Annotated in this window: 53 protein-coding genes and 1 tRNA gene (1 of these 54 running past the window's edge); 23 read left to right on the top strand and 31 right to left on the bottom strand. The window is 62.4% G+C overall.

What is annotated here, in order from left to right; genetic code table 11:
• The first annotated feature begins 205 nt into the window (after positions 1–205).
• Positions 206–2,575 carry a transglycosylase domain-containing protein gene (locus ABH939_RS26520; RefSeq protein WP_003943525.1) on the top strand — a complete coding sequence of 790 codons (2,370 nt, stop codon included), beginning with the start codon at positions 206–208 and terminating at the stop codon, positions 2,573–2,575.
• Positions 2,576–2,670: 95 nt separating this feature from the next.
• On the opposite strand, the gene ABH939_RS26515 is transcribed toward ABH939_RS26520, so the two are convergent.
• Entirely contained in the window at positions 2,671–3,147 is a 477-nt protein-coding gene (locus tag ABH939_RS26515) for a GatB/YqeY domain-containing protein (RefSeq protein ID WP_003943491.1), read from the bottom strand.
• A 132-nt stretch (positions 3,148–3,279) separates the two neighbouring features.
• Here ABH939_RS26515 and ABH939_RS26510 point away from each other — a divergent pair, with 132 nt between their 5' ends.
• From ABH939_RS26510 to ABH939_RS26495, 4 genes are all read left to right on the top strand, one after another.
• Positions 3,280–4,248: a metallophosphoesterase gene (locus tag ABH939_RS26510; protein ID WP_003943461.1), complete on the top strand. Its 969-nt coding sequence runs from the start codon at positions 3,280–3,282 to the stop codon at positions 4,246–4,248.
• Between the two features lie 54 nt (positions 4,249–4,302).
• Positions 4,303–4,376 (top strand) — tRNA-Pro (locus ABH939_RS26505).
• A 74-nt stretch (positions 4,377–4,450) separates the two neighbouring features.
• Entirely contained in the window at positions 4,451–4,774 is a 324-nt protein-coding gene (locus ABH939_RS26500) for a hypothetical protein (protein WP_003943496.1), read from the top strand.
• A gap of 100 nt (positions 4,775–4,874) precedes the next feature.
• Positions 4,875–5,228 carry a VOC family protein gene (locus ABH939_RS26495; RefSeq protein WP_058227115.1) on the top strand — a complete coding sequence of 118 codons (354 nt, stop codon included), beginning with the start codon at positions 4,875–4,877 and terminating at the stop codon, positions 5,226–5,228.
• Position 5,229: 1 nt separating this feature from the next.
• Here the strand turns inward: ABH939_RS26495 and ABH939_RS26490 are convergent, their stop codons facing one another.
• Positions 5,230–6,786 carry an acyl-CoA synthetase gene (locus ABH939_RS26490; RefSeq protein ID WP_007732369.1) on the bottom strand — a complete coding sequence of 519 codons (1,557 nt, stop codon included), beginning with the start codon at positions 6,784–6,786 and terminating at the stop codon, positions 5,230–5,232.
• 189 nt (positions 6,787–6,975) lie between these two features.
• Between ABH939_RS26490 and ABH939_RS26485 the strand changes: the two genes are divergently transcribed.
• Complete coding sequence (locus ABH939_RS26485) at positions 6,976–8,007, top strand: ABC transporter substrate-binding protein (RefSeq protein ID WP_003943522.1); 1,032 nt, start codon at positions 6,976–6,978, stop codon at positions 8,005–8,007.
• Positions 8,008–8,064: 57 nt separating this feature from the next.
• On the opposite strand, the gene ABH939_RS26480 is transcribed toward ABH939_RS26485, so the two are convergent.
• Entirely contained in the window at positions 8,065–8,541 is a 477-nt protein-coding gene (locus ABH939_RS26480) for a MarR family winged helix-turn-helix transcriptional regulator (RefSeq protein ID WP_003943458.1), read from the bottom strand.
• 120 nt (positions 8,542–8,661) lie between these two features.
• Here ABH939_RS26480 and ABH939_RS26475 point away from each other — a divergent pair, with 120 nt between their 5' ends.
• Together ABH939_RS26475 and ABH939_RS26470 are read left to right on the top strand one after the other, a co-directional pair.
• On the top strand, positions 8,662–10,278 hold the full coding sequence (locus ABH939_RS26475) for a DHA2 family efflux MFS transporter permease subunit (protein WP_058227113.1): 1,617 nt from the start codon (positions 8,662–8,664) through the stop codon (positions 10,276–10,278).
• A gap of 104 nt (positions 10,279–10,382) precedes the next feature.
• Positions 10,383–11,051, top strand: a complete 669-nt coding sequence (locus ABH939_RS26470) for a DUF6891 domain-containing protein (RefSeq protein WP_042446741.1) — start codon at positions 10,383–10,385, stop codon at positions 11,049–11,051.
• 5 nt (positions 11,052–11,056) lie between these two features.
• On the opposite strand, the gene ABH939_RS26465 is transcribed toward ABH939_RS26470, so the two are convergent.
• The 3 genes from ABH939_RS26465 to ABH939_RS26455 form a co-directional block, all read right to left on the bottom strand.
• A complete protein-coding gene (locus ABH939_RS26465) occupies positions 11,057–12,802 on the bottom strand; it encodes a cholesterol oxidase substrate-binding domain-containing protein (RefSeq protein ID WP_042446738.1) in 1,746 nt (581 codons plus the stop codon).
• Positions 12,803–12,920: 118 nt separating this feature from the next.
• Entirely contained in the window at positions 12,921–13,724 is an 804-nt protein-coding gene (locus ABH939_RS26460; RefSeq protein WP_404650387.1) for a metal-dependent hydrolase, read from the bottom strand.
• Between the two features lie 219 nt (positions 13,725–13,943).
• Positions 13,944–14,408: a light harvesting protein subunit alpha gene (locus tag ABH939_RS26455; RefSeq protein WP_404650386.1), complete on the bottom strand. Its 465-nt coding sequence runs from the start codon at positions 14,406–14,408 to the stop codon at positions 13,944–13,946.
• Positions 14,409–14,575: 167 nt separating this feature from the next.
• Between ABH939_RS26455 and ABH939_RS26450 the strand changes: the two genes are divergently transcribed.
• Positions 14,576–15,280, top strand: coding sequence for a response regulator transcription factor (locus ABH939_RS26450; RefSeq protein ID WP_003943475.1), 705 nt, complete (start codon positions 14,576–14,578; stop codon positions 15,278–15,280).
• Positions 15,277–16,656 (top strand): sensor histidine kinase, encoded by a 1,380-nt coding sequence (locus ABH939_RS26445; RefSeq protein ID WP_404650384.1) that lies wholly within the window; start codon positions 15,277–15,279, stop codon positions 16,654–16,656. The genes ABH939_RS26450 and ABH939_RS26445 overlap by 4 nt, the downstream gene beginning before the upstream one ends.
• On the opposite strand, the gene ABH939_RS26440 is transcribed toward ABH939_RS26445, so the two are convergent.
• The 8 genes from ABH939_RS26440 to ABH939_RS26405 form a co-directional block, all read right to left on the bottom strand.
• The gene (locus ABH939_RS26440; protein ID WP_007732341.1) at positions 16,553–17,542 is read right to left on the bottom strand and encodes an LLM class F420-dependent oxidoreductase; all 990 of its coding nucleotides are present in this window, start codon (positions 17,540–17,542) and stop codon (positions 16,553–16,555) included. The two genes, ABH939_RS26445 and ABH939_RS26440, sit on opposite strands and share 104 nt — an antisense overlap.
• 6 nt (positions 17,543–17,548) lie before the next feature.
• Entirely contained in the window at positions 17,549–18,235 is a 687-nt protein-coding gene (locus ABH939_RS26435) for an HAD family hydrolase (protein ID WP_065455116.1), read from the bottom strand.
• A 269-nt stretch (positions 18,236–18,504) separates the two neighbouring features.
• Complete coding sequence (locus ABH939_RS26430) at positions 18,505–19,956, bottom strand: catalase (protein ID WP_003943483.1); 1,452 nt, start codon at positions 19,954–19,956, stop codon at positions 18,505–18,507.
• A gap of 31 nt (positions 19,957–19,987) precedes the next feature.
• Positions 19,988–20,542 carry a Fur family transcriptional regulator gene (locus tag ABH939_RS26425; protein WP_003943517.1) on the bottom strand — a complete coding sequence of 185 codons (555 nt, stop codon included), beginning with the start codon at positions 20,540–20,542 and terminating at the stop codon, positions 19,988–19,990.
• Between the two features lie 291 nt (positions 20,543–20,833).
• The gene (locus ABH939_RS26420) at positions 20,834–21,481 is read right to left on the bottom strand and encodes a hypothetical protein (RefSeq protein WP_042922823.1); all 648 of its coding nucleotides are present in this window, start codon (positions 21,479–21,481) and stop codon (positions 20,834–20,836) included.
• Positions 21,465–23,180: a GMC oxidoreductase gene (locus ABH939_RS26415; protein ID WP_007732329.1), complete on the bottom strand. Its 1,716-nt coding sequence runs from the start codon at positions 23,178–23,180 to the stop codon at positions 21,465–21,467. The genes ABH939_RS26420 and ABH939_RS26415 overlap by 17 nt, the downstream gene beginning before the upstream one ends.
• Positions 23,177–24,661: an NAD(P)/FAD-dependent oxidoreductase gene (locus ABH939_RS26410; RefSeq protein ID WP_064689100.1), complete on the bottom strand. Its 1,485-nt coding sequence runs from the start codon at positions 24,659–24,661 to the stop codon at positions 23,177–23,179. The genes ABH939_RS26415 and ABH939_RS26410 overlap by 4 nt, the downstream gene beginning before the upstream one ends.
• Entirely contained in the window at positions 24,658–25,182 is a 525-nt protein-coding gene (locus tag ABH939_RS26405; protein WP_202427151.1) for a TetR/AcrR family transcriptional regulator, read from the bottom strand. The genes ABH939_RS26410 and ABH939_RS26405 overlap by 4 nt, the downstream gene beginning before the upstream one ends.
• A 183-nt stretch (positions 25,183–25,365) precedes the next feature.
• Here ABH939_RS26405 and ABH939_RS26400 point away from each other — a divergent pair, with 183 nt between their 5' ends.
• The 5 genes from ABH939_RS26400 to ABH939_RS26380 all read left to right on the top strand — a co-directional run bounded on the left by ABH939_RS26400 (position 25,366) and on the right by ABH939_RS26380 (position 29,132).
• A complete protein-coding gene (locus ABH939_RS26400; RefSeq protein ID WP_007732315.1) occupies positions 25,366–26,076 on the top strand; it encodes a LuxR C-terminal-related transcriptional regulator in 711 nt (236 codons plus the stop codon).
• 143 nt (positions 26,077–26,219) lie between these two features.
• A complete protein-coding gene (locus tag ABH939_RS26395) occupies positions 26,220–26,486 on the top strand; it encodes a response regulator transcription factor (protein WP_370333094.1) in 267 nt (88 codons plus the stop codon).
• Between the two features lie 131 nt (positions 26,487–26,617).
• Positions 26,618–27,685: a sensor histidine kinase gene (locus tag ABH939_RS26390; RefSeq protein WP_042446628.1), complete on the top strand. Its 1,068-nt coding sequence runs from the start codon at positions 26,618–26,620 to the stop codon at positions 27,683–27,685.
• Positions 27,682–28,779 (top strand): hypothetical protein, encoded by a 1,098-nt coding sequence (locus tag ABH939_RS26385; RefSeq protein ID WP_404650382.1) that lies wholly within the window; start codon positions 27,682–27,684, stop codon positions 28,777–28,779. The genes ABH939_RS26390 and ABH939_RS26385 overlap by 4 nt, the downstream gene beginning before the upstream one ends.
• Before the next feature lie 47 nt (positions 28,780–28,826).
• Positions 28,827–29,132, top strand: coding sequence for a hypothetical protein (locus tag ABH939_RS26380; protein WP_007732306.1), 306 nt, complete (start codon positions 28,827–28,829; stop codon positions 29,130–29,132).
• Positions 29,133–29,138: 6 nt separating this feature from the next.
• On the opposite strand, the gene ABH939_RS26375 is transcribed toward ABH939_RS26380, so the two are convergent.
• Genes ABH939_RS26375 through ABH939_RS26365 form a run of 3 tightly spaced genes read right to left on the bottom strand, consistent with a single transcriptional unit; the run spans position 29,139 to position 33,069 of the window.
• Positions 29,139–30,035: a hydroxymethylglutaryl-CoA lyase gene (locus tag ABH939_RS26375; RefSeq protein ID WP_370852725.1), complete on the bottom strand. Its 897-nt coding sequence runs from the start codon at positions 30,033–30,035 to the stop codon at positions 29,139–29,141.
• A 16-nt stretch (positions 30,036–30,051) separates the two neighbouring features.
• Complete coding sequence (locus ABH939_RS26370) at positions 30,052–31,266, bottom strand: CaiB/BaiF CoA transferase family protein (protein WP_404650381.1); 1,215 nt, start codon at positions 31,264–31,266, stop codon at positions 30,052–30,054.
• Positions 31,267–31,302: 36 nt separating this feature from the next.
• Positions 31,303–33,069 (bottom strand): multicopper oxidase family protein, encoded by a 1,767-nt coding sequence (locus ABH939_RS26365; protein WP_404650380.1) that lies wholly within the window; start codon positions 33,067–33,069, stop codon positions 31,303–31,305.
• Between the two features lie 272 nt (positions 33,070–33,341).
• Between ABH939_RS26365 and ABH939_RS26360 the strand changes: the two genes are divergently transcribed.
• Entirely contained in the window at positions 33,342–34,658 is a 1,317-nt protein-coding gene (locus ABH939_RS26360; RefSeq protein WP_404650379.1) for a DUF222 domain-containing protein, read from the top strand.
• An 88-nt stretch (positions 34,659–34,746) separates the two neighbouring features.
• Here ABH939_RS26360 and ABH939_RS26355 read toward each other — a convergent pair whose 3' ends face one another.
• Both ABH939_RS26355 and ABH939_RS26350 read right to left on the bottom strand, forming a co-directional pair.
• Positions 34,747–35,679, bottom strand: coding sequence for an oxygenase MpaB family protein (locus tag ABH939_RS26355; RefSeq protein WP_081557256.1), 933 nt, complete (start codon positions 35,677–35,679; stop codon positions 34,747–34,749).
• A 1-nt stretch (position 35,680) separates the two neighbouring features.
• Complete coding sequence (locus tag ABH939_RS26350; protein WP_404650378.1) at positions 35,681–37,462, bottom strand: acyl-CoA dehydrogenase; 1,782 nt, start codon at positions 37,460–37,462, stop codon at positions 35,681–35,683.
• Between the two features lie 149 nt (positions 37,463–37,611).
• On the opposite strand from ABH939_RS26350, the gene ABH939_RS26345 reads away from it, so the two are divergent.
• Positions 37,612–38,262: a TetR/AcrR family transcriptional regulator gene (locus ABH939_RS26345; protein ID WP_256520283.1), complete on the top strand. Its 651-nt coding sequence runs from the start codon at positions 37,612–37,614 to the stop codon at positions 38,260–38,262.
• A gap of 43 nt (positions 38,263–38,305) precedes the next feature.
• Positions 38,306–38,647, top strand: a complete 342-nt coding sequence (locus ABH939_RS26340) for an Imm51 family immunity protein (RefSeq protein ID WP_003943507.1) — start codon at positions 38,306–38,308, stop codon at positions 38,645–38,647.
• A gap of 62 nt (positions 38,648–38,709) precedes the next feature.
• Here ABH939_RS26340 and ABH939_RS26335 read toward each other — a convergent pair whose 3' ends face one another.
• The 4 genes from ABH939_RS26335 to ABH939_RS26320 are packed head-to-tail and all read right to left on the bottom strand — an operon-like array spanning position 38,710 to position 42,384.
• Positions 38,710–39,744, bottom strand: a complete 1,035-nt coding sequence (locus tag ABH939_RS26335) for an aspartate-semialdehyde dehydrogenase (RefSeq protein WP_042447794.1) — start codon at positions 39,742–39,744, stop codon at positions 38,710–38,712.
• Positions 39,745–39,750: 6 nt separating this feature from the next.
• Entirely contained in the window at positions 39,751–41,016 is a 1,266-nt protein-coding gene (locus tag ABH939_RS26330; protein WP_003943494.1) for an aspartate kinase, read from the bottom strand.
• A 49-nt stretch (positions 41,017–41,065) separates the two neighbouring features.
• Positions 41,066–42,019 carry a hypothetical protein gene (locus ABH939_RS26325; protein WP_007731502.1) on the bottom strand — a complete coding sequence of 318 codons (954 nt, stop codon included), beginning with the start codon at positions 42,017–42,019 and terminating at the stop codon, positions 41,066–41,068.
• On the bottom strand, positions 42,019–42,384 hold the full coding sequence (locus ABH939_RS26320) for a hypothetical protein (RefSeq protein WP_042922809.1): 366 nt from the start codon (positions 42,382–42,384) through the stop codon (positions 42,019–42,021). Before ABH939_RS26320 ends, ABH939_RS26325 begins: the two co-directional genes overlap by 1 nt.
• 270 nt (positions 42,385–42,654) lie before the next feature.
• Between ABH939_RS26320 and leuA the strand changes: the two genes are divergently transcribed.
• Entirely contained in the window at positions 42,655–44,463 is a 1,809-nt protein-coding gene (gene leuA, locus ABH939_RS26315) for a 2-isopropylmalate synthase (protein ID WP_003943488.1), read from the top strand.
• 240 nt (positions 44,464–44,703) lie between these two features.
• Positions 44,704–45,081 carry an SHOCT domain-containing protein gene (locus tag ABH939_RS26310; protein ID WP_003943489.1) on the top strand — a complete coding sequence of 126 codons (378 nt, stop codon included), beginning with the start codon at positions 44,704–44,706 and terminating at the stop codon, positions 45,079–45,081.
• Positions 45,082–45,243: 162 nt separating this feature from the next.
• Here the strand turns inward: ABH939_RS26310 and ABH939_RS26305 are convergent, their stop codons facing one another.
• Positions 45,244–46,137: a LysR family transcriptional regulator gene (locus tag ABH939_RS26305; RefSeq protein WP_003943476.1), complete on the bottom strand. Its 894-nt coding sequence runs from the start codon at positions 46,135–46,137 to the stop codon at positions 45,244–45,246.
• Positions 46,138–46,226: 89 nt separating this feature from the next.
• Between ABH939_RS26305 and ABH939_RS26300 the strand changes: the two genes are divergently transcribed.
• The 3 genes from ABH939_RS26300 to ABH939_RS26290 are packed head-to-tail and all read left to right on the top strand — an operon-like array spanning position 46,227 to position 49,153.
• Positions 46,227–47,168: an EamA family transporter gene (locus ABH939_RS26300; protein WP_003943484.1), complete on the top strand. Its 942-nt coding sequence runs from the start codon at positions 46,227–46,229 to the stop codon at positions 47,166–47,168.
• Positions 47,169–47,193: 25 nt separating this feature from the next.
• Positions 47,194–48,447 (top strand): MurT ligase domain-containing protein, encoded by a 1,254-nt coding sequence (locus tag ABH939_RS26295; RefSeq protein WP_003943457.1) that lies wholly within the window; start codon positions 47,194–47,196, stop codon positions 48,445–48,447.
• Positions 48,440–49,153, top strand: coding sequence for a type 1 glutamine amidotransferase (locus tag ABH939_RS26290; RefSeq protein WP_007731510.1), 714 nt, complete (start codon positions 48,440–48,442; stop codon positions 49,151–49,153). The genes ABH939_RS26295 and ABH939_RS26290 overlap by 8 nt, the downstream gene beginning before the upstream one ends.
• A 6-nt stretch (positions 49,154–49,159) precedes the next feature.
• On the opposite strand, the gene ABH939_RS26285 is transcribed toward ABH939_RS26290, so the two are convergent.
• The 7 genes from ABH939_RS26285 to ABH939_RS26255 all read right to left on the bottom strand — a co-directional run.
• Positions 49,160–50,323 carry a low temperature requirement protein A gene (locus ABH939_RS26285; RefSeq protein ID WP_047271595.1) on the bottom strand — a complete coding sequence of 388 codons (1,164 nt, stop codon included), beginning with the start codon at positions 50,321–50,323 and terminating at the stop codon, positions 49,160–49,162.
• Positions 50,324–50,389: 66 nt separating this feature from the next.
• The gene (locus ABH939_RS26280) at positions 50,390–51,517 is read right to left on the bottom strand and encodes an acyl-CoA dehydrogenase family protein (RefSeq protein ID WP_058227094.1); all 1,128 of its coding nucleotides are present in this window, start codon (positions 51,515–51,517) and stop codon (positions 50,390–50,392) included.
• A gap of 1 nt (position 51,518) precedes the next feature.
• Complete coding sequence (locus ABH939_RS26275; RefSeq protein WP_058038230.1) at positions 51,519–52,724, bottom strand: acyl-CoA dehydrogenase family protein; 1,206 nt, start codon at positions 52,722–52,724, stop codon at positions 51,519–51,521.
• 17 nt (positions 52,725–52,741) lie between these two features.
• Positions 52,742–54,952 carry an acyl-CoA dehydrogenase gene (locus ABH939_RS26270; RefSeq protein WP_404650376.1) on the bottom strand — a complete coding sequence of 737 codons (2,211 nt, stop codon included), beginning with the start codon at positions 54,950–54,952 and terminating at the stop codon, positions 52,742–52,744.
• Between the two features lie 27 nt (positions 54,953–54,979).
• The gene (locus tag ABH939_RS26265; RefSeq protein WP_050656971.1) at positions 54,980–56,110 is read right to left on the bottom strand and encodes a steroid 3-ketoacyl-CoA thiolase; all 1,131 of its coding nucleotides are present in this window, start codon (positions 56,108–56,110) and stop codon (positions 54,980–54,982) included.
• Positions 56,107–56,961: an SDR family NAD(P)-dependent oxidoreductase gene (locus tag ABH939_RS26260; RefSeq protein WP_311094256.1), complete on the bottom strand. Its 855-nt coding sequence runs from the start codon at positions 56,959–56,961 to the stop codon at positions 56,107–56,109. The genes ABH939_RS26265 and ABH939_RS26260 overlap by 4 nt, the downstream gene beginning before the upstream one ends.
• Before the next feature lies 1 nt (position 56,962).
• Positions 56,963–57,196: the 3' portion of a DegT/DnrJ/EryC1/StrS aminotransferase family protein gene (locus ABH939_RS26255; RefSeq protein ID WP_218695391.1), read on the bottom strand. The gene runs 975 nt beyond the window's last position; the window shows 234 of its 1,209 coding nt (coding positions 976–1,209); its start codon lies off the right edge, out of view; its stop codon occupies positions 56,963–56,965.

The raw sequence follows: 57,196 nt of genomic DNA, 5'->3' as shown, positions 1-57,196 counted from the left end.
AGACACATTCGTGATCGAGTGTTACGTCGATCACACTGATCACAATTTAGGTAAAGAACGCCCCTAACGCAAGACGGTCGGGAGCATTTTTTGGTACGGCAGTACAAAGCGCGTGTTCAGGAGGTTTTGAACACCCGCAAAACACTGAAACCGGTTCCAATGGGTGGGCACACGTACTCTGTAGATCGTGTCGATTGCAAAAACAGTGGCGAAGCTCGCCGGAAGCTCCGCATTGGCGGGTGTCCTGGTCGCAGGGGTGATGTTCCCGGTGGCCGGCGGATTCGGATTCGCGTCCAATCGCGCTGCCGATACCGTCGACAACGTCTCGGCCGAACTGGTCGAAGGCACGGTCCCCGCGGTGTCCACCATGGTCGATGCGGCAGGCAATCCCATTGCCTGGCTGTACGACCAACGACGCTTCGAAGTCCCGAGCGAGAAGATCTCCAACAACATGAAGTTGGCGATCGTCTCCATCGAGGACCGCCGGTTCCCCGACCACAAGGGCGTCGACTGGCAGGGAACGCTGCGCGCCTTCCTCACCAACACGACGACCGGTGAAGTGCAGCAGGGCGCGTCGACACTCGATCAGCAGTATGTGAAGAACTACCAACTGTTGGTCGTGGCCAAGACGGATGCCGAGCGCCGCGCTGCCATCGAGACCACCCCGGCCCGAAAGATCCGCGAGATCCGGATGGCGCTGACGCTGGACAAGGAACTCACGAAAGACGAGATCCTCACCCGGTACCTCAACCTCGTACCGTTCGGCAACGGATCCTTCGGCATTCAGGACGCGGCTCAGACCTACTTCGGCGTCGACGCCGCAGATCTGACCGTTCCGCAGTCCGCGATGCTGGCCGGCATGGTTCAGTCCAGCTCCGCGCTGAACCCGTACACGAACGTCGAGGGCGTGACCGAGCGTCGTAACACCGTGCTCGACACCATGATCACGAACATTCCGGATCGTGCCGACGAGTTCCGTGCAGCCAAGGAAGAGCCCCTCGGCGTCCTCGAAACCCCCAACAACTTGCCGCGCGGCTGCATCGCTGCAGGCGATCGCGGATTCTTCTGTGATTACGCACTGAAGTACCTCTCGGATGCCGGAATCACCCGCGACCAGATCAACGAGGGTGGTTACCTCATCAAGACCACTCTCGATCCGCAGGTCCAGGCGTCCACCAAGGCCGGACTGAACGCGAACGCGAGCGCCAACCTCGACGGCATCGCGAACGTGATGAACGTGATCAGGCCGGGCCAGGATTCACACAAGGTCATCGCGATGGCCAGCAGTCGCACGTACGGACTCAATGCCGACGCCGACGAAACCGTCCAGGCGCAGCCGTACTCCCTTGCCGGTGACGGTGCGGGTTCCGTCTTCAAGATCTTCACGACCGCTGCGGCGATGGAGAAGGGCCTCGGCATCAACGCGACCCTCGACGTGCCCAAGCGCTTCGAAGCCAAGGGCATGGGTAGCGGTGGTGCGGCAGGCTGCCCGGTCTCGACGTACTGCGTGGAGAACGCCGGCAACTATCCGCCGACGCTGTCCGTGACCGACGCCCTGGCACAGTCCCCAAACACCGCTTTCGTCAAGCTCATCGAGGCGACCGGCGTCACGCCGACCGTCGACATGGCTGTCCGTCTCGGCATGCGCTCGTACGCCGATCCCAACACCTCGGGCTTCGACGAGCGCAGCATGGCCGACTTCCAGAAGGAACAAAACCTCGGTTCGTTCACCCTCGGCCCCACCTGGATCAACCCGCTCGAACTCTCCAACGTCGCGGCCACTCTCGCCTCGCACGGCAAGTGGTGCCCGCCGAGTCCCATCGATTCGGTCTTCGACCGCTACGGCAAGCCGGTGGCCGTCACCGAGCAGGGCTGTGAGCAGGTCGTCGAGCCCGGCTTGGCAGACACACTCGCCAACGCCATGAGCCGTGACGACGTCGGCGCCGGTACGTCTGCCGGTGCCGCGAGCAGCGCCGGATGGAGCCTGCCGATGTCGGGCAAGACGGGTACCACCGAGACCCACAAGTCCTCGGCGTTCCTCGGCTTCACCAACAACCTCGCTGCGGCCGTCTACATCTTCGGCGACTCCCCGACACCCGGCGAGATCTGCTCGAGCCCGCTACGCCCCTGCTACAGCGGCAACCTGTACGGCGGTACCGAACCGGCGAGATCCTGGTTCGCGGCAATGAACCCGGTCGCCAACAACTTCGGGCCCACCTCGCTGCCTCCGATCGACGAGAAGTACGCACGGGGATCACAGAACGGCCAGGTTCCCGAGGTTGTCGGCCTGAGCCAGTCGGCGGCGACGTCGAGGTTGCAGGCGTCCGGCTTCACGGTCAATTCCGTGACCACGGCGTCCGGAGCACGCGCGGGAACGGTCACCGGAGTTTCGCCGTCCGGGTCCGCGATCCCGGGTTCGACCGTCACGATCTACATCAGTGACGGGTCCGTAAGGGCTCCGGCAGCACCCGCATCCCCGGCAGCTCCAGCAGCTCCGGCACCGGGCGCGACTCCCCCGGATGCGACTCCGCCGGGAGGCGAACCCGCACCGCCTGCGGGGACCCCACCGAACTGACGGCCCTGAAAACTGACGGCTCTGAAAACAAGAACGGCCGCGATCTCCGAGTGACTCGGAGTTCGCGGCCGTTTTCGGTTTCCGGTGGCGCGCTTCTACAAGCGGGACTTCACTGCTGCAGAGATACGTGCGCCATCGGCCTTGCCCTTGGCCAGCGCGCTGGCGGCCTTGATGACCTGGCCCATCTGACGCATACCCGGACGCTCACCGAGCTCCTCGGACACCTGAGCGAGGGCGGTGTCGACGACGTCGACGAGTTCGGCGTCGGTCAACGGCGTCGGCAGGTACTCGTCGATGATCTGAGCTTCGGCGCGCTCTTTCGCGGCAAGTTCACCGCGGCCGTTCTCGGTGTAGATCTCGGCCGATTCGCCGCGCTTCTTCGATTCCTTTGCAAGGACTTTGATGATTTCTTCGTCGGTGAGGACCCGTGCTTCCTTACCGGCAACCTCTTCGGTCTGGATGGCTGCCATGAGCATCCGAAGGGTGGCTGTACGTAGCGGATCCTTCGCCTTCATGGATGCAACCATGTCGGTTCGGAGGGTGGCTTTGAGCGATGGTGTCGTGTCGGACATGGTGGAAACGCTACGCGCTCGGCGTTTCGAGCGTGCCGATAGTTACCTCCGCCCGGACACAATTCTCTGTGGAATAGCTGTAAAAGGCGGCGAGAGCGACGCAGAAGAACGCCACACCCGTATCCTTGAGAGGTGTCTTCCCAGTTCCGCACCAATCTGACCCGCACCGCACTTGGTGCCGCGGGCGCCGCTGCACTAGGGATCGGGTACGCATCCGGCATCGAACGCAATGCATTTGCACTGCGTGAGGTGACGATGCCAGTCCTGGCGCCCGGTTCGTCGTCGCTGCGGGTCCTCCATCTCAGCGACCTGCACATGATGCCGAACCAACGGTTGAAACAGAATTGGTTGCGTGAGCTCGAAGGCCTCGACCCCGACCTCGTGGTCAACACCGGCGACAACTTGTCGCATCAGCGCAGCGTCCCGGCAGTGGTCCAGGCGCTCGGCGATCTGTTGGCTCGGCCGGGTCTGTTCGTCTTCGGCAGCAACGACTACTTCGCTCCGAAACCGAAGAATCCACTGAGCTACATCTTCAACAAGGACAAGCGCATCACCGGGGATCCCCTCCCCTGGGGCGATCTGCGGGCCGCGTTCACCGAACGTGGATGGCTGGACATGACCCACGTGCGCCGCGAACTCGAAGTGGCCGGTATTCGCATTGCTGCCGCCGGCGTCGATGATCCGCACCTGAAGCGCGATCGCTACGACACCGTCGCCGGAACACCCAATCCCGTCGCCCAGCTCAAGCTCGGCCTGACGCACTCACCCGAACCTCGAGTTCTCGACCGGTTCGCCGACGACGGCTACGACCTGGTGCTCGCCGGCCACACGCACGGTGGTCAGCTGTGCCTTCCGTTCTACGGCGCGCTGGTCACCAACTGCCAGATCGACCGATCCCGGGTCAAGGGACCGTCGAAGTGGGGCGCACACACCCAGCTGCACGTCTCAGCAGGCATCGGCACTTCGCCGTGGGCTCCGGCACGCTTCTGCTGCCGCCCCGAGGCAACTCTGCTGACTTTGGTTCCGGCGACCAGGCGCGAACCGGAACATGTCTCCGCACACAGTTCCGCAGAGTCTCCAGCGTCGGTTCTACGCAACTGACCTGCGGATTTAATGTCAGTCGACTCGGTAATGTAAGCTAACCGAGGTTCGACACGGGGTGTGGCGCAGCTTGGTAGCGCGCTTCGTTCGGGACGAAGAGGTCGTGGGTTCAAATCCCGCCACCCCGACAGTGAAGAACAGAAATCGAGGCCCTTCCGCTTACGCGGGAGGGCCTCGATTTCGTTGACGATAAGGTGAAGCCGTGGCATCCGAACCAGACTTCGCGCACAACGACATGGCGAGCCGTAGCCGACGTGAGAAAGCTGTCGGTCTTGCCAAGTTCGCCTGGGATCGCGATATCAGTAGTGCAGAGTTGCTCGACATGCCCGACGATCGGCTGCGCAAGCTTGCGCGGGCGGCGGGCGCCAATCCGCCGAGCACGCGGGAGACCTGGACGATCGCGGCCGGACTGCTCGACGAGAAAGCCGTGTGGGCAGCAGCCAACCCAGACCGTCCCGAAGCTCGGCGTGAGCATCCGGACGAGAAGATCATGTGGGTGAAGAAGCCGATCGAGCCCTGGCTGTGACAGCCGAATTCAGCGCAGGTGTGACAGCCGAATTGAGCGCAGCTGTGACAGCCGAATTGAGCGCAGCTGTGACAGCCGAATTCAGCGGAGCTGTGAACCGGTGATCGGGCAGGTCGATGAAGTAGTTGTGGATTGCTCCGCACCAGCCCAGTTGGCGATCTTCTGGGCCGGAATCCTCGGTGGGCAGCCGGTGGAGCGGAGCGCGGAGTGGGCGTTTGTCGACCCTCCAGGATGGACTCGCCTCGCCTTCCAACGTGTACCGGAATCCAAGCTGACGAAGAATCGTCTACACATCGACGTCAGTGTGGATGACGTCGTCGCTGCGACCGAAGCTGCCGAGCGCCTCGGCGCAACTCGGGTCGGCACTGTCCAGGAGGACCCGGCCGGCACCTTTCAGGTGCTGCTGGATCCCGAGGGAAACGAGTGGTGCGTCGTCCGAAGTGCCGGAAGGTGATTTACGCTCCCGCTACGGTTTCGCGAGCCCAACGGTAGTCGGCCTTACCGCTGGGCGAGCGGAGGATGGTTGGTACGAGCACGATCGAGCGGGGGATCTTATACCCGGCGACGTGGGTGCGGCAATGCTCCGACAATGATTCCGTCGCAACATCTTCGAATCCCGGTCGAACCTGCACCACCGCGGCGACCTTCTCACCGAATCGAGTGTCGGGCGCACCCGCCACCAAAGCGTCGAAAACTGCCGGGTGAGTTTTGAGTGCCTGCTCCACTTCTTCGGGGTAGACCTTCTCGCCGCCGGAGTTGATGCACATCGAACCGCGCCCGAGCAGCACGATGGTTCCGTCGGCTTCCATCGTGCCCATGTCCCCGAGTACCGCCAGACGAACCCCGTCGACGACGGGAAAAGTTGCAGCAGTCTTGGCCGGGTCGCCGAAGTAGGCAACAGGAACATGGCCGGCCCGGGCGATGAAACCGACTGTGTCCGAGCCTGGTTCGATGCGACGGAATTCGTCGTCCACAAGAATCATGTTGGGGTTGGATCGAATTCGCTTGGAACCGTCCTCACCGAATTCGACGACGCCGTCGTTGCCGGATTCCGAAGCACCGAATGCATCCTTGATCACCAACCCCGGTAGTCGGGTTGTCAGTTCTGCTTTCAGGTTCGGGGAGAACAACGCGCCACCCGACCCGATCAGTTGGAGAGTCGAAAGGTCGTAGCGCCCTTCGCTTGCGGTGATGGCGTCGGCGATCGGCCGAGCAATTGCGTCGCCGACGACGGTGATTCCGGTGATCTTCTCGGCCTCGACCAGTCGCAACACTTCCATCGGATCGAAGCTGCGGGTCAGCACTCGGGGCGCTCCCATGAGGAATGCCGTGAGCAGTGAATAGATTGCGGCTCCATGCATGAGCGGCGGGATGAGTAGCAGCACAGTTGGATTGGTGTTCGCTACAGCTGCATCCACAACCTCTTCGAGGCTACGACGCGGCGGCCCGCTGAGGTTCGCTCCGGACAGGGCGGCAAAGAAGAAGTCCTCGTGCCGCCACACCACACCCTTGGGCATTCCGGTTGTGCCGCCGGTGTAGATGATGAAATGGTCGTCGTTGCTGCGAGGGCCGAAGTCGCGGGTATCAGTCTGCGCGGCAAGGGCGTTCTCGTAGTCTTCGCCGACGATCAACACGTGGGTGATCTCCGGACACTGCGGAACCACGGCCAATGCCGTCGGCGCGAATTCCTCTTCGACCAGCAGTGCCACCATTTGAGAGTTGGTGTAGATGTACAGGAGTTCTGCATCGGTATAGCGGAAGTTGACGTTGATCGGTACCGCTCTGATCTTCAAGCAAGCCAGGAGCGCTTCGACGTACTCGACGCAGTTACGCATGTGAATACCGACGTGCTGCCCAGGCTCGACGCCCACCGACTGCAGGTGATGAGCGAGTCGGTTCGATCGCAGTTCGAGTTCGGCGTAGCTCAATCGCACGTCTTCCAGAATCAAGGGAACTCGATCGGGGATCGCATCGGCAACGGCCTCGAACAGATCGGCAATGTTCAGGGTCATCGAAATCCTCACTACACGCGTCTTCGCTTACCAGTACAGGTCTTTCGCGAAGCTAACACGTTGGTCGCACCCTGTAGTCCGAATTGCGTAGCGGTCCCGCTGAGCGAGACCTGACGCGCCGCTCACCTGGCGTCAACGGTGCGGATACCTCCCTGACCAAGCCCGATAGCCGAAAGGTAGGGTAGCCTAATGCACTCACGCACCACTCTCCGGAGCCGCACGTCGGTCCGGGTCGCCATGGTTGCCTTGGCGACTGTTTTTGCCGCTACGGCCTGCGGCTCTTCCGACGCCGGCGGCAACGCGAACGGCAACACCGATGTCGCGACCGGCGGCAAGCTGTTCAGCACCGCCGACACGGAAACCGCGAAGCTCGGCAGCGATGCCGCGCCAGGCGAGTTCCCTCGCACCATCACCCATGCCCTGGGCGAGACCACCCTCGAGGCCAAGCCGACCCGCGTCGTCGTCCTCGACAGCGGTGAACTCGACGAGGTTCTCTCGCTCGGGATCACCCCGGTCGGCATCGCCAGCCCGGAAAGCGCCGCCGGTCAGCCGTCGTACCTGGCGGACAAGTTGGTCGGTGTCCCCGATGTCGGCACGACCAACAACCTCAACCTCGAGGCGATCACCGCACTGCAGCCCGATCTGATCCTCGGCAGCAAGCTGCGCCAGGACAAGCTTTACCCGCAACTCGCGGCAATCGCTCCGACGGTCTTCAGCATCCGCCCCGGCTTTCCGTGGAAGGAGAACTTCCTCCTTGCCGGTGACGCACTCGGCGAGGAGACCAAGGCTGAGCAGGTTCTCAACGACTACCAAGAGCACGCCGATAAGGTACGTGAGTCGATCGACGGCTCCCCGACCGTTTCACTGGTTCGTTTCATGTCCGGGAAGCTGCGCCTGTACGGCAATCTGTCGTTCATCGGCGTCATCTTGAAGGACGTCGGCCTGCCCCGCCCGGCGATCCAGGACATCGACGAACTGGCCGTCGAGGTCAGCCCGGAAACGATCACCGAGGCGGAGGGTGACCGAATCTTCTACTCCAGCTACGGAAATCCCGCCGACACGGGCCAGACCACGGTTGTTGCCGGACCGCTGTGGGCCAGCATGGACGCAGTCAAGGAAGGACGCGCCACCGAGGTGAGCGACGAGACCTGGTTCCTGGGCCTCGGCCCGACAGGTGCCGGCCTGGTTCTCGACGACCTGCAAGCCAAGCTCGGCAAGTAGCCGTCACCGGCACAAAGAACGCCGCCCGACTCTCCGGAGTCGAGCGGCGTTTTTTGTTCAGCGGTTGTCCTGCTCGAGGTGTTCGTTCATCGTCGAGTGAAGGTCGACGAGAAATTCCTCGAATCGACTGAGCAGTTCGGGCGGGTACTTCGCCATCATGGCGTCGAGTCGCACGGCAAGGGGCCCGAAGAACTCGTCCGCCAGGTCCTGCACATGCGCACTGCTGTGCAGCGTGACCACTCGCCGGTCGGCATTCTCTCGGGTCCGGACGATATGTCCCGCCTTCTCCAGGCGGTTGAGCAACGCGGTGGTTGCACCCGACGTCAGCGAGATCCGCTCTCCGAGGCGGGCGGGTGAGAGCGGCGTCCCCTTCTCCTCGGCAGCGGTGATTTCCATCAAGGCAGTCGCGTCGGTGGAATGCAGGCCGAGCCACGACGCGAATCGATGGCTGAATTCGGTGAACGTGCCACCGTACGCGCGGAATTCGTCCATCAGCCGCTCCCGCTCCACGGAGATGTCGCGCGGTGCCTCCACCTCGGTGATCCCACCTTTCCTGTGCCAGACGGCGGCCGGTCGAGCCCAGCGCGCACGTTGACAACTTACCGCCTCAAATATACCTTCATTGTAAAGTTACTTCACAATGGAGGTTTATTCGTGAACATCTCACCCACCACCCGCAAGTGGTTGGGCCTGATCGCCATTGCACTCGGCGTGGCACTGATCGTCGTCGACACCACGATCGTCAACGTCATAGTTCCCTCGATCATCGAAGATCTCGGGATCAATTCCGTTCAGGCCCAATGGATCCAAGAGTCCTACGCAATCGTGTTCGCGGCACTTCTGCTATTGGTCGGCAGAGTTGCCGATCTGGTCGGCGCTCGTCGCATCTTCATTGCCGGTGTCATCGTGTTCGGCGCGACGAGCCTGCTGGCCGGACTGGCGCCGAACGGCGGTCTGCTCATCCTGGCGCGCTTCCTGCAGGGCGCCGGCGCGGCCATGATCCTGCCCACGTCACTGTCGCTTCTGAACGCGATGTTCACCGGAAAGGCGCGCGGCCAGGCCTTCGCGGTCTGGGGCTCCACCATCGGCGCTGCATCCGCCCTCGGCCCATTGCTCGGCGGCTGGCTTGCCGAACATGCCTCATGGCGTTGGGCATTCGGGATCAACATTCCGCTTGCTGCGCTCATTCTGATCGGCGCAGTGCTGTTCATCGCGCCCTCACCCCGCACCGCTGGGCGCATCGACGCCACCGGAGCAGCACTGTCCATCGCCGGGCTCGGCCTGCTGGCCTTCGGCCTCGTCGAGGGACGAACGTACGGGTGGCTGACGACGAAGGAACCCTTCGATCTGTTCGGTCTTTCATGGTCCAGCGGACCGTCGCCGGTTCTGGTGGCGCTGGTTCTCGCCGTTCTGTCGCTCGGTGCGTTCGCCTACCGTCAAACCATGCTCACCCGCAGCGCCGATCCGTCGCGGGCACTGATGGACGTACGGTTGTTCTCCATCTCGTCGTTCCGCAACGGCAACATCGCGACGCTGATCATCGGACTCGGCGAGTTCGGAATCGTTGCGGTGCTTCCTCTCTGGCTCCAGTTCACGCTCGGATACAGCGCCCTCCAGGCAGGGCTCGCGCTGGTTCCCATTGCCATCGGCAGCTTTGTCGCCAGTGGTGCGAGCTTCGGGCTGGCATCGAAGGTCTCGCCGTTGGGCTTGGTCCGTATCGGCCTGGCTCTCGAAGCGCTCGGTCTCGCCGGCCTCGGATTCATCGCTGCGACAGACAGCCCCTGGTGGACTATCGCCGCAGTGCTGTTCTTCTACGGAATCGGCGTCGGTTTTGCGACTGCCCAGGTGACCAACGTGGTGCTCGAGGAGATTCCCGAGCAGAGCGCCGGTCAAGGCTCCGGCATTCAGAGCGCGTTCCGCCAACTCGGATCCGCACTGGGCATCGCTGTCCTCACCACGGTCTTCTTCAGCACTCTCAATTCGACGCTGAACAACGACCTCACCGGATCCGGTGTCGACCAAGCTCAGGCTGATCAGTTGACGCGGGCAGTCACCGACAGCGCAGGCGCCGCCATCGACTCGCTGGCCGGTTCACCGAACACTGCCTTCGTCGCCGACGCTGCCCAATCTGCGATGACTCACGGCATCACACTCGGCGGATACCTTGCGGCCGGATTTGTCGTGGTGGGCCTGATCGCCACGGCGCTCATCCCGAACAAGCCGGCCCCGTCAAACGAGGAGGAAACGAAAGCAGCAGCCGACGTCGCCTGACGGTCGGATCGGTGCAGTACGGTGCCGGTATGCGATTGCCCTGGTCACGGTCATCACAGTCACGGTCAGCACAGTCACGGTCAGCACAGTCACGGTCAGCACCGGTGCTCAGTGAGGCCGACATCGTCGCCGTAGGTGAGCAAGCACGCGAACTGGTACTCCCAGGTTTCGCGACGTTCGACGAAATCTGCGAAGCCGCCCGAGACTGTGTCGAGGGCGGCTTCGAGAACGACGAACTCGGCAGACAGATCGACGCAGTAGTGCGTGAGGTCTGGGACCACAGACTCGGGGAGCAGACCCAGTGGACGGCTCCCGGCGACTTCGAGCGCCTCTCCGCAGCCTTCGCTGATCTCGAGCGCAACGGCATCGTAGCCCGGATGAACTTCACCTGCTGCATGCAGTGCGGCACTACTGAAATCGACGACGAACGCACGCCGTCCGAACCCGACGAGAACGGGTATCCCTTTGCTCAGTGGGCGTACACGTTCTTCCACATGCAAGATGCGGAGCGTCTCGGCGACGAGCCGTCCGATCTCTACTTGTCCTACAGTGCGTTTCGTCCGGCCCACGATCTCGATCCCGCACTGGTCGCCGCTGCCTTCGGCGGCGACGAAACCGCCAAGGCACACATGATCGCGCACACCGATCAGACCGTCGGGCGCCAGGTAGCCGACGCACTCCGAACTCAGGGGCTGAGCGTCGATTGGAACGGTGACAACAATCAGCGTATCCGTGTCACCGACGTATGTTGGCGCAAACCGCTTCCGCAGTAGGAGATTCAGCTGGGTGGCAATACGCGGTCGAGGAACGTATTGCTGAAGACGCGGTGTGGGTCGTGTTCGTCGAGAGTGGCGAGAGCGAAGTCCCAATTCCCGTCGCCACCGGCACGGAAGGTGGCAGGCACTGTGCTGGTGAGGAATTCGTCGTCCTGGTACGCCGCCTGATCGGTGAATGCCCACCCCTTGGACCACTCCGGACGGAAGGTCGCGTAATCGCCGGAGTAGTTCGCGACCATCCACCGTTCCATTTCGCGAAGGAAGGCAGGCAATCCCGCGGTGCCGGGAATCGAGACCACGTTCATCCAGATCGCTGTGTCCCAGTCCTGACGATCCGCCCGCGGCCGCACCGCTGACAGGTCCGGCACTCCGGCGCTGTCGACCAACACCTCGCCGTCATCGTCGACACCGCAGAGACGCACTTCGAACGGCATGTTGACGGGATACTGCCCCAGCGACGCGTAGTGCGTCATTCGTTCGTTCAGCCAACTCGTCATCTCGTGGACGACTCGGCCGATGTTGGACCGCTTGGTGATCACGGCTCCGCCCCCGGCTACGACGCGCAAGGTCGTGTGCCGGAGGTAGAACAGAACGTCTTTCGACCAGCCCCAGAGATCGTCGGTGTCGGTCAGCACCAATCCTGCTGCTACAGCGCCGAACTGAGAGGCGCCGAACAGCGGTGTCGCAGCTTGGAGACCCTGTGCCACCATCCCCAACGGGGTGGTGACCTCTTCGGGAATCGCGTCGGAGAAGAAGTAGTTGTACGGACCGCTCACCTCTCGGGACTCCGGCGGTTTGACCGGGGTCGGTGTCCAGACCTTGAGCCACGGTGTTTGCGTGAACGGGAACCAGATTGCTTCCACCCGTCCGGATTTCTCGACGAAACTCTCGTAGGTACGCCCTGGCGAACCGGGAGCAGCAAAGAGTTCTTGCCACGGAATGTCGGTGAAACTCTGGCACCGCAGCCGATAATTCTCCCCGGCTTGCAGCGTCACGGAGGTGACGAAGGTTCGACCCAGATGGGTCAGGAAGGCGGTGCTCTCGACGTCCGATCGGTGAAATGTCTTCAGTGCGTACCGATTGATGCCTTCGTCCCACGCCACCACCGTGATCTCGGTGATCAGGTTGCTCAGCGAACCATACGATTGACCAGGGGTGATCGTCTCCCCCACAGCCGGATAGGTTGCCCCGTGAGCACCGATCGCCAGCGCGCCGGCGATGGACAGCTCACCGATCGCCGGAGAGTTGGCCCAGCCGAGCCCTTCTCGCTCGAGCGCTGTCAGAATCGCTTCGATACTGGCGCCGGCGCCCGCCGTGACCGTTGCGGGCGTGCCGTGCTGCACCACAACCGAATTCAGTTTGGCCATCGTATCGACCAGCAGAACTCGATCCGAAGGCGCGCCGGGCACCACCGTCAACGGACTCCACCCGTGCATCGTTCCCTTCGCACGCACTGTGTACCCGTTGTCGAACGCCCAGTTGGCGAGGGTGACGACGTCATCGCTGTGACGTGCCGTGGCCGTCCACACGCTGTCGAGCATGATTTCTCGCGACCAGTTCGCGTACGCCTGCTGTGACAACGGAATGTCCGACGGAAATCCGGGCGGTGGCGCGATGGTCGATGCCGAACCCCAGGGAACTGCTCCCGCCGGCGCCCAGGAAATGCCCGCGAGAGCAGCTGCGCCGGCACTCGCTGCGAGAAATCCGCGCCGGCTCACTCCGTCTTCGCTCGAGCTGTGCTCTGCCATGCGCTCTGCTTGATGCACCACTGCTCACTCCGTCAGCCGACTCGGTTCATGTCAGGGACGAACGTAGAACAAATATGATTACGATGCCAGTGGTTCCGTAATAAAAGTTTTCCGAAGCTCACTGCACCATCGGAGCGAATACCGCGTAGATCGCTTCCGGGGCACCGTCGAACGCACTGATGATCAACCAGGCAGTCAGAACCGTCAGAGCCGGCCCGATCAGAACCTTCTCTAGGTTCCCACCTGCACGGATGGACAGGAATGACGGCAGCCGTTGTTCCCACCATCGTTTGCCGCCGAGTGGGATCAGGGGCGCGAGAAACGGCACCCCTTCCTTGGTGATCGCATCGCCGAGACAGTGCGTGGCGCAGCCCAAGGCCACCGCAACACCTAGCCCCGTGGATCCGGCCTCACTCGGATACCACTGCCAGGTGAGGGCAGAGAGCACCAACGCAACGGCGGAGACCGCGAGCCAACCCTTCTCCTTGGCCAATTCACCCGCCAATCCACGGATGGCCAACCCGAGGCAGAAGAACAGGGTGATGATGATGGCTGGCTTCCCGAACTGAACAACCAGCGCCGAGACCCCGGCACCCAACCCGGCGGCGAACAGCGCGGTGTGCGTGAGCGTCCGATGCCCACCACGACGCTTGCCGTCCTTCTTGCCTTTGGTGATGCGGTAGAAGGTCACCGAAAGTGCGTCGATGCCTTTGGCCAGAGCCTTGCTGAGCGGACCGAATGATCGCGAAACCGTCGACTGACCGGTATCGAGGTCGGGAAGCAAGGCGGCTCCGGCGCACACCCCGGCAAAGGTCAAAGTTTCCGCAGTGGATGTGGGCCCTCCCCAGTCGAGAGGCAACAACTCCGCAACCACCAACCCCACAGCAGCACCGGACATCGCGTGGGTGGGGCCAATGACCATGAAACACAACACCTTTCGAAACGCGCCCCGCATCAGGCCGTACCGCACCTCTGCAAGACACCACACACATGACGCCGTCGGCGACGGCCCCGGCATGCTCGCCGAGACCGCCCCGAACGTAGCAAGTGCTACCGACAGGCTTGACCAACCTCCAGACCCAGTTGAGTACGGCCGTACCGTTCCAGGTCAAAGCGGTTCATGCGGAGCTTTTTTCGCTCGTCAGCCCGCGGCAACCGTGCATGACAGGGCAACACCCTCCTCCAGCGGAGCGACACCGGCCATGTCGAGCACCTCTGCCGGAACACCTTCGGTCGTCGGAGCCCATTCGACGGTCGGCAACGCCGGCACCCCTTCACGCGCAACGAATGTCGCAGCTTCGCTCGGCACTTCGATTGTGACTGTGGCCGTACCGGCCTCCTCCGCGCGCACGACCTTCCCCTCGTCGATGAGCTTCTGCAGCTCCTCGTCGGAAATCGGCGCCGCGACACCACACGCTACTTCGGGAGCCACACCCAACTCGGCTGGAGCGGTCGCGATCGACCGCACCGCCACCGGTGACCCGTCGGAAATCGGGTTGGAAGCCCAGGCGATTCCCGGCGCCACTGCCATACCGAGGACCGCCACGGACGCCACCACCACACCGGTCCGGCGGGCCCGCTTGCCGTTCACTTTCAATCGCGTCATCGTAGTTCTCCTTGATCGAACGTTCTCGAGTTCTCGGCGCGGTCGCATCCGAGAAACCCGAGGTTATGAAGCCAACACTGCAGATCTGTTGTCGGTTTCTTAGGAGTTGATGAGAATGCGACGGCCCTCGCTCCGAGCGAGGCCCCAGGCCTTGATCCGATGGCACCATGGCTGGGGTGAGTACACGCGAGCGCATCCTGATCGTTGACGACGACGCGAAGGTTCTGAATTCGCTCGAACGTGGACTCCGATTGTCGGGCTTCGACACGGCAACTGCCGTCGACGGACGATCGGCCTTGTCATCGGTGAACAAGCAATGCCCGGCCGCGCTCGTTCTCGACGTCAACATGCCCGGTCTCGACGGCGTCGGGGTGGTGACCGCCCTGCGCGCGATCGGCAACGAGGTTCCGATCTGCGTGCTCAGCGCCCGAAGTTCCGTGGGTGATCGCATCGCGGGGCTGGAGGCGGGCGCCGACGACTACCTCACCAAGCCCTTCGAGTTGGCCGAGCTCGTCGCCAGACTCCGCGCATTGCTTCGACGCACGACGCGAGCCACCCCGTCGGTCGACCATCCGATCACGGTGGGACCGCTGACGGTCGATCTCCGCGGCCATCGAGCGCACATCGACGGTAGGCGAATCGAACTCACCAAAAGAGAATTCGACCTGTTGTCGGTACTCGCCGAGCACGCCGGTGTCGTACTCAGTCGCGCACAACTCCTGCGACTCGTCTGGGGTTACGACTTCGCCGCCGACACCAATGTCGTCGACGTCTTTGTCACCTACCTACGCAAGAAACTCGAAGTCGACGGAGCGCCCCGCGTGATCCACACAGTGCGTGGGGTGGGCTTCGTCCTGAGGGCCGAACGATGAAGCGGCCGCTGTCACTTCAGACTCGCGTAGCCATCGCCTCGGGCCTGGCCGCCGGAATCGTGATTGCCGCGATCGGAATTGCGTTCGCGGTCTTTCTGCGTGTCAACGGATCCGAACAACTCGAACGCACTCTCGATTCCGTCACCCTGGGCGTCGCGGCGAGCGCGCCGAGCCCGCTATTCATCGAAACACCAACTGCAACAACAGAACCATCCGTGGTCAGCCCCGGATTCAACGCCGCGACCGTCAGCGCCTTGGCTACCACCGATGTTCGCAGTCGTGATGTTCTGGTGCCCGGCGACAGCGGCGCCGCACTGGCCGTCAGCATCCCCGAAGACCCACTGACCCAGGCAATCCGTGAGCAGCAGTTCCAAGTGGCCGCTGCAGCAGTGGTCGCCATCCTTGCCGCGGCCGGGCTCGGTTGGTTCCTCACCGGCCGAGCCGTCCGGCCACTACAGCAATTGACCGAGACCACCAGTTCGATCGGCAACAACCTCGACGTCGACGGACTCTCGCGCCGGGCACCGTCGGTACGTGGAACGCGAGAAGCCGAAGAACTGTCGGAGGCAATCCACAGCATGCTCAGTCGCATCGAAAGCGATCGAAGCCGCACCGAGGAGGCGTTGGAGTCGGCACGCGATTTCGCTCGCGTCTCCGCCCACGAACTGCGCACACCTCTCACGTCGATGCGTACCGATCTCGAAGTTCTCGCAACACTCGATCTCACGGAAAGCCAACGGCGCGAACTGTCCGGCGAATTGTTGGAAGCGCAGCGCCAGATCGAGCGCACCCTGACCGACCTCGAGACTCTAGCCCTGGGTGACGTGGCCGATCCCGAGGATTGTGCCGACGTCGATCTCGTCGAGGTTGCCGATCGCGCCGTCGCTGACGCCGGCCGTCTGCACCCGCAGGTCGACGTTCGTTTGAAAGCACCGGAAGAACTTTCGATTCAGGCCTTTCCCGCGGGTATCCGTCTGGTGCTGACCAACGCCGTCACCAATTCCGTTCGGCACGGCAATGCCGACGAAGTCGAGATCACCGTCCGATCAGGGGCTGCGACGGGTTCGGCGACGGTTTTCGTCGACGACAACGGTACCGTGATCGCGCCTTCGGAACGCGAAGCGATGTTCGAGAGATTCGTTCGTGGTACCGGTGCGGGCGACGCCGGAAGCGGTTTGGGACTGGCCCTCGTCGCGCAGCAGGCGAGGCTGCACGGCGGTAGCGCGCGACTCGACAAGAGCCCACTCGGCGGAACTCGATTGATCTTCTCGATCAACCCAATTCGACGTGCAGAGCCTCGAGCAGCGGCTTGGCCGCCTCGTCGAAGAATCGGTCTTGGGTATCTCCCCCGATCTGTACCAGTGCCACATCGGTGAATCCGGCGTCCGTGTATGCCTTGACCGCTTCGACGATCACATCGAGATCGGGACCACACGGAATGCTTTCAGCTACATCCTCTTTGCGCACGAACTGAGTCGCACCCGAGAAGCTCGCCGGCGTCGGCAGTTCGGAGTTCACGGACCACCCTCCGCCGAACCACCGGAACTGCTGATGAGCTCGTGCAATTGCCGTGTCGCGATCAGGGTCCCACGAGATCGGAATCTGACCGATGGTCCGGCCTGCGGGAGCCAATCCGTATGCTCGGCCGTGCACGTGCTTCCACAAGTGCACTAGCTCCGAATCCGGTTGCACAGCAATCAGATCGTCGGCCATCGGACCGAAACGCTCGACGGACTTGTCTCCGGACATGGCCAGCGCCAGCGGAACCGGGTTCTCGGGGAGATCCCAGATCCTGGCGGACTGGACGTCGAAGTACTCCCCCTTCCAGCTCACCAGATCTCCGGCGAGCAGTGCGCGAATGATGCTCACCGCCTCCTGCAGCATGTCCTGGCGGGTGTCGATGGACGGCCAACCCTCGCCGACCACATGCTCGTTCAGGCTCTCGCCACTTCCCAATCCCAGGGTGAAGCGTCCGTCCGCGAGGATCTGGATCGTCGCAGCTTTCTGAGCGACGACGGCGGGGTGGTACCTCACGGTCGGACAAGTCACGTACGTCATCAAACCGACTCGCTCGGTGGCGTGGGCGACTGCCCCCAGCACCGACCAGGCGTAGGGCGCATGCCCCTGCTCGGTCAGCCACGGCGAGTAGTGATCACTCATCACTTCGAAGTCGAAGCCGACTTCTTCGGCCCGAACTGCATGGCGAACCAGTTCTTTCGGACCTGCCTGCTCCGTCATCAAGGTGTAGCCGAATCGTGCCATCACTGATCAACTCCCGGTATCTAGGCCTGAAACGAGTTCGGAAATCACACTGCCGTCGAGGTGGTCGAGGAGGTCGCGGGCGTCGTCGTACACGGCAGTCGCACCCGCACCTTCGAGTTCGTCGGTCGACATGCCACCACTGCGCACTCCCACAGCCACAACGCCCGCCCATGTCGCCGCCTTCATGTCCCAGACGGCATCCCCGACCATGACCGCATTGCCCGCGTCGACACCTGCCTTCGCGAGCGCGACCTCGATCAGGTCCGGATCAGGTTTGGCCTCGTCGACGGATTCCGAAGAGGTGGCGGCGTAGATCATTTCGTCGATGTCGAGCGTCCGGCGTAGCAACTTCAGTTCGTCGTCCGGCGCCGAGGTAGCGAGCACCACATGCAGTCCGAGCGAGTGAACTCGGCGGATCAACTCGCGCGCTCCCGGCAGTACTCGGAGACGGTCGGCCGACTGCCGGTAGTACGTGGTGTGAAGTTCTTTGGCTCGCGGTCCGCACCCGTCGATGTCTTCGCCGAGCAAGGACTCCAGTAGTTGGTCTCCGTCCATGCCGATGCTGCGGTGTACCCGCCACGCGTCGACCGGGCGACCTACCTCGAAGAAAGCTCGCGACCACGCTTCTACGTGCAGATAGTTGGAATCGACGAGCGTTCCGTCGATGTCGAAGAGAACCGCACCTATTGCCATGGGAATTGACTGCCCAACACCTCGGTTCGCGAAACTTGTGCCCCGAGCATTCTCAGCTCGAGAAGCGGATCATGGAGAGTGCGAACAGCAGAAGTGCACGTCGAACAGGGGTGTCGTCATGGAGTCAGTCGTTGTATTCCTTCTCGCATGCTTCGTCTATTGGTTTGCGCTTCTGTAGTTGGGTAGACGGAAACGGACCGCTGCCGGGAAGTGATTTCCCTTGCAGCGGTCCGCATTCGGTAGACCTAAGCGATGCTCATGTCAGCGGGTCACTGACCTGCGCGTACACCTTCTTCGACGCGCTTGCCCAAATCTGCGTCGACGTTCTTCCAGTACTCGAAGACACGCAACAGAACTTCCTCACTGACGCCGGCAAGGGCGTGGCCGACGATGTTGCTCACCAGGCGCTCACGAGCTGCGTCGTCGAGAACTTCACGGACCAGCGTTCCGGCCTGCGTGAAGTCGCCGTCCTCGGCGTGCTCGATGTATCCGGCGCGCACTGCCTTGCCGTCGAACGCCCACAGTCCTTCGTCACCGGCAACCGACGGATCGGCATGCGGTCCGCCGTACGAGTTCGGTGCGTACACCGGCGTCGACGGGGAATTGAAGCTGTAACGCATGGCGCCCTCCTTGGAGTAGGAGTTCACCTCGTTCTTCGGGGCATTGACCGGCAGGTCGGCGTAGTTGGTGCCGATGCGGTAACGATGTGCGTCGGCGTAGGAGAAGACGCGGCCGAGAAGCATCTTGTCCGGGCTGAATCCGATGCCGGGCACCACGTTCGACGGCTCGAACGAAGCCTGCTCGATCTGCGCGAAGAAGTTCTCCGGGTTGCGGTTGAGCGTCCACTTGCCGACCTCGATCAGTGGGTAGTCCTTCTGGGACCAGACCTTGGTGAGGTCGAACGGGTTGAAGCGGTAGCCTTCGGCCTCGTCGACCGGCATGATCTGAACCTTGAGTGTCCAGCTCGGGAAATTACCGGCCTCGATGGCGTTGTACAGATCCGCGCGGTGGTAGTCGGGATCGCTACCGGCGAGGCTGTCTGCTTCGGCCTGCGTCAGGAACTCGATGCCCTGATCGGTCTTGAAGTGGTACTTCACCCAGAAGCGTTCACCCGCAGCGTTGACCCACTGGTAGGTGTGCGATCCGAAGCCGTCCATGTTGCGCCAGGTCTTCGGGATACCGCGGTCACCCATCAGCCAGGTCACCTGGTGAGCGGTCTCGGGACGCAGAGTCCAGAAGTCCCACTGCATGTCGTGGTCACGAAGACCGGAGCCGGGCAGTCGCTTCTGCGAACGAATGAAGTCGGGGAACTTGATGGCGTCCTTGATGAAGAACACCGGGGTGTTGTTGCCGACGAGGTCGTAGTTTCCCTCTTCGGTGTAGAACTTCATCGCGAAACCGCGCGGATCGCGCCAGGTGTCCGGGCTGCCCTGCTCACCGGCGACGGTGGAGAAGCGGACGAGGGACTCGGTCTTCTTACCCGGCTGCAGGAACGCGGCCTTGGTGTACTTGCTGACGTCGTGTGTGATGACGAGTTCACCGAAAGCGCCGCCGCCCTTGGCGTGGACGATGCGCTCCGGGACACGCTCGCGGTTGAACTGCGCGAGCTTCTCGATCAGGTAGTGGTCGTGAAGGAGCACCGGCCCCTGAATACCCGCGGTCAGCGATTCGTCATCACTTGCGACCGCGATACCGAAATTGTTGGTGGTGGGCTTGGTCATGGCGAAGCCTCCTAGCGTTGTGGGCTGGGCGTCAGAGGAGCGGGGCTGCATCCGAGTCGAACGCATGGGCTGCATGCGAGGTGGCTGACTCGGAGGTTCTGGACGCATCAATTCGATTCTGCGAGACCGCGTCCGACTCGGTGTCGGATTCGGCAGAATTCTTCAGGCAATCTTCGCAACGGCCCCAGAACACGACCTCGGCTTCGTCGATTTCGAAGCCGTGATTATCGGAAGGTTCGAGGCAGGGAGCTTGGCCGACAACACAATCGACGTCGACGACCTTGCCGCAGCCGCGACAGACGAGGTGATGGTGGTTGTCACCAGTCCTCGTCTCGAACCGTGCGGGCGAACCCGCCGGCTCGATGCGTCGCAGCAATCCTGCGTTCACGCATGCCTTCAGCACGTCGTAAACGGCCTGTGTGGATACCGATCCGAGCTGCTGCCGCACGAGTGCTGCAACAGAATCGGCGTCTGAATGCGGTTGGGCTGTAACCGCATCCAGCACGGCGAGGCGCGGAGCAGTGACCCTCAACCCGACGGCGCGCAATTGCGCTCGGGGGTCGAAGTCATGCTCTCCGTCTCGCATGTTTCCCAGTATGCCGCTTTTCTGGAATTAGTCAAGAAAAGGATTGCCTAAGTTGAATCGAGACCGGTGTCACATATCAAGGACGGGAACAAATCCGGGGAGACCGCCGTTGAACACCCTGTCGGCGTCCGAACAAGCCCCGGGCCCCACCCCTTTTGTCGCTGCGAGCGACCACCCGCCGAGAGGCGCCTGTGGGACGTCGACACCTGACTTTCACACCACACCACACGACCAAGGCCGCCCGGTCACTGACGGGCGGCCTTGGTCGCTTTTTCTCAGGTCAAACCCCCGCTACCGATGCTTGGCCGCTCCCGTAGTCATTTTTCCGCCCAGAATCACGACGCCGTGATGGGTGCCCGCAGCAAGCCAGTCCGGCAGGGTCTGCCCCTCTGCCTCGACGCCCACGCGCGCGTATCGGAACGATCCCGTCAGCCTTGCCGACGCGATCGCCAGACCTCCACCGGACTCCGGCTGCGCAAATCCCAACGCCCCGGCAATCGGCAGACGCGGCCCGAGCATCCGCGTATCCGAACGCACCCGCCAACCGTCGCCGGTTGCAGTGAATTTCTGCTGCACGTCTCCGTCGAACTCGGCCAGAACCTTGGGTAGTTGCCAGTGGACTCGCCCACCGTGCACCGACGGTTCCGAATCCACCGCGATGAAAGGGACCGCCATCCGCGGCATAGGCCCGATCCGTTTCCCTGGCGCATGCAAGACCGGACTGGCGAGGATCTCGCGATACGGGCCGACCGGCGAATCGAGGTAGTCCACCATCATGGCCACCGTCATCGGAATCGTTCGACCATCCGGGCCGAGCTCCCGCGCCGCCGACGTACTGCGGTGCCACCACAGTGTCGCGCGAACGCGAGCCGGCCACGGCGGCGGATCACTCACCGGCCAGTCGACGCGGTCACTTGTCGATTCAGGCACGCTCCACATCGGACACCTTCTCAGCTCGAATGGTCAGGGGAAGCCGCAAAGCGCCTGGTGCATGCGTCGGCACCACCGGATCGGACGGCAAAGTCGGATCGATACGTACGTATGGCTCGCCGGTCTTCGGGCGGGCGTCCGCGCCACCCTTGTTCGGCCACATCGCGCACGCTCGTTCCGCCTGCGCAGTGATGGTCAGGGAAGGATTCACTCCGAGATTTGCGCTCACCACCGAACCGTCCATGACGTGCAGTCCCTCGTGACCGTATGCACGCAGATACGGATCGACGACGCCACTCGACGCGCTGTCACCGATCGCGCAGCCACCCAGAAAGTGTGCCGTCATCGGGATGTTCACGATCTCGGCGATGGAACCACCCGGGTCGCCGTCGATCTTCTCGGCGACCTTGCGAATGGCTGTATGACCCTGCGGAATCCACTGAGGAGGTGGATCGCCCGGTCCCGGTCTACTGGTGAGGGAGCGCCCGAATCGTTTGGTGTTCTTGGAAAGTTCGAGGGAGTTGTCGTCGGTCTGCATCACCAGCGCGATGACGGTTCGCTCGGACCAGTTCCGTACCGACAACGACCGCAAGAACGCTCCTGGGTGTCGGGCCGCGACTGCCAGAGTCTTCAGCACCCGGGGAGTTCGCCCACCGCCGTCACTCAGGACGGTCTGCAGAAGTCCTATTGCATTGCTGCCCTTGCCGTATCGCACCGGCTCGATGTGCGTGTGATCATCCGGGTGAAAGGACGACGTGATGGCTACGCCCTGCGTGAAGTTCCGTCGACGCGACTTCGACGTTGCGGCCAGTACGGCTTCGGAATTGGTACGTACGACGGTGCCGAGAGTATCCGACAGGCCCGGCAGGGCACCGGATTCCTTCATACCGAGCAGCAGTCTCGCCGTTCCGTACGTTCCGGCGGCAACCACCACCTGATCGGCGGTGAACCGAACTTCTCGCCGGCGGACGCCGTCCGTTCGCCTCGCGAGCAGGCGGTAACCACCGCTTGCCGCCGGCCGAAGGTCGGTGACGGTCGTGAGCGGATGAACCCTGGCGCCCGCTTGCTCGGCGAGATGGAGGTAGTTCTTGACCAGCGTGTTCTTCGCACCGACTCGGCAACCGGTCATACATCCCCCGCATTCCGTGCAACCTGTGCGTTCGGGTCCTTTTCCGCCGAAGAACGGGTCCGGCACGGAAACTCCTGCCTCCCCGAAGAAAACCCCGACGGGGGTGGACGTGAAGGTCTCCCCCACGCCCATCTCTTCGGCTACGTCCTTCATCACCGCATCGGCAGGAGTGAAGGACGGATTGGTGCGAACACCCAACATCCGTTTGGCCTGGTCGTAGTACGGCGCCAGTTCGTCGTGCCAGTCAGTGATGTGCGCCCACTGACGGTCTTCGAAGAACCGATTGGGTGGCTGATACAACGTGTTGGCGTAGTTCAACGACCCACCTCCGACGCCGGCCCCCGCCATCACGAGCACATCCGGAAGAAGATGGATGCGCTGAACCCCATAACATCCGATCCACGGCGCCCACAGGTACTTTCGAAGTCTCCAACTGGTTTCAGGCAACTCGTCGTCGGCAAACCGTCGACCGGCTTCGAGCACCCCGACGCGGTAGCCCTTCTCCGTCAGGCGAAGAGCGGCGACACTGCCACCGAATCCCGAACCGATAACCACCACGTCGTAGTGCGTCGCGGTCATGCCTCGACGCTTTCGATCTTGCGAGCGGAGTAGTTCTCCCGATCGAAATGCTCCAGCAGCGAACGGAATTTGAAAGTGAACGTCGGCCACTGCACCGAGTTGCGCCCCTCCGGATCGATGTACCAACTCGAGCATCCGCCCTTGTTCCACACCGTGTGCTGCAACTCGTGCTGAATTCCCTTGTTGTAGTGCACCTGCACCGTCTCGTTCACGTCGAGGGCATCGATCCGCTCTCGCTTCATGGTGTTCAAGGCGTCGTTGACGTACTCGGCCTGGGACTCGAGCATGTACACGATCGAACTGTGTCCGAGGTTGGTGTTCGGACCGTACATGAGGAACAGATTCGGGAACCCGCTGACCGCAGTACCCTTGTACGCGTTGGGGCTACCGTTCCAATGTGCGGCCAGCGTCTCGCCACGTTTTCCGGTGATCAGATGCGCAACAGGCGGTTCCGTCGGCGTGAACCCCGTGGCGAAGATGATGGTGTCGACCTTGTGCTCGACGCCGCTTCCGTCGACCACTCCGTTTTCGGTGACCGAGACGAGCCCACTGTCGACCAGGCTCACGTCCGCGCGGTCAAGGGTGCGCAACCAGTCGTTGGACAGAAGCATGCGCTTGCAACCGATCGTGAAATCGGGAGTCAGTTTCCGGCGCAACTCCGGATCTTTCACCTGTCTGCGCAGATGAAGGCGCGCGGCCGCCTCGAAGGCAGGCAGCACCCACGTCGCGTGCGACATCGCGGCACCGAGTAGCTCGCGGAAGCCGTAAACCCACCCTCGAATCACCTTCTGTGTAAAGGGAATCCGCGAGTACACGGCCTTCTGTGCAGCAGGCAGGGTGCGATCCATCCGCGGAATCACCCAGGCCGGAGTTCGCTGGAACACGGTGACATGGGCAGCAGGGTCGGCAATTTCGGGAACGAACTGAACCGCCGACGCTCCCGTTCCGATCACGGCTACGCGCTCACCACGCAGTTCATGTTCGTGGTTCCACGTCGCCGAATGGAAAGTGGTCCCCGAGAATTGGTCGAGGCCGGGGAAATCCGGGATCTTGGGCGTCGACAACGCTCCGGTCGCGGCGACCAGAGCTTTGGCCGTCAACGACCCTCGAGATGTCCGAATACGCCACAGCGCCGCATCCTCGTCCCACACAGCAGCTTCGAGTTCGCAGTTCAGGACTACGCGTTCCACGATGCCGGTGTCTGCGGCCACCTTCTTCAGATAGTTGTAGATCTCGGGTTGACGAGCAAAGGTATGACTCCAATCGGCGCTCGGCGCAAAAGAATACGAGTACAACGCCGTCGGCACGTCACAGGCACAGCCTGGATAGGTGTTGTCGCGCCAAGTGCCGCCGATGTCAGCTCCACGCTCGATCAACACGACGTCTGCAGCGCGGTTGTCGCGAAGCATTCTGGCGGCCAAGCCCATACCGGCAAATCCGGCACCGACGATCAGCGTTTCGACATGTTCGGGAAGCTTCACTTCTTCTCCACTCGGGATTGCCAGGCCGGCAACAGTCGCGCTCTGAGCGCGTCGTCGGCTTCGGATGTACGAAACAGGGCTGAGACGGCAAGCCCACGAACGAGTTCGATGGTGAGTTCGACCGACTCGGAATCGAACCGATCACCGAACAACTCGGCGCTGCCGAACTCGAGCGCCTCACTCACCTTGCGTTCGAGGGGCACCGTCGCCGCATGCAGAACGGGATCGGTCCGCGCCGCGACCCACAATTCGAGGGCGGCATAGAACAGCGGCCCGGAGAACGCGTCCGACAGGACCTCGAGGCCTCGACCACGATCCACTTCAGCGGTGAGGATTTCTTCCAGCCGCTTGTCGACCAGATACTCGACGGCCGCGACGACCAGCGATTCCTTGGTCGGAAAATGATGCAGTTGCGTACCCCGCGAGACGCCTGCGCGGCGGGCGATCTCTTGCGTGCTGGTCCGTGCGTAGCCCAGCTCGACCAACGATTCGACGGCGGCGTCGAGGAGGCGCCCACGCATCGCCGCTGTACGTTCGGCCTGGGTACGGCTTACTTTCGCATCGGAAGTGGTCTCGGTCACAAGACAACTGTAGAGCCGAAACGTAAAACAGTCCAGGCTGACTTCAAATCTTGACACGTAACATACCGGTCAGTCAGCTCTGCCTGATAACGTCCTCGCATCGAGCGGAGGGAAACAATCGCTATGCCAGAGCAAACAGCATTTCCACACCGCCGTGTCGGGTTGGTGGAAGACCACGAGTCGGTAGCAATCGGCGTGTCCGTGATGCTCGAGGACGAGCCGGACCTCGAATTGGTGTGCATCGCGACCACTGTGTCCGAGATGCTCGCTCAGAACGTCGCCTTGGATCTGGCAATCCTCGACCTCCGGCTGGCCGACGGTTCATCGCCCAAGAGCAATGTCGAGCAACTGCGGGCCGCCGGGCTCGAGACATTGATCTTCACCGGGGCGGAAAACCCGTACCTCGTTCGCTCGGCCGCCCGTGCCGGCGTACTGGGTGTTGTACGCAAGTCCGAACCGACTGCCGTCGTGGTTGATGCGATACGCGCCGCCGCGTCGGGAAGGCAGGTGGTGACGACAGAGTGGGCTGCCGCAATCGACGGGGATCCAGGTCTCGACGAAGTGGGTCTGAGCCCTCGACAACTCGAGGTCCTCGAACTTTACGCATCCGGAGAGAAGGCGGATCGAGTTGCGCGACTCACCGGTTTGGCGCCGCAGACGGTTAACGACTACCTCCAGCGCATCAGGCAGAAATATGCGGCTGTCGGACGACCCGCACCGACAAAAACGGATTTGTACAAACGCGCGGTCGAAGACGGGGTGTTACCAATTCCTGAACGGCCTACTTCCGGAAAAAAGCTGACTTTGACCAACAATGAGGTTCGGCAACAATAACTCTCACAGCGCTGCCCCTGAAAATATGGGCAGAGGAATTGATGTCTGGGAAAAATTTCCCTCTTCGAATTACATTCATCTGACAAGAAGACGGCACTGTCGGGGGTCTGTCATTCCGCTACAGAGAAGTAAGGACGAAACTCATGACAGTCACTGTGGAAAACTGCATGGCACAGGATCCCGTAGGACCGCACCTTTCGGAGCGCGAAATCGAGGTTCTCAGGGAATGGCTACTGAGTGATTCGAAGTCACGCGTTGCTCAAAACCTCTACATCAGCGTGGGAACGGTGGGGACCCACCTGTCGCGGATTCGCGAGAAGTATGCCGACGTTGGAAGGAACGCACCGACGAAATGCGAATTACTCGTGCGAGCGATACAAGATCAGATAGTGACGATCGACGAACTCTGATCGACAGAGTTGCTTTCGACAAAACAGCCAGTGCTTCTGACGAAATTCTGAGGCTCTTCGGCCGCTTCATCGGCGCCGGCTATGTCTGCTATTTGATATTGCTTGCCCCTGCGATTGCAGAAGCCACCACGATGTCTGCGTCGTGGTGGACTCCACTGGCGGTGGTCGCGACTTTCGGTAGTGGGCTGGCGCTGGGAGCATCGACGTTCCACGCCGACACCCGATGGGTGAAACGAACTGCGAGCGCAAATGCGGTTCTCTACGTCGTGGTCATCCTCCTGTGGTGGCCGGCGTGGAATGGTGACCACGTCACAGATTTCACCTTGTGGATTTCCAATTTCCCCGGCGTCGCCAGCCTTGCTGCCGCTGCAGCTTGGCGACCGGCCGCTGCCGTCGTGCACCTTTTCGTAGTGGCAACACTCGCACAGTTGACCAATCACATAATCCGGACGAGTCCCACGACGCACCTGTTGGTTCCCGACCTCGCCTTCGCCTGGACATTTTGCGCGGTTTTCGTAGCAGCGGCCGTCATGGCCTTGCGAACCGGACGAGTACTGGATGCGACCATCGCCACCACTCATGCCGCTGCCGCCGGCGCCGCCGCGGCCGAGGCCAAATCCGTCGAACGCGAAAGATTCGACGCACTCATCCACGACACCGTGATGTCGACTCTGCTCGCTGCTTCGAGAAACGACGCCGATCCCTCGGTCGTCGCTCAGGCGCGAAGGACGGTGGCAAGACTCGACGAACTGCGCTCCGGAACCGACCACGAGACGAGTTTCGACTTCGACGGAATCCTCGCTCAGTTGCGTTCAGCCGCTTCGGAAGTGGACGAAAACATCACGTTCGAGACCGCCCTCTCCGACGGGTCTGATCCGAGCGGATACGCACCCGACTCGATTCGTGCGATGGCCGGTGCGATGGCCGAGGCACTGCGCAACAGCGTCAAACACGCCGGAAGCAGTGCACGGCGTTCGGTCACGGTCACGGCAACCGCCACCCACCTCGAAGTAGTCGTCACCGACGACGGCGTCGGCTTCGATCCGAGCTCCGTCGAGACGCATCGCCTCGGAATCACTGTCAGCATCCGCGGCAGAATGCGTCAACTCGACGGCGGATCGGCAACCATTCGATCGTCACCCGGCCGCGGCACTTCGGTGACTCTGACGTTGAGCTTGCCCGTAGCGGTGATGACATGACCAGGCCGGACGGACGAGATGTCCGCGATCTTCTCGGCATGCACAGCCGTGCTGCTCGATTCATGGCTGCATGCTTCGCGCTCACCTGCGTGATCTCGGTCGCCTACACATCCTCCGACGTCCGCGCAGTCTGGCCGATGATCTTGGCAATTATCGTGTGCTCGACTGCGGCTTTCACACTCGTACTGAGCAGAGGCGACCCGATGCCGCTGGGGCAGAGCGTTCTGGTGTCTCTGACCGGCGCCGTCACGAGCGGCCTGGTGTTGTCAGTGGTTCCCGTCCCCGTCAACGACATGACTCAACTCTGGATGTTCGGGATGTCGACGGCAGTCTTCACCTTCATGTGCGTTCGTGGGCGTACAGCACTCGCGTGGCTCGGGCTTGGACTCATGGTGTTGGCGACCGCCATCTGGTCCTCCACCACCGGCCAGGGGGCCATGTACGGAGTGTCGTTGACGGTCATCAACGCGGGCCCAGTTCTGATGTCGACCTTCTTCGCATACACCATCCGTCCTCAAGCCAGGGTTATCTACGAACTTCGTGAGCAGTCCACCCAACGAATTGCCTCCGCATCCGCCAGTGCTGCGATTCTCGAGGAACGCGACGCGCAACTCGACAGGCTCGATGTCCTTGCACGCCCGCTCCTCGAACGGGTCGCTTCCGGGGTTCCACTGACAACCACCGAGCGGCAAGAATGCGAACTCCTCGAGGCGCAACTCCGAGATTCGCTGAGGGCGACAGGCTTACAACAAACAGATGTCATCGATGCTGTGCGTGCCGCTCGAAACCGCGGCGTCGAAGTGGTCCTGCTCGACGACCACGGAATGGATGGCGCGAACCCCGACGTGCGCGACCGAATCCACTCGAGCATCGTCCGGGAACTCACCGCGATCACGCGAGGAAAAGTGACCATACGGATCCTTCCACCTCGGCGTACCGCTATGGCCACGATGCTGGTCGACACTGAAGACGTTCGACGAATCGAGTTCGATCACAACGGAATGCAGCTGCTACGGCAGGGGGACCGGGGAGAGCTCGGCACCTCGTCCATGTCCGTCGATTCGACTACAGACAGCGCCGTCGAACCCGAATAGCTTTCGAGGAGAGTGAGATTCACCGGGTCGATCACCAGGAGAAATGAATGATCTTCGAACTGCGTCCAGCGCATGTCGCGCGTGCCCTCGCCGCATTGTGTGCCCTTCCGATTCTGTGGACCTTCGCAGTAGAGGGAATCACCACGACAACGGAATACGACTACAGCACGGGCGAAGTGTCCTCGTCGAGCGACCTGGGCTCTCAGATCGGAAGCGTCGCGATCTGGATCGTCCTCGCGATCGCATTTGCCGCCGGTGCATGGTATCTGGAGAAGCAGCGCATCGGTTGGCCGGCCGCGGCGCACGAGCAGCTGGTCAAACTGCAGCTGGCATCACCCAACCGAGAAGAGTAAAGGTCCCTACCGCTTCCGATCGCCGGCGCGGAGAAGATTACTGGGAACCGTATGGCCCACTATCTCCTCTGCAACGGCAGCGGCACGAATGCTCGCATCCAGGTCGATACCCGTCGCAATGCCCATGTCTTCGAGCATGTAGACCAGTTCCTCCGTCGCGATGTTGCCACTGGCACCGGGAGCGAACGGACAACCGCCGAGACCTCCGGTGGACGCGTCGAGGTTTCGAACACCGTGCTGCACAGCCGCAAACGCGCAAGCAAGACCAGCGCCACGCGTGTTGTGGAAGTGCGCACCCAAGCCGAAGTCACCTACTCTTTCGCCCACAGCGTCGATCAATCGTCCGACACGTCCCGGCGTGGCAGTGCCGATGGTATCTGCGATCGAGAACTGATCAGCACCGAACTCCTTGGCCTGCTCCGCAATCCGCAGAACACGATCCGGGTCGGTTGGACCGTCGAACGGACAGTCCCAGGCTGTGGCCACGATGACCTCCACCCGTCCTCCGGCGTCGTGGACGATCCTGACGACCTCTCCGATACGTTCGGTCGCTTGCTCCGTCGTCGACCGAGTGTTGGCCTCGCTGTGGCCATTCGATGCCGACACAACATATTCGACGGTTTTCATTCCTGCGGCGACGGCCCGTTTCGCTCCACCGATTCCGGCGACCAATGCCGAGAACTCGATGCCGGGCCACTGGTGCAGTTCTGCTGCCAACAATTCCGCGTCGGCCAACGCCGGCACAGCGCGCGGTGAGACGAACGACGTCGCCTCGATACGCGAAACACCCGTCGCAGCCAGAGCGTCGACAAGACGAAGTTTCTCCGCCAGCGACACCGGGTCTTCGATCTGCAACCCGTCCCGTGGTCCGACTTCACGAATACTGACTGCTGGAATACCCACGCCAGGTACCGACATGTCAGATCACGCCCTTCATCTTCAGTTCTGCCTGCTCGTCGTCCGAGAGTCCGAGGAGCCCGCCCCACACCGAGGAGTTGTCGTGACCCGGCGCCGACGCTCCCGCGTTGCGCACGGATCCGGGTGTCTCACTGAAGGTAGGCACGATGCCCAAGCCGAGGACGTTTTCACCGATCCGCTCGTCGTAGTGGTCGACGAGCATCCCCCGCTCGATCAGCTGCGGATCCTTGACGACATCTTCAACCGTATTGATCGGCCCGGCAACAACTCCCACTTCGGTGAGGCGTTCCACCAGGCTGGTGGGATCTTGGAGCGCGACCCAGGCGCTGATCAGTTCGTCGAGCTCGTCCTGATGTTTGCCACGGGCAACATGATTGGAGAAGCGGTCGTCATGCGCTAGTTCCGGTCGCCCCATGATGGTGCACAGACGCACGAAGAGCGTATCCTGATTGGCTGCGATCACCACCCAGTTTCCTTCAGAGGTCTGATAGATGTTGGACGGCGCAATACCCTCCAATCTCGTTCCCGAGGGCTGCCGGATGATCCCGCCCCGATCGTAATCCGGGATCGTGGATTCCTGCACCGCCAGACAGGATTCCGTGAGGGCAACGTCGACCACCTGACCATGGCCGGTCCGCTCTCGTGAGAGCAACGCCGCCAGCACTCCCTGAACGGCGAACATCCCGCCAAGAGAATCTCCGAGCGAAAGGGCAATACGCGGAGGCGCCTGCCCTGGATAACCGTTCAGATGCCGAAATCCGCTGACCGCTTCGGCAACCGAGGCGTAGCCGGCGCTCTTGGCTTGCGGTCCGCTCTGCCCGTAACCGGATACCCTGGCCAACACCAACTTCGGATTGCGCGCACTGAGAACGTCGAATCCCAGGCCCCACTTCTCGAGGGTGCCCGGCCGGAAGTTCTCGACCACCACATCGGCATGTTCGATCAGATTCAGAAACAGGTCTCGTCCCGCGTCGACGCGAAGGTCCAACGTCACACACCGCTTGTTGCGGGCGTGAACCGTCCAGAAGAATCGATGACCGTCCTGCTCGGCCTGACCCCAGGTACGAAGCGGGTCCGGGCGGTCCGGCGATTCGATCTTGATCACGTCGGCGCCCATGTCGCCGAGCAGTTTCCCGGCGAAGGGCCCGGCGATCAAGGTTCCGAGTTCAATCACCCGATATCCGTCCAGGGGCCCGGTGGGCGCACCTTCCGACACAGCTGCCTCCTCTGGGAACTTTTCTCCCCTTGAAGGCTACGTCACCACCCGATATCGCAACATCATGTCGTGGTCTTCGTGATCGAGCATGTGGCAGTGCCAGACGTACCCCTGCAAGTCCCCCATGCCGACTTCTCCGTGTGCCGAGTGGTCTGCCATGGAACCTCTCGCGAAAGTTGCATCCGGATCGAAGCCCAACTCGTCGGCCGTCGGAAAGCGCACGATCACGCGGGTAATCGAGTTGGCATCCACGATGACAGTGTCTTTCTCCCCCGTTTCCCAAACTTCGGGAGGCCGCAGCGGGGAGGTCACGAATTCCTCTGCCGACGGCGTCCACCGGACCCCCAGATCAGGTACCGGGTACCGCTGCATGAGCGCTGCAGTGTCGATGTTCTGGCGCCCCACAACGCGGAACGCCACCAGGTGCAGATGAATCGGATGTGGTTCCGTGGTGATGTTGATCAGATTCCATTGCTCGACGGCTCCCTGACGTGGCAGTTCGATATCCGAATCGGTGAACCTCAAATTGTTGAGCGACATAGTGATCGACGGGTAATCCGAGGGACGCGACAGCTGCATGATCGTGAGATTTCGCACCACATCCGGGGACGCCGGTTCGGCAGCAACGGAATTCAGCTGCTGCGGGATCGAGCCGGTGAGTCCCTTTGCGCTGCCCACGTCGAACCGACAGAAGACCGGCATCACCTGTGTGCCGCGTTGCGCCACCGCAAGGGGTACCGGTTCGTCGTTGCGCAATTCCACCGTCGTGCCCGGCTCGAGCATGCTGAAGTCGACCAGCAGATCAGCGCGTTCACCCGGACTCAGCCGGACGTGATCCGTCGGCGCAGGAGCGGCCAAAAAACCACCTTCGGAACCGATCACCCAGAACCGCATACGATTTGCGAAGTGCAGATTCCACACCGAATAGGTTGCGGCATTGAGCAGTCGCAATCGGTACAGCCCGCGAGCCACCTCCACTTTCGGCCACACGACGCCGTTCACCACGCCAACGTCACCGGGGGTCGCCGGATCCCAAGAACCCTGCGGAGTGAGCCACGTGGAACGGACACTCTGCTGACCGTCGGAGGTGAAGACCTTGTCCTGCAGAATCATCGGAAGCTCGAACTCACCGGACGGCAAGCCGAGAGAATTCCCGGCGGCGCCCGTGTCAACGTCGTCACGGAGAAAATACATCCCGACCAGCCCGGCGTAGACGTTGAGGCGCGTCATTCCCATGGCGTGATCGTGGTACCAGAGATTGCCGGCGGCACGACCATTCGTGTATTCGTGGACCAAACCTTCGCCCGGACGCTGGATCAACTCCGGATGCCCGTCGAACTGCGGTGCAGTAACTCCTCCGTGCAGGTGAAGCGAGGTGGGGACCTGTGTGCGGTCGAGGTCGCTGACGCCGTGCAGACCCGGATCGACATCCGCGGCAAGCGGATACGCAGAAATGTCATTGGCATATCGGACTGTGACGAGCTGATCGACGTGAGCTTCGATGGTGGGGCCCAGATAATCCATTCCGCCGTAACCCAGCGACGGCGACGACGGTAGGTCCGGATGGAATCGGTGCATCGACGATGCCGCACGAAGCTCCAGGTTGCCACCCGAAATGCCCGGCAGGACAGGAAGGGTCTCCCGAAACGGTTCCAGACGGGGCGACGGAAGTTGGAACGGGCGCAATGGATCGACATCAGGTGGTCGAGCCGTCGCTGATCCAGCGGACAACGCGCTGAGACCGGCCAGCAGGCCAAGCCCTTGAACAAACGATCGGCGACGGATCTTGTGTGACTCGTCCACTCACGGCCCCCTCACGCTGACGGCATCCGGAGCGGGTTACCCGCGTGCTCGCACGGTCAAACACCGACCACCTTCTCCAACCAAAGCTCGAAAATCGGCGACCTTACCCCACCGCACCGGTCGCCGTACTCGACGACCTCCTCCGTCCCGACGAAACACGTTTGCGGACAACGGATGCACTCTTGCAGCTTTGCGAGAAGCCGAAGATTCGAAAACGCTCTTGACTCGAACGCATGTTCGAGTATGATTTGGGGAGGGGATCGGGGGATTCAATGAGTGTCTTGTTGTCGGATGTGGTGTCTGGTTCTGCGGTGGGGTTGCGCGGACGGTTGTGGCAGTTGACTGCTTCGGAGTTACGCGCTGCTGCTGTCGAGGCGAGTGCGGAGATTCTGCGCCTCGAGGCGGTTCGAGTGGCAGTGGTGGACGAGTTGTCGTTGCGCCCGGATGATCAGGTGATCGCCAGCCGCGGGGTCGGTGCGTGGTTGGCGGCGAATACGATGCTGCAGGTTCGGGACGGGAAGAAGATCGCCGCGTTGGGTGCTGCTTTGCGGCCGTTTCCGGCGGTGGCTGCTCGGTTCGATGGCGGGGATTGCTCGTTCGAGCATGCCGTGTTGATCGTGGCGTTCTGTGAATCACCACCGAAGGGGATGCCGGAGGAGGCGCTCCCTCGCTGTATCGATTTGTTGTTGGCTGCTGCGTCGGGTGTGGAGGCGACGACGACGAAGGTGCGGAACGTGATCGCGACCTTGGAGCGGTTGTTCGAATCGGATGAGATCCCGCCCGCCGAGGATGTCGATCTCAACGAGTTGCGGATCGCCTCGACATTGAACGGTCGGGTGGTGGTGCGTGGGGATTTCGACGCTCTCACCGGTGAGATGTTGCTGTCGGCGTTGTCGAGTCTGACGATGCCGACCCCAGCACCGGACGGGACGCCGGATGCCCGGTCGGCGGCGAAACGCACCGCGGACGGGTTCACCGAACTGATCCGCCGGTATCTGGACTGCGCGAAAACCGGTACCGATGGTGGTCAGCGTCCGCATGTGAACGTGCACATCAATGCTCGTGATTTGGCTGAGCATCGGGATTGCGCCGCGTCGCCTTCTGATGTGGACGACGAAGGCTCACCCGATCTGGACTTGTCGGATCTTGATGTCGGGCACATGCCCTGGCTCGGGCCACTGTCGGTGTCGCAGACCCGACTTCTCGGGTGTGATTGTTTCCTGTCGACCGTTCTGCTCGACGATCACGGCGCGCCCTTGGATGCGCAACCAGGGAAGAGGTTGGTCACCGCCGAACAACGCGTCGCCCTCATCGCCCGAGACAAAGGCTGCGCCTTCCCGGGCTGCACATGCGTGCCCGCGTGGACTGATGCGCACCATATCCGGCACTGGGCCAACGGTGGCCCGACGGTGATGAACAACCTGGTCCTGCTGTGCCGTTCACACCACCGACTGATGCACCGAAAATCAGGGTTCGTCGGGAAATGGGAAATCCGAATAGGAGTCGACAACAAACCCTGGTTCATCCCGCCGCCCTCGATCGACCCCGGGCAGCAACCGCGCCCAGCGAACACCACATTCCAAACCTGAGAACGAACCTCAGGCACAACAGAACACGGCCGAGCACCGCATCGAAGGGATCCCCCCGATGCGGTGCCAACAGGCCGTGGCGAACCCGTCAGACGGCCTGCGCAACCTTGGCGGCTCGCGGGAATCGCTCCCGAATCTCCGCTGGCGTGACAACTCTCGGGTCCAGGGGTTGCTCGTCACGCAGGTGGCGCTCCAACACCTTGCCCGTCATCGGCGCAATGACTTTCAGAGCAGTGGTCATGTTCTTCGGTGAACTACCCAACCGGACTGCCGTTCGCACCGCGGGCGCAATTGCTCTGTCCAACAACGCTGGCTGATCGAACCCACCCATCGTTCGCATCCAGCCGGGCAAAGTCGCGATAGTGGCCGGCGCGACCAATCGGCTGAATGTCGCGAACTTCGTCTTCCCCTGCGCTCTCGGTGTTCTCAACAAGTAGTGCATCGCCCGGTTGGCACGCTCGGAGGTACACAATCTGGGCCTGACTTCAGCGAAGTACTCACGTACCTCGTCTCGGGAGCGTGGAACGTCGGAGGTCTTGCATGTCTGTAGTTCGGCAGCGATCACGCATTCTTCCCAGTACCGCTGCTCTTCGACAGCTGAAAGCGGGCCCGGCCCATACATCTCGTAGCACTTGAGCACCGAATGCCAACCCGTCACGTGGATCCAGAGTTGTGACGCCGGATTGTTTGCGCTGTAACGAGTTCCGGTGATCGGTTCAACGCCCGTAGCCTGAGCATGAACTGTCATGAGGTGGTCGGACAGCGCCAGTGCTGTCCGCCCGTCGGCAGTGGCGACGGTCAGGAAGTACGCCAAGGTTCGGTCGAGTCGCCCGGCCGGATCGCTGTAAATCCCGCTCATGTCTGCCACTGCGGCAGCCAAGAAGGGGTCGAAGTGCTCGAGCACCACCGACCGCTGGAACCCGATCAGCGCTGTCGGCGCGGCCCAGATCTTCCAACTGGGTGATCCTGGGCCGAAGAAGCCGTAATCCTCACGCGGTCGATTCATCGTCAGTTCAGACATTTCATTCCTCCCCGTTCGTTGAGCCGGCACCGTTCATTTCGTAGGCACCAGACAAGGCGACTACTTGCTGCCAGACGTACTCGAATCGCTCCGCCGCGAACGTGGGGCGCCGAATAGATGCCAGTGCCAACCGTTGCTGATCTTCACTGGCGCTGGGTTTTCCGTACAACTCCACCGCTGCAGCACTGAAGTCGCGGACCAGGACATCGAAGATCTGATCCAGCACCCCACCGCTCCGCTGCCCCTCGTCCAATCCCAAGATCTCGGCTTGTTCGAGGATCAACTGGCCGTAGACGACGAGGGTGAAGAGTTCGGTGATCGCAAGGCCGAAGTCCAAGTCGACCTGCTGCGCCGCATCCGGTGCAGCTTCGGCCAAAAGGGTCACGAGCGCTTCTGCCTGCTCCATGAACAGTGCAACGTTGGGAACATCCGCGAACTTCGCGTACACCGCTCGCCAGTCGTCGAATCGAACCTTCGACAACCCCCGTGCCGGGCCCTGACGGAACAGGAACTCGTCGTCGGCTGCATCGTTGCGCGTCGGAATCGCCGGAAATGACTCGGGGGCAAAGAGGTACGCCGGCATGAACTTGGCGATCAGGGCGAGATTGACGGCGACGGTCCCCTCGAGCTTGGGCAGCCCGTCGACATCCATCTTGGCCACCGCGAGGTAGCTGTCCTTCTCGAAGCCCTTTGCCGCAGCGATGTCGGAGAGCAGTCCGATCACCTTCTGTGCCTCGGTTGTCACCTTCATCTTGGTGACGGGATTGAACAAGAGGTAGCGGCGGTCCTCGGGCGATGCGGTGCGGAAGTAGTCCACCGCACGATCCGAGAAGAGCCTCATCGCCAGCAGGCGCGCGTACGCGTCGACGAATTCACGTCGTACGTGTGGGAACGCCGTGACGGGATTGCCGAACAGGATTCGATTGTGCGCGTGGGTAATCGTCTCGTACAAGGCATGAGTCGACATACCGATTCCGCCGAAGCACAGGTTGAACTTTCCGATGTTCACGGTGTTGAGTGCGGCACTGAATGCTGCCTCGCCGGTATGCAGGATATCCTCTGCCGCAACGGGATAGTCGACGAGTGAGAACTCCGCTACGTACATCTGGGCCGGAACGATGTTCTTCACCACGGTGAATGCCGGATGGTCCGAGTCGGCGTAAAAGAAGACGTACTGATCAGTGCCCTCCACTCCGTCGACACGGCCGAAGACAGAGACCGTGTTGGCGCAGTTGCCATTTCCGATGTAGTACTTCGAACCGCTGGCCAGGTACCCGCCGCTGCCGTTGGGCGTCAAGACTATGTCCGTGGAGTAGACGTCCGCGCCATGCTCTTTCTCGGACAGTCCGAATGCCGCAACGCCTCCGGAAGCCAAAGCGGAAGCTGCTCGCGCCCTTGCCGTCTCGTTGTCGCTCTGCCACACCGGCCCGAGACCGAGGATGGTCACCTGCCACGGGTACCAGTAGTTGAGTCCGTAGAAGCCGAGGATCTCGGACAGCGCGGCGATACGACTGGTATCCCAGCGCTTGTCAGAGTCGCCACCACTGTCGCGGGCGGGCGTCAGAAATGTGGCGAACAGACCTTCCTTCGCCGCGAAATCGAGGAAATCGGAGTAGAAGATCTTGTCGTGATAGTCGGCCAGGAGTCGGTTCTTTCCACGCGCCTCGAACCAGTCGACGGTCGCGCCCAGCAGTCTCCGCGTGGTCGCGTCGAACTCCGGCCGATCGTACGTGGAGGGATGGAGCAACAGATCATTCGGCACTAAAGAGGTCGACGCTGTCATAGCGGTTGTTCTCCTCGAGATCTCGGCAGAGGCGCCTCACTGAGCACCATTCGAATACAACGCCACCGTAACAATTGCAGACGATGAATACAACGGTTGCGTATTATTCACGAAGAAGTGGCAGGCAGATTAGGGTGAGAGCGGAGGTGATGCACACGATGACCAGGTCACAAGCTGACGCAACGGATTCACCGCGGCGCAAGTACGCCCCTCGCATGGCGCCCGAGCAACGTCGCGAGCAGCTCCTCGACGCAGCATTCGAGGTCACCGGCCGCGTTGGCCTGCACAACCTCAGCATGGAATCCGTCGCTGCCGAAGCCGGTGTCGGCAAGCCCGTCCTCTACACGATTTTCGATACCAGGACCGATCTCGTCGCTGCACTGCTGCGCCGTGAGCACGAGCGAGCCATCGCTCAGGTACTCGAAACCATGCCGACAGATCTGAGCGAACTCGGCCCAGCGGCGTCGTACACCGGGACCGTCGGCGCCTTCGTCGACGCCGTACTGGAGAACCCGACGCGCTGGCGCCTGATTCTGACGTCTGTCGAGAACGCCCCCAGCGAGTATCACGGCTTGTTGAAGCTCTCTCGCGGAGCTGTCTTCGCCCGCGCCGAAGAACTGGCCCGCGCCGGGATTGCCCTCGAGTCGAAGCTCGAAGGCCTTGATCCGGTTCTCCTCGCACACACCATGATGTCGTTCGCCGAAATGCTCGGACGACTGGCCGTCAGTGATCCCGAAACCTATACCCGAGAACGACTTTCCAGTTTTGCCGTGGCTCTCGCACAATCGGTCGGGCGTTAGCGGCCGACTGAAACCTGTCGGTCGGATCTGCTTCAATACACGCATGACATCACCATCGATCGAACCGCTACAGCTTTTCGAAACGTCTCCGGGCAACTGGTCACTGATGCTCACCGACCAGCATTTCGGCAAGGTGGCATCGATATTCGAGCAGGTAGAGGGTTTCGAAGGCTCCGGTTACGACTGGGCGTCGGTCGCCCACGCAGTGGTAGGCCGCGATGCACCGCATCTGGAGGGCCGCTTCGGCACCGATCCCGAAGCGGGCATGTTTGTTGCGTACGGCAGCGACAACGGAGCTCTCGGTGAGCTCGGAGCGCTACTCGCCAAAGCGTATTCGGATGCCGAGTACCTCGGTGGCCTGGTCGCCATTTCCGAACTCGACTAGAGCGCCTGTCGAAACGACACCGGCCCCACACCTAGGTGCGGGGCCGGTACCGAACGAAAGATCTAGCCGACCAACAGCTCGGCAATCTGAATCGTGTTGAGCGCGGCACCCTTACGCAGGTTGTCGCCCGAAACGAAGAGCGCGAGTCCGCGTCCCTCCGGGACACCCGGATCCTGACGGATACGACCGACCAGCGACGCGTTGCCACCGGCAGCGGCCAGCGGCGTCGGAACCTCGACCAGCTCGACGCCCGGAGCGTCGGCGAGGATCTCCTTGGCGCGAGCAACCGAGAGCGGGTTGGCGAACTCTGCGTTGATCGCGAGCGAGTGCCCGGTCACGACGGGAACGCGCACGCACGTACCCGAAACCAACAGATCGGGAAGTCCGAGGATCTTGCGGCTCTCGTTGCGGAGCTTCTGATCCTCGTCGGTCTCGCCGCTTCCGTCGTCGACCAGCGAACCTGCGAGAGGCAGGACGTTGAACGCGATGGGGGCGACGTAGTTGTTCGGGGCCGGGAAGTCGACGGCACTGCCGTCGTGAACCAGCTTCTCCGCGTCTCCGACTACGGCGCGCACCTGGCCGAGGAGTTCCTCGACGCCGGCGATGCCGCTACCGGACACGGCCTGGTAGCTGGAGACGATCAGACGCTGCAGACCGGCTTCGTCGTGCAGAACCTTCAGCACCGGCATCGCTGCCATGGTGGTGCAGTTGGGGTTCGCAATAATGCCCTTGACCAGGTTCTTCGTGTCCTGCGGGTTGACCTCGCTGACCACGAGGGGAACCTCGGGATCCTTGCGCCATGCCGAAGAGTTGTCGACAACGGTCGCGCCGGCAGCAGCGAAGCGAGGAGCCTGGGCGCGCGAGAGCGTCGCACCGGCTGAGAACAGGGCGATGTCGATGCCCTTCAGGTCCTCATCCGATGTGGCGGCCGCATCCTCGACGATGATCTCTTCGCCGCGGAAGGGCAGCTTCTTACCGGCGGAGCGTGCAGATGCGAAGAACCGCACCTTGTCCGCGGGGAAGTTCCGCTCTTCGAGCAAAGTGCGCATGACGATGCCGACCTGACCGGTCGCACCGACAACAGCGATAGTCGTCATGAGAAATTACCGTCCCGTTCCAGCGTGTACTACTGCTTCTTCTTCGCCACCGAGCCCGAAAGCGTCGTGGATGACACGTACAGCGTCGTCCAATTCGGTGTCCTTGACCAGCACTGAGATGCGGATCTCAGAGGTCGAGATGAGGTCGATGTTGATGTCTGCCTTGGCCAGCGCCTCGCAGAACGTGGCGGTGACGCCCGGGTGGCTCCGCATTCCGGCGCCGACCAGGGAAACCTTGCCGATGTGGTCGTCGAACAAGATCTGCGTGAAGCCGATGTCTTCCTGACGCTTGGTCAGGATCTCGACGGCGCGGGGGCCGTCGGCCGTCGGAAGCGTGAAGGTGATGTCCGTCTTGTTTGTCTCCACCTTGGAGATGTTCTGCAGCACCATGTCGATGTTGATCTCGGCATCGGAGACTGCGCGGAACACCTTGGCAGCGTGTCCCGGTGTGTCCGGCAATCCGACAACGGTGATCTTGGCTTCGCCGCGATCGTGCGCGACTCCGGTGATCAGGGCCTCTTCCACAGGAATGTCCTCCATCGATCCGGACACGATTGTTCCGGGCTTGGTGGTGTATGACGAACGGACGTGCACAGGCACGTTGTAACGACGGGCGTACTCGACGCACCGGAGCATGAGCACCTTGGCACCACACGCTGCGAGTTCGAGCATTTCCTCGAAGGAAACCGTCTCGAGGCGGTGAGCGTCGGGGACGATGCGCGGATCGGCGGAGAAAACGCCGTCGACGTCGGTGTAGATCTCGCAGACGTCGGCGTTGAGTGCAGCTGCCAACGCCACGGCAGTGGTGTCCGAGCCACCGCGTCCGAGCGTCGTGATGTCCTTGCTGTCCTGGCTGACGCCTTGGAATCCGGCGACCAGAACGATCGAGCCTTCGTCCAGCGCAGTGCGAACACGGCCCGGCGTGACGTCGATGATCTTGGCGTTTCCGTGGCTGCCGGTCGTGATGACTCCGGCTTGTGAGCCCGAGAACGAACGAGCTTCGGCGCCGAGGGAGTGAATTGCCATCGCTACCAAGGAGTTGGAGATGCGCTCACCCGAGGTCAGCAGCATGTCCATTTCACGGGCCGGCGGGGAAGGGCACACCTGCTGAGCCAGATCGAGCAGCTCATCGGTGGTATCGCCCATCGCTGACACCACGACGACGACATCATTGCCGGCCTTCTTGGTCTCGACGATCCGTTCAGCGACTCGTCGGATGCGCTCGGCGGTTGCCACCGAGGATCCGCCGTACTTCTGGACGACGAGAGCCACGCGTTTCTACCTCCAGGTCGAAATTGTTTACAGATACCAGAGGTCGAGCTTACCGAGGTGGTCCTGGGACTTCCCGATGCGTACTGCTGTTCGCCTCAGATCCGCGCGGGATCAGTTGCGAGATCCGCGATCGCATCAACGTCGCAGAACGCGAGCCACCGGCAACGTAACCGACCACCGTGACGGCAACTCCGCAGGCGAGAAGCACGCGGATACTGCTGACCAGCGAAACTGCCAGCGCGTCGTACACCGCGACTGCCGCCTCAGATGACGGTATGTCTGAATTCTGTAAATAGACCCGCCGCACGACGGCCAGCGCCACCAACAGGGCGATCATCGCCACCGCCGTCGCCAGCCCGACCAGGGACAGTGCGCGCATTCTCCTCGGCGCAACTGCGACGGCCGCGATCGCACAGGCCAGCGACACCCACGGCAGCCAGGCCGCTGCCCGGTCGAGAGTGTTCGAGAGGTCCTGGGCCCGCACCAGCTCGTCGGATTGCAGGATCTCGAACTGCGGATCGAACGTCGGAAGACGATCGACGACGGTGAATCCGCGATCGCGGAGGTTCGTCCGCAGTTCTGTCATGATCGGCTCGAGGGACAAGGTGACTGTTCCGCTGTCGTCGGACCGAACGATGCCGTCGGTGGCTCTGCCGGTCACCATCGCAGCAAGTTGCGCGTGCGCCTGACGGTTGGCCGCGGTCCAGAGCGTCGCGAACTGGTCGCTGGAGACCAACGACTGAGCCGCCTCCCGAACAAGTTTCTCGGCTTGTCTCGTCACCACCTGCGGAAACCGGTCCAACCGCTGCGTCAGTTCCTCGGTCAGCCGATCAACGACAGCCGCTTGGACAGCAGGTTCGGAAGCCAACGGGGCAACCGTCTCGACGTAACTGTCGGTGTCGTTCACCTGGGTGTGGACGAACAGCGCGAGCACCGAGCCGGCAGCACCGAGACCAGCGAGAACGATCAGCAGTGAACAGACGATCCAGCGGATCGAGCGCATCACGTGTGCTTGGCGCGCGCCGGTCGAATCTTCGCGGTGATGTGGTGAATGCGGTGATCGTCAGCGGGTATCCGGAAGGTCTCGGTAACCCGAACGGTCATCAGGTTCCGCCCGAACAACCCGGCGTCGAGGAGGTAGTCAGCCGTCAGGTCGTCCCCGTCGACCGTCCACTCCACCTCACGAATGTCGCGGATCACGCGATACTGAGGACCTCCGGAAAGGCTGCGCCGCAAATGATTCCCCGAAAATCCGGTCTTGAGCCCGACCTCGTGGCGTACCGCGTCCGGAGCCAGCGGTACGGAACTGCCATCGTGACTGCGGAGCGCGTCGAGGTACGTCCTCGCCACGGCGATTCGGGGATCCATGGACGACAGTCCACCATTTTCGGGGCCGAAACGGCAGCACAATTCGGCGACAAATTGGACATGAGGGCGAACCCCACCGATTTCTCGCGAAATCCAGGAGTAGAGTGCTGTGCATGCAGCGCGCACTCCTTCTTGGTTGCCGCGACGGGGTCTGATCCAGACTGGCCTCCCGCCGCGGGGTTTTTGTGCGCCGGTCGACCAAGCCTTCCGGACTCATGGTCTTGACCAACAGGTCAACAGGCCGGGTCCACAATCCTGGAGATCACACCCATGTCCCCCGCTGACGCATTCACCACCGGCACTCGCACCATCACCCCGCCCACGAAGCCGGCACCGTCCGACCAGCCTGCGTGGAACACGCAGAAGAACTCGTCGATGCCGACGTTCCGCTACCGCCCGTTCGCCGAAGAGGTCGAGACGGTCACGCTGCCCGACCGCACCTGGCCGGACAAGATCATCGACCGAGCACCCCAGTGGTGTGCCGTTGACCTGCGCGACGGCAACCAGGCGCTGATCGATCCGATGAGCCCGGCGCGCAAGCGTCGTATGTTCGATCTCCTGGTTCGTATGGGCTACAAGGAGATCGAGGTCGGCTTCCCGTCCGCGAGCCAGACGGACTTCGATTTCGTTCGCGAGATCATCGAGGACGGCGCCATCCCGTCCGACGTCACCATCCAGGTGCTGACGCAGTCGCGTCCCGAGCTGATCAAGCGCACGTTCGAGGCCTGTGAAGGTGCCGAGAACGCGATCGTGCACTTCTACAACTCCACCTCGATTCTGCAGCGCCGCGTCGTGTTCCGCGCCGACAAGGACACGATCAAGAAGATCGCCACCGACGCCGCCGAACTGGTCCTCGCCGAGTCGAAGAAGTACCCGGACACGAACTGGCGCTGGGAATACTCGCCCGAGTCCTACACCGGCACCGAGCTCGAGTACGCCAAGGAAGTATGTGACGCCGTCACCGAAACCCTGGGTGCGACGCCGGCCAACCCGGTCATCCTGAACCTGCCCGCCACCGTCGAGATGGCTACACCCAACGTGTATGCCGACTCCATCGAGTGGATGCACCGCAACCTGGCCCGCCGCGATTCGGTCATCCTGTCGCTGCACCCCCACAACGACCGCGGCACGGGTGTCGCTGCAGCCGAGCTGGGCTACCAGGCCGGCGCGGACCGCATCGAAGGCTGCCTGTTCGGCAACGGTGAGCGCACCGGCAACGTCTGCCTGGTCACTCTCGCTCTGAACATGTTCACGCGCGGCGTCGACCCGCAGATCGATTTCTCGAACATCGACGAGATCCGTCGCACGGTCGAGTACTGCAACCAGCTGCCCGTCCACGAGCGTCATCCGTACGGCGGCGACCTGGTCTACACCGCGTTCTCCGGCAGCCACCAGGACGCGATCAACAAGGGCCTCGACGCCATGAAGGTCGACGCCGACAGCCAGAACTCCGACGTCGACGACATTCTCTGGCAGGTCCCCTACCTGCCGATCGACCCGAAGGACGTCGGCCGCAGCTACGAGGCCGTCATCCGTGTGAACTCGCAGTCCGGCAAGGGCGGCGTCGCATACATCATGAAGGCCGATCACGGTCTGGTGCTGCCGCGTCGTCTGCAGGTCGAGTTCTCGCAGTCGGTCCAGAAGATCACCGACGGCGAGGGCGGCGAGGTCTCGCCGAAGGAAATGTGGGACGTCTTCCACGAGGAGTACCTCGCTCCCATCACCCCGCTCGAGCGCATGAAGCAGAAGGTCACCGCGTCCGAGGAGGACGGCGGCACCGATGCGATCACCGCAATCGTCAAGGTGAACGGCAAGGAGCAGGAGATCTCGGGAACCGGCAACGGCCCGCTCGCTGCCTTCGTCGACGCGCTGGGAAGCATCAACTTCGACGTTCGTGTCCTCGACTACTCCGAGCACGCGATGTCCGCCGGTGACGACGCCCAGGCCGCGGCCTACGTCGAGTGCGCCGTGACGGGCCCGGAGGGTCAGAGCACCGTCGTCTGGGGTGTGGGTATCGCCACGTCGATCACGACGGCCTCGCTGCGCGCTGTGGTCTCGGCAGTGAACCGCGCCAGCTGACACTCAGCTCCTGACTCGTGAACAATCCCTGGTCTCACCCGATTTTCGGGTGGGGCCAGGGTCGTTTTCAGAGCACTGAAGATTTTCGGTCGATGTTTTCGATTCGGCATGACATTGGTCCCGAAAGAGTCGGTTAGCGAAGTTAACAAAAAGAATTCACCCATCGAGGATGATGCAGACGCCACGTGCGCGTGAGATAGTCAGCTCAGACAAATCCGACTTGTGAAATGGAGCTCGACAATGGATTCCTTTTGGGACTTCCTCTGGCTGATCATCATCAGCTTCGCGTTCATCGCGTACTTGATCCTGCTCTTCTCGATCATCACCGACCTGTTCCGCGATCACAAGACCTCCGGCTGGGTGAAGGCAATCTGGATCGTCTTCCTGTTCTTCATTCCGCTGCTCACCTCGCTCGTCTACCTGATCGTTCGCAGTGACGGAATGGCACAGCGGTCCCTCGAGGCTGCGCAGCAGGTCAAGAACGCACAGGACAGCTACATCCGTGAGGTTGCCGGAAAGTCCCCGGCCGAATCCATCGCAGATGCAAAGGCACTTCTCGACGCCGGCACCATCAGTGAAGAAGAATTCGCAGCACTGAAGGCCAAGGCTCTCGCCTGATACCGGCCCTCACTAAGCGACCCTCACTAAACCGTGAGGATTGCACTACCGAAACGGGAGCGACACTAATCGTGTCGCTCCCGTTTTGTGTTCATTCACCAACAGCTGCTCATTCACCGACAGCCGTTCATTCACCAACGGCCCTTCATTCACCGACAGCCTTCATTCACCGACAGCACGCGCGACGTCACGAAAGGCGTCGAGCACGACTCCGATAGCCGGACTGCGGTTGGCGTGTAACCGAGTTGCCAATTCATAAACTCGTGCAGCGCGCACTCCCGCCACCGGTTTCCTCGAAACTCCGGGATGCGTGATCGCGTATCGCGGCATCAAAGCCACGCCGTGGCCCGCCGCCACCAGTTCTTCGATGACGCGGAAATCGTTTATCCGATGAGCGACGCGAGGCTGGACGCCGGTTACCGACGCAACCGACAGCAGAACGTCGTCGACCGGAAACCCGCCGCGCACGCTTATCCAGTTCTCGTCGGCCAATTGTTCCAGCCGGACCGAATCCTGCTCGGCGAGTGGATGATCAGGCCGCAGCACCAGATCGATCGGTTCACGCATCAGCGGTTGCACGCTTACCCGGGGAAACGACGTCTCGGCTCCGCGTTCGTCACGGTGAGTGAGGATCACATCGTGATCGGCCAACAGCCCAGGGACGGCGGACGCCGGTTTGTCGACGTCGTAGGCGTCGATGTCCACGTCCGAGTTCTTCAGCGCCGTCAGGACACCGGGCAGCAGGAGCGCCGCGCCGGAGGGAAAGAACGCGACTCGCACCTTTCCCCGCGGCGAGCCTCGGTACGACGCCATCTCGTCCGCCGCCCGGTCTAGCGCCGCCACCACGTCGTCGGCGCGAAGCACCAGCGCTCGACCCGCGTCGGTGAGGCGCAGCGTGCGCCCGTCCGGTTCGAGGAGCGAGACCCCCGCTTCTCGTCCGAGGATCTTGAGTTGTTGCGAGACGGCGGACGGCGTCATCGAGAGGGCGAGAGCAGTAGCGCCGACGGTTCCTCGGTCGGCGAGCTCGCGGAGGATTCGCAAGCGCGTGGCATCCATACGGTGACGAATATCCATGTAGCAAAACTACATGGATAGTGCATCTATATTCGCTTGTTCTGATGCTTCGTAAGGCTCACGATTAACGCATGACTCCCCGCGACCGTCTCCTCGGCCTGACCGTGATCGTCTTGTGGGGTCTGAACTTCCTGGCCATTCGCGTCGGCCTGGATCATTTCCCGCCGTTCTTCTTCGCAGCGCTGCGGTTTCTGATCATCGCGATTCCGGTGGTCATCTTCGTGCCGCGTCCACAGGTGCCGCTCCGCTGGCTGCTGCTCTACGGATTCGGTTTCGGATTCGGCCAGTTCGTCTTCCTCTTCTGGGCGATGCATTCGGGGATGCCGACGGGCCTTGCATCACTTGTCCTGCAGTCGTCAGCACCGTTCACCGTCCTACTCGGCGCTTTCCTGCTCCGCGAGAAGCTCAGCGTCTGGCAAGTCTCCGGTATCGCCGTCGCCGTTGGCGGGATGTCCTTGATCGGCTGGGACCGCTCGCACCACGCGGCACTGCTGCCCGTCGTCCTCACACTCCTCGGCGGCCTGTCCTGGGCGTTCGGCAATCTCGGCAGCCGCTTGGCTGCGGCAAACACCGTCGGCGAGCCTGCACCGATGCGCTTGATGTTGTGGATGTGTGTCATCCCGCCGTTACCGATGCTCGCACTGTCAGCCGTGGTCGAAGGCCCCACAGTCGGCTGGCACGCACTCGGCACCGCATTCAGCGCCGACGCCTGGCCGTCGCTGGTCGGACTGGCCTACATCATTCTGCTCGGCACCATCGCCGGATCCGGGCTCTGGACGATGCTCATGGGCCGCTATCCCGCCGGCATGGTGGCGCCGCTCTCCTTGCTGGTGCCAGTCGTGGGAATCGGCGCGTCCTGGCTGTTCCTGCACGAGGATCCGAGCCCGTTGTCACTGGTCGGGGCGGTCATCGTGATCGCCGGAGCGAGCGCCGCACAGATGAGGCGTAAGCCCGCGAACACTGTTTTCTCGGACACACCTGCAGCCTCACCACCGGCGCGACTCGGCGTCTGACGACGCCCTGTGCCAAACTCGGGCCGTGGGAACTGGACTATCGATCACAGCGCGCGGAAAGCTCGCCATGCGAGCTGCCGCAGCAGCATCTTGGGCATCGCAGAAGGCCGGTCGCGGCAAGGGTTCGATGATCGGCGGGCTGATCGCCCTCAAGATCGACCCGACGCTCATGACTCAGCTCGGACGCGGCAAGCGCACCGTCGTGGTCACCGGCACCAACGGCAAGTCGACGACCACGCGTATGACCGCCGCAGCGCTCGCGACACTCGGTGACGTCGCCACGCAGGCCGACGGCGCCAACATGGATGCCGGGATCGTGGCCGCCCTGGCCGCGCGTACCGATGCGACGCTGGCGGCACTCGAGGTCGACGAACTGCACGTCCCCCACGTAGCCGACGCCGTGAACCCGGAAGTGATCGTGCTGCTCAACCTCAGCCGCGATCAACTCGACCGGGTCGGCGAGATCAACATGATCGAACGGAAACTGCGCGCGTGCGTCAACGCGCATCCGAATGCGGTGATCGTCGCCAACTGCGACGACGTACTGGTCACCTCCGTGGCATACGACGCCACCAACGTCGTGTGGGTTGCTGCCGGCGGCGGTTGGGCCGGCGATTCCGTCAGCTGCCCGCGCACCGGCGAACCCATCGTGTGGGAGGGAAAGCACTGGCGCAGTACCGGTTCCGACTTCGCGCGGCCCGAGCCGACCTGGTGGCTCGACGACGACAATCTCTACGGCCCCGACGGCCTGAAGATTCCGATGACGTTGACCCTCCCAGGAAAAGCCAACCGCGGCAACGCAGCTCAGGCCGTAGCGGCTGCAGCGGCTTTGGGTGCAGATCCGGTCGGGGCAGTTGCCGCCGCATCGACGGTTCAAGAAGTCGCGGGTCGATACAGCACCGTCGAGGTCGGACCGCACTCCGTTCACATGCTGCTCGCGAAGAATCCCGCCGGCTGGCAGGAAGCGCTGTCGATGATCGATCCCACGGTGGACGGTCTGGTCATCGCGGTGAACGGTCAGGTGCCGGACGGCGAGGACCTCTCCTGGCTGTGGGACGTGAAGTTCGAGCACTTCGAAGGTGTCAAGGTAGTGGCCGCCGGTGAACGCGGAACAGATCTGGCAGTTCGCCTCACGTACGCGGGCGTCGAGCACACTCTCGACCCGGACCCGTTGCGCGCCATCGCTTCCTGCCCTCCCGGACGTGTGGAGGTACTGGCGAACTACACAGCCTTCCGTGACCTCAACACTGCCATCGCGAAGGAGTCTCGCAATGTCTGACTCGACAGTTCGCATCGGTCTGGTACTCCCCGACGTCATGGGCACCTACGGCGACGGCGGCAATGCCCTGATCCTGCGTCAGCGTCTGCGGATGCGCGGCTACGACGCCGAAATCGTGGACATCACCCTCAGCGATCCGGTCCCCGATTCGCTCGACGTGTACACGTTGGGTGGCGCCGAGGATTCCGCTCAGCGCCTCGCAACGCGTCACCTCGCGAAATACCCTGGTCTGCAACGCGCCGCAGAGCGTGGCGCACCGGTTCTGGCGATCTGCGCTGCCATTCAGGTGCTCGGCAACTGGTACGAAACCTCCAGCGGCGAACGCGTCGACGGTGTCTCGATGCTCGACGTCACAACCTCGCCGCAGGAGAAGCGTTCCATCGGCGAAGTCATCACGAAGCCGCTGATCGACGGACTCACCGCGCCCCTCTCAGGTTTCGAGAATCACCGCGGCGGAACAACTCTGGGTAGCTCAGCCTCTGGATTCGCACGTGTCACCCATGGTGTCGGAAACGGCGTCGGCGACGGATTCGAAGGCGTCGTGCAGGGTTCGGTGATCGGGACGTACATGCACGGACCCGCTTTGGCTCGCAACCCCGAACTCGCGGACCTCCTGCTCATGCGCGCCTTGGGTGTGAACGAGCTTGAACCCCTGCATCTGCCCGAGGTCGACAAGCTCCGCAAGGAGCGACTCGCGATTCGCTGACCCGGTTCAGACGGTTTCGGATTTGCCCTCGGTCAGAATCAGTTCCACGGCCAACAGCGCGGCGCAGGCCAGTCCCGCGACCAGTTCGGGCACCGCGGTGTAGGTACCACCGAGCACGACGACTATCGCGACCGAGAACGGCACGAGGGTGCGTACCGAGGAGTCGTGTAGTCGAATGTGGATGAACCACAAGGCGGCAAGGATGACCGCGACCGGAACGGTGACGGCAGCACCCGTCACCAACGCGCTGCCGTCACCGTGATGAGTCCAGAAGTCGACGCGCGAGGCCAACCCCGCACCGATGGCGGCAGCGGCGGCGAAGATGAAGTAGTGACCGAACCCCCAGACGAAGGGTGAGACGTTGTCACCGCCGATCACTTCGCCTGCATTGCGTTGGAAGTACAACCACCACAGGCTGAAGACAATCAGAATGCCGCCGATCACGACGTAGGTGACCTGCGCTGCCGGATGCTCACCGTCCACGGCGTCCTGAATCGCGATGGTGGTCGAAAGGATCGTCTCGCCCAGAACGATGATGAAGAACAACGAGTACCGCTCCGCGATGTGATGCGGGTGCCACGGCGTCATGCCCGGCTTCTCCGACCAGATCGGTACCGCGAATTCGCACAGAACCAACACCAGGAACGTCGGGACGTAAACGGCGGACGGCACGAAGTAGAAACCGATCCAACCGATCTGGACCAACACGATTCCGAGAGCGTATCGACGCGCCGTGAGCGCATGCTCGGGGTCGTTCCGCGAGACCCTGAGCCATTGGATGACCAGGGCTATTCGCATGATGACGTAGCCGACGATGATCAGCAGGGCGTCGTCGTTGAAGAAGCGGACGATGCCGGCTGCAAGGACCAGCGATCCGAGGATCTGGAATATGGTCAGCAGCCGGGCGATTCCGTCGTCGTTGTCGTACGCCGAGGTGAACCACGTGAAATTCAGCCACGTCCACCAGATCGCGAAGAAAGCCATCGCGAAGTGCCCGACGCCCGAAGCCGCATGCCCTTCGCTGATCGCGTGGTGCAGACCGGTGGCCGCTTGAGCGACCGCCACGACGAAGCAGAGGTCGGTGAGCAGTTCGAGCGGCGTCGCCACCCGGTGCGGCTCGTGCGGGTCCCGCGGAACCAACGGCCTGATGAACGAACTAGTGCGATTCACGAAGGGCAGAGTAGCGCGATGATTGCCGACGCGCTGCCCGTGACTGGAACCTGTCGTCTCAGATATTCACGCCGACGCCCCGATCTGGGCTCGGATCTCCAACTGATCGGCGAGTTCGGCGCCTATCGCCCCCGCGCTCCCCAAAGTGAAGGCGATCTGCCGTCCCCACAGGAAATAGCGGTGAATCGGATAGTCGACATCCGCGCCGATTCCGCCGTGCATGTGCTGGGTCGCGTGCACCACGCGCAAACCGCCGCGCGACGCCCACCATTTGGCGACCAGCGCAGCCGCTTCCGCTTCACTCTCGACTCCGCTGTCCATCAGCCAGGCAGCGCGGTGGGTGGTCAATCTTGTGCTCTCGGTGTCGAGGTACGCGTCGGCGGCCCGGACGGCAACTGCCTGGTTGGTCGAGAGTGGACGTCCGAATTGCACTCGCTCGGAGGTGTATTTCGCCGTCATCGCCAGCGCTTCCTCGCAGACGCCGGTAGCCAGGGCCGCCAGAGCGACCCGCGCACGTCGTAACGTCCAGTCTCGAACCACCGCGCCGTCCGCGGGAAGTGCGTCAGCTGCAGTAACCGCAACCCCGTCGAACTGCACAGCGCTGTTGCTCTCGCGGTTCGTCACCGCAAGCGGTGTACGCACCAGCGCGTCCCGGTCCGTCGGCACGATCATCACGGTGACACTGCCGTCCGGCATCGTCACCGGAACCACCAGTGCGGCAGCGAACTCGGCGGCCGGTACGGAGTCGACGTGGCCCGACAGAACCCAGCCGTCAGGAGCCGGCTCGGCGCGAACTGCCGTCTCGGCGTTGTAGCCGGTGTCGAAGGCGCCGGTGACGATCACCGAGCCGTCGAGCAGTCCCGGAAGCCACGACGCTTTCTGCTCCGTACTGCCGAACTCGGCAATCGGCAGCGCCGCCGTCGAAATCACCGACCAGAGCGGCACCTGGGCGACCCGGCGGCCTTGTTGTTCGAGCACCGCTGCCAGGCCTAGCATTCCGAGTCCCGCTCCCCCGACTTCCTCTGGCAGAGGAATTCCCAGAACGTCGGAGTCGGCGAGGAGCTTCCACAGTTCGGCGTCGAAACCGCCGGCGCCCTCCACTTCCCGCAGTCGGTCCACTCCGGACTTCGCCGAGAAGATCGATTCACTCAGATCCCGCACGGCGGACAAGTTGTCGTCGAATTCGAATTCCATGTCAGCTCTTTTCGTTCTGTGCAGCGGGCCGGCGACGCGCAGCAAGCGCCATGCCCAGACATTTTGCGGCGACAATTTCACGCATCACTTCGTTGGTTCCACCGCCGAAGGTGTTGTTCTGTGCGCGTCGACCCAGGTTCTCGACCCGCCCTTCCAGTACCGCTCCGGGTGTGCCGGGGCGCAGTAAGCCCTTGGCGCCCAGCACTTCCTGCAGCATGCCGTACGCACTGACGACGGCTTCGGTACCGAAGATCTTGGCCGCGGCCGAATCCCCGCCGCCCAAGGTGTTGGCGGCGACGTCCGCCACCAGTCGTAGGTTCATCAGGTCGGCAGCACTGAGCAGCGCGTAGACTTCCGCCAATTTCTCACGTACCCAGCCGATGTCGTAGACGTGGCCGTCACCGGCGGGTTCGGTCTTTGCCCATTCGACCACCTCGGCAAAGAGCTCGTTGGCTATACCACCGCGTGCCGCCAGGGCAACACGTTCGTGGTTGAGCTGGTTGGTGATGAGCTTCCACCCTTGATTGAGCTCACCGACGACATTGGTGATCGGCACCCGAACATCTTCGTAATAGGTTGCCGAAGTGCTGATTCCGCCCACGGTGTGAATTTCGGTGACCGAGAACCCCGGCGAATTGGTCGGCACCAGGACCACGGAAATGCCCTGATGCGTAGGCGCGTCGGGATCGGTGCGAACGGCAAGCCAGACCCAGTCGGCAAACACACCGGCGCTGGTGAAGATCTTGTTGCCGTTGATGACAAGCTCGTCACCCTCGATGCGGGCGCGTGTTTCGAGGGCCGCGAGATCGGTGCCCGCATTGGGTTCGGTGTAGCCGATGGCAAAGATCAACTCGCCCGCCAGGATCGGACGCAGGAAGAAGTCCTTCTGAGCTTGCGTCCCGTGCTTGATCAGAGCGGGTCCGACGGTGTTCAGCGTGACCAGCGACAGCGGCGCATTGGCGCGAATCACCTCGTCGTAGAACACGTACAGAGCTTCGGGGTTCTCGCCCCGACCGCCGAATTCCTCCGGCCACCCCAAGCCCAGCCAACCGTCTTTACCCATTCGGCGCAGAATGCGATCGAAGACGGGGCCGCCTTCGGTCTGATCCACGAGAGCACGGCGGTCTTCGTCGTTGATGATCTCCGCGAAGTACGCCCGCAATTCCTTGCGCAGAGTCTTCGACTCCTCCGACAAATCCAAGTACATGGTGAAACTCCTAAGATCTACGAACGCGGCAGGCCGAGTACGCGCTGCGCGATGACGTTGAGTTGAATTTCGACGGTTCCGCCGCCGAACAGAATCGAGGGAAGTCCGATGTGGTCTATCGCGTAATTCGCCGACGGGTCGACAACGGCGGCACGAGGTCCGAGCAGTCGCAACAGATCCCGCGAGCCCTCACGCTGCGCCAGGGCGTTGTACACCTTCGACACGCTGATCTCGGAGCCCGGTTCCTGACCCGCCAGTCGCGCCGACACCCCGCGTAGATTCATCGCGGACAGTGCCAACTCACGAGAGATACTGCGGCCGAGGCCCTCCACTGCGTCTTCGCGAGGGCAGTCGTGGCTCGCGTCGGCAATAACCTGACGGAACAGCCGACTCGAACCGTGGTGCAGCGTGCTGCCCATACTCAGGCGTTCGTTGGACAGCGTTGTCGCAGCAAGCTTCCACCCTTGCCCCGGCTCCGCCACCAGGCAGTCGTCCGGGACGAAGACGTCGTCGAGGAATACCTCGTTGAACTCCGACTTACCGGTGGCTTGTTTCAGCGGACGTACGTCGATACCTTTCGAGGTCATGTCGACCAGGAAGTACGACAGCCCACGATGTTTCGGAGCGTCGGCGTCGGAACGCGCCAGGCATACTCCCCAATCGGCCTCGTGCGCGCCCGAGTTCCACACTTTCTGACCCGACAGGACCCAGCCACCGTCGACCTTGCGCGCTTTCGTGCTCAGACCGGCCAGGTCTGATCCCGCGCCCGGCTCACTGAACAGCTGGCACCAGATGATGTCGGCGCGCAGCGAAGGCTCGACGAACCTGTCCTGCTGCTCGGCGTTGCCGTGTTCGAGAATCGTGGGCAGCACCCATTCCCCGATCACCGTGGACGGTTGAGCCCAACCTCGCATCGCGAATTCGTGTGCGATGACGGCCTGTTCTCTCGGTCCTGCTCCCAGCCCGTACGGCGCCCGATAGTGCGGGGCAACCAGTTTGGCGTCGGCAAATCGGGCGCGTCGAGCGCTCCCCTTGGCCGGCGCCCAACTGGCGCTGGTGGTTCCGTCGTCGGGCAGCAGCGCAACCTCGTCCAGAACCCTGCGAACCTGCTCTCGTAGTTCAGGCAGCATGTCCGGGTCGACAAAGGAGAAATCCCGTTCCGAATCGGCAGACCGGTCTCCCAACGTGTGTGCCCACTTCACCTCGGAACCCGCCACCGCAGCGATACTGATTGCCCGGCGCCAGTACAGATGCGCGTCATGCTCCCAAGTGAATCCGATTCCGCCGAGCAACGTGACACATTCGAGGGCGTTCTCGATGCCGACGGGCAAAGCGGCCAACGCAGCTTGAGCCGAGACAAGTCTGTGCTGATCCTCGTCGTGCTCTTCGGACCGAGCGGCGTCCCACGCTGCGGCACAGGCAATCTCGGAGCGGACCAGCATCATGCCCGCCTTGTGCTGAACTGCCTGGAAGCTTCCGACCGGACGGCCGAACTGCTGCCGGGACTTCACGTAGTCGACCGCGGTGCGTAGCGCCCACCCGGCGATACCGCTCGCCTCCGCAGCCAACACCGTGTTGACGATCAGTTCGACTCGGTGCGCCTGGAGACCCTCGACGATCAGCCCAGCGTCGACCTTGTGATCGGTCAACGTCAGCGTCCCGATCGAGCGTGTCAGATCCACTCCGTCTTCGACCTCCACCGCAGCGGAAGACGACTGCTCGAGCCGGAACCACAACTCGCCGTCGTCGCTGTTCGCTTGCACGAGAACGACATCGGCTCCGGGCAGACCTAGAGCCGGGTCGGCAGAACCGCTCACGGTCCACCCTGCATCGCTGCGAGCCGCGCGCAATCCCACGCCGGTGCAGACTGCTCCGGTTGCACCGGCAGCCAATTCGGTCAGCATTGATTCCGCAGCCGGGCCGGCAGCTTTTGCGAGGATCCCACTGGCAATGACCGTCGGAACGTACGGTCCCGGGTAAAGCGCATCACCCAATTGCTCGACTACCACCGCCAGTTCGGCAAGACCTGCCCCGTCACCGCCGTACTGCTCCGGCAGGTGCACTGCGTGCAGTCCCTGACGGACCAATCCATCCCACGAGTCCGGCCGATCACCGGCGGCGTACCGCTTGACGTTGCTGCGCGTATCGGCGATTCCACCGAAGCGGTTCGCGAATGCGGCTACCGCTTCCGCCAGGTCACGGTGATCTTCGAGCAGGGGCAGTGCCATGGCAGGTTCCTCAATCTTCGGTTCTTGTCAGATGCGTTCGAGAATCAGGCAGGTGGTTGCGGCGGACGCGCAGATCGCGATCAGCGCGATGGACTTGTCCCGGCGCTCCAGTTCGTCGATGGCATTGGCCAACAGTCTGATTCCGGTTGCACCGGCCGGGTGGCCCAGTGCGATCGCACCACCGTTGACGTTCAGCAATTCGGGATCGACGCCGTGAACCTGCGCGAACGACATCGGTACCGAAGCAAATGCCTCGTTGACCTCGAACAGGTCGATGTCGTCGATCGTCAGACCGGTGCGTCCGAGCACGATGTTTGCCGCGTCCACGGGGCCGTCGAGCATGAACTCGATGTCTCCGCCGATGACGCACTGCGCCAATATCTTTGCCCGTGGCCGCACGCCGAGCATCCTGGCTCGATCCTCGGACATCAGTAGAGCGGCACTCGCACCGTCCGAGACCTGCGAAGACGTTCCAGCGGTGTGCAATCCGCCCTCTTGAACGGTCCGCAGTTTCGCGAGTCCTTCGAGACTCGATTCGCGCAGACCCTGATCCCGATGGACCGGAGCGTCAGAGCCCGGAGCGACCACATCGATGATGTGCGAGTCGAAGCGTCCTGCCTCCCATGCTGCTGCGGCTCGCTGCTGCGAGCGCAGCCCGAAGGAGTCGAGATCCTCGCGGCTGAAACCGCGCTTGACAGCAATCCGATCGGCCGCGGTGTACTGATCGACGGTATCGAGTGACCACGACTCCGGACGTGGTGTTCCGAGGCCGGTACCCACCTTGTACGTCAACGGAGCGCGGGACATCAGTTCCACACCGCATGCCACACCCACGTCGACTGCACCGATGGCAATCTGCCCGGCAATCAACTGCACCGATTGCTGCGCGGTTCCGCACTGCGCGTCGATCGTGGTGCAGCCCGCTTTCAACGGAAGGCCCGCATGCATCCAGGACGTACGCACGATGTTTCCGAACTGCTCACCGAGAGGCGTCACACAGCCGCCGATGACCTGGTCGACCGCGCCAGGATCCACGCCCACCCGATCCAGCACGCCTTTCTGCGCATAACCCAACAGTTCCGCCGCGTGGACTCCGGACAGCCAACCCTCACGCTTGCCGAACGGCGTTCGTGCTGCGTCCACGATGACGGGCTTCATGCCAACTCCTCGGTTCGTAATGCTGGGTTCTCCGGTAATGCTGCGCCGTCCAGACCACGCACGGTCAGGGACCACTCGTCGATCAGGTCCAAGCTGACGCTCGAGCGCGCGGTGAACTCGGTGTCGCAATCACACAGCGCTGTGACCGCTTCCACCATTTCTTCCATAGATTCGACCTGATCCGGCCGGATAGTCTCACCGACCAGGACTCTGGCGCCCTCACTGAGCACCGCTGCCCGCGGTTGAACCGTGTTGACGCGAACCCCCTGGCCGTAGAGTTCCACGCCCATGCCGTTGCTCATCCTGTTGAGCGCTGCTTTGGAGGCGCCGTACACGGTCATGGCAGTTCCCGGTTCGACCCACGTGAACGGCGGGCCATGCCACGGTTTGACGGTGCCACTGGACACGTTCACGATCCAGCCGTGTCCGTTTGCCACCATCCCCGGCACCACGGCTTGCATCAGATCGAGCGGTGCATGGACATTTGCCTCGAACATCAACCGTCGCCGCCGCAGTGGGTAATCCGAGAGCGGCTGATAGATCGCCGCTGCCGCGTTGTTCACCAGGATGTCGATCGTCCCGCCAAGCTTCTCGATCGCCAGCGGCACAACGGTGTCGCGCTGCTGCTCGTCCGTCAGATCTGCGACAAGTATCTCGACTTTGTTTCCGTACTTGGCAATTCGAGCAGCAGTCTCTTCGAGACTGCCCGGCAGGGTTGCATGCGTGCCGAGCGTCCGGGCCACGAGAGCGACGTCAGCGCCTTCCGCTGCCAGCCTCTCTGCGACGCCTGCACCGATTCCGCGGCTGGAACCGGTGACAAGCGCTCGGCGTCCTTCGAAGCGCCTCGTCATGCTATTTGAACTTCGAGGCGAAGCGATTGATGCTCTCCGCAATCCGGGCAACTTCGTCGTCACGCAGGCCGTGGCTCATGCCGAGTGTCATTCCTCGGGCGAAAACCGCGTCGGCTTCCGGCAATCCTTCGGCCGGCTGACGGAACTCGATGTTGTTCATCATCGGATGACGAGTGACGTTGCCGCTCCACACAGTTCGTGTGTCGATACCGTCGGCCTCGATGGCTTCCTGCAG

The sequence above is a fragment of the Rhodococcus sp. 27YEA6 genome, from assembly GCF_044908235.1.
GTDB classification, from domain to species: Bacteria; Actinomycetota; Actinomycetes; order Mycobacteriales; family Mycobacteriaceae; genus Rhodococcus_F; species Rhodococcus_F qingshengii.
Note: the sequence above shows the minus strand (reverse complement) of the source record. Positions and strands in the feature narration are given on the sequence as shown.

What these genes read in the sequence shown, in the direction of transcription:
- leuA (WP_003943488.1), top strand. Translation starts at nt 42,655, where the DNA reads ATGTCCCCCGCTGACGCATTCACCACCGGCACTCGCACCATCACCCCG.
- ABH939_RS26385 (WP_404650382.1), top strand. Translation starts at nt 27,682, where the DNA reads ATGACCAGGCCGGACGGACGAGATGTCCGCGATCTTCTCGGCATGCAC.
- ABH939_RS26490 (WP_007732369.1), bottom strand. Translation starts at nt 6,786, where the DNA reads ATGACCCTGAACATTGCCGATCTGTTCGAGGCCGTTGCCGATGCGATC.
- ABH939_RS26430 (WP_003943483.1), bottom strand. Translation starts at nt 19,956, where the DNA reads ATGACCAAGCCCACCACCAACAATTTCGGTATCGCGGTCGCAAGTGAT.
- ABH939_RS26380 (WP_007732306.1), top strand. Translation starts at nt 28,827, where the DNA reads ATGATCTTCGAACTGCGTCCAGCGCATGTCGCGCGTGCCCTCGCCGCA.
- ABH939_RS26335 (WP_042447794.1), bottom strand. Translation starts at nt 39,744, where the DNA reads ATGACGACTATCGCTGTTGTCGGTGCGACCGGTCAGGTCGGCATCGTC.
- ABH939_RS26440 (WP_007732341.1), bottom strand. Translation starts at nt 17,542, where the DNA reads ATGGCACGATTCGGCTACACCTTGATGACGGAGCAGGCAGGTCCGAAA.
- ABH939_RS26460 (WP_404650387.1), bottom strand. Translation starts at nt 13,724, where the DNA reads ATGGTCATTGGCCCCACCCACGCGATGTCCGGTGCTGCTGTGGGGTTG.
- ABH939_RS26300 (WP_003943484.1), top strand. Translation starts at nt 46,227, where the DNA reads ATGACTCCCCGCGACCGTCTCCTCGGCCTGACCGTGATCGTCTTGTGG.
- ABH939_RS26420 (WP_042922823.1), bottom strand. Translation starts at nt 21,481, where the DNA reads ATGTGGAGCGTGCCTGAATCGACAAGTGACCGCGTCGACTGGCCGGTG.
- ABH939_RS26310 (WP_003943489.1), top strand. Translation starts at nt 44,704, where the DNA reads ATGGATTCCTTTTGGGACTTCCTCTGGCTGATCATCATCAGCTTCGCG.
- ABH939_RS26360 (WP_404650379.1), top strand. Translation starts at nt 33,342, where the DNA reads ATGAGTGTCTTGTTGTCGGATGTGGTGTCTGGTTCTGCGGTGGGGTTG.
- ABH939_RS26350 (WP_404650378.1), bottom strand. Translation starts at nt 37,462, where the DNA reads ATGACAGCGTCGACCTCTTTAGTGCCGAATGATCTGTTGCTCCATCCC.
- ABH939_RS26400 (WP_007732315.1), top strand. Translation starts at nt 25,366, where the DNA reads ATGCCAGAGCAAACAGCATTTCCACACCGCCGTGTCGGGTTGGTGGAA.
- ABH939_RS26395 (WP_370333094.1), top strand. Translation starts at nt 26,220, where the DNA reads ATGACAGTCACTGTGGAAAACTGCATGGCACAGGATCCCGTAGGACCG.
- ABH939_RS26280 (WP_058227094.1), bottom strand. Translation starts at nt 51,517, where the DNA reads ATGGAATTCGAATTCGACGACAACTTGTCCGCCGTGCGGGATCTGAGT.
- ABH939_RS26275 (WP_058038230.1), bottom strand. Translation starts at nt 52,724, where the DNA reads ATGTACTTGGATTTGTCGGAGGAGTCGAAGACTCTGCGCAAGGAATTG.
- ABH939_RS26345 (WP_256520283.1), top strand. Translation starts at nt 37,612, where the DNA reads ATGCACACGATGACCAGGTCACAAGCTGACGCAACGGATTCACCGCGG.
- ABH939_RS26485 (WP_003943522.1), top strand. Translation starts at nt 6,976, where the DNA reads ATGCACTCACGCACCACTCTCCGGAGCCGCACGTCGGTCCGGGTCGCC.
- ABH939_RS26415 (WP_007732329.1), bottom strand. Translation starts at nt 23,180, where the DNA reads ATGACCGCGACGCACTACGACGTGGTGGTTATCGGTTCGGGATTCGGT.
- ABH939_RS26305 (WP_003943476.1), bottom strand. Translation starts at nt 46,137, where the DNA reads ATGGATGCCACGCGCTTGCGAATCCTCCGCGAGCTCGCCGACCGAGGA.
- ABH939_RS26260 (WP_311094256.1), bottom strand. Translation starts at nt 56,961, where the DNA reads ATGACGAGGCGCTTCGAAGGACGCCGAGCGCTTGTCACCGGTTCCAGC.
- ABH939_RS26355 (WP_081557256.1), bottom strand. Translation starts at nt 35,679, where the DNA reads ATGTCTGAACTGACGATGAATCGACCGCGTGAGGATTACGGCTTCTTC.
- ABH939_RS26270 (WP_404650376.1), bottom strand. Translation starts at nt 54,952, where the DNA reads ATGGCACTGCCCCTGCTCGAAGATCACCGTGACCTGGCGGAAGCGGTA.
- ABH939_RS26340 (WP_003943507.1), top strand. Translation starts at nt 38,306, where the DNA reads ATGACATCACCATCGATCGAACCGCTACAGCTTTTCGAAACGTCTCCG.
- ABH939_RS26390 (WP_042446628.1), top strand. Translation starts at nt 26,618, where the DNA reads ATGTCTGCGTCGTGGTGGACTCCACTGGCGGTGGTCGCGACTTTCGGT.
- ABH939_RS26325 (WP_007731502.1), bottom strand. Translation starts at nt 42,019, where the DNA reads ATGCGCTCGATCCGCTGGATCGTCTGTTCACTGCTGATCGTTCTCGCT.
- ABH939_RS26435 (WP_065455116.1), bottom strand. Translation starts at nt 18,235, where the DNA reads ATGGCAATAGGTGCGGTTCTCTTCGACATCGACGGAACGCTCGTCGAT.
- ABH939_RS26445 (WP_404650384.1), top strand. Translation starts at nt 15,277, where the DNA reads ATGAAGCGGCCGCTGTCACTTCAGACTCGCGTAGCCATCGCCTCGGGC.
- ABH939_RS26450 (WP_003943475.1), top strand. Translation starts at nt 14,576, where the DNA reads ATGGCTGGGGTGAGTACACGCGAGCGCATCCTGATCGTTGACGACGAC.
- ABH939_RS26265 (WP_050656971.1), bottom strand. Translation starts at nt 56,110, where the DNA reads ATGAAGCCCGTCATCGTGGACGCAGCACGAACGCCGTTCGGCAAGCGT.
- ABH939_RS26425 (WP_003943517.1), bottom strand. Translation starts at nt 20,542, where the DNA reads ATGCGAGACGGAGAGCATGACTTCGACCCCCGAGCGCAATTGCGCGCC.
- ABH939_RS26465 (WP_042446738.1), bottom strand. Translation starts at nt 12,802, where the DNA reads ATGGCAGAGCACAGCTCGAGCGAAGACGGAGTGAGCCGGCGCGGATTT.
- ABH939_RS26320 (WP_042922809.1), bottom strand. Translation starts at nt 42,384, where the DNA reads ATGGATCCCCGAATCGCCGTGGCGAGGACGTACCTCGACGCGCTCCGC.
- ABH939_RS26290 (WP_007731510.1), top strand. Translation starts at nt 48,440, where the DNA reads ATGTCTGACTCGACAGTTCGCATCGGTCTGGTACTCCCCGACGTCATG.
- ABH939_RS26405 (WP_202427151.1), bottom strand. Translation starts at nt 25,182, where the DNA reads ATGCGTGGGCGCCTCCTCGACGCCGCCGTCGAATCGTTGGTCGAGCTG.
- ABH939_RS26515 (WP_003943491.1), bottom strand. Translation starts at nt 3,147, where the DNA reads ATGTCCGACACGACACCATCGCTCAAAGCCACCCTCCGAACCGACATG.
- ABH939_RS26455 (WP_404650386.1), bottom strand. Translation starts at nt 14,408, where the DNA reads ATGACGCGATTGAAAGTGAACGGCAAGCGGGCCCGCCGGACCGGTGTG.